At 57.3% G+C, this 51,687-nt stretch carries 75 protein-coding genes and 3 tRNA genes (1 of these 78 running past the window's edge); 5 read left to right on the top strand and 73 right to left on the bottom strand.

Annotated features, from left to right (window positions below; translation table 11 throughout):
• The 9 genes from fic to ACKXF7_RS10260 all read right to left on the bottom strand — a co-directional run.
• Positions 1-438, bottom strand: partial view of a protein adenylyltransferase Fic gene (gene fic, locus ACKXF7_RS10220; RefSeq protein ID WP_348583219.1) — the 5' portion only. It extends 177 nt beyond the left edge of the window; only the first 438 of its 615 coding nucleotides appear in the window; it begins with the start codon at positions 436-438; the stop codon falls past the left edge of the window.
• A 14-nt stretch (positions 439-452) separates the two neighbouring features.
• A complete protein-coding gene (gene ispG / locus ACKXF7_RS10225) occupies positions 453-1,499 on the bottom strand; it encodes a flavodoxin-dependent (E)-4-hydroxy-3-methylbut-2-enyl-diphosphate synthase (RefSeq protein ID WP_423741216.1) in 1,047 nt (348 codons plus the stop codon).
• Between the two features lie 16 nt (positions 1,500-1,515).
• On the bottom strand, positions 1,516-2,628 hold the full coding sequence (locus ACKXF7_RS10230; RefSeq protein WP_423741217.1) for a M50 family metallopeptidase: 1,113 nt from the start codon (positions 2,626-2,628) through the stop codon (positions 1,516-1,518).
• A 156-nt stretch (positions 2,629-2,784) separates the two neighbouring features.
• Positions 2,785-3,936, bottom strand: a complete 1,152-nt coding sequence (gene dxr / locus ACKXF7_RS10235; RefSeq protein WP_423741218.1) for a 1-deoxy-D-xylulose-5-phosphate reductoisomerase — start codon at positions 3,934-3,936, stop codon at positions 2,785-2,787.
• 15 nt (positions 3,937-3,951) lie between these two features.
• Entirely contained in the window at positions 3,952-4,812 is an 861-nt protein-coding gene (locus ACKXF7_RS10240; RefSeq protein ID WP_249236927.1) for a phosphatidate cytidylyltransferase, read from the bottom strand.
• 112 nt (positions 4,813-4,924) lie between these two features.
• The gene (gene uppS, locus ACKXF7_RS10245; RefSeq protein WP_423741219.1) at positions 4,925-5,638 is read right to left on the bottom strand and encodes a polyprenyl diphosphate synthase; all 714 of its coding nucleotides are present in this window, start codon (positions 5,636-5,638) and stop codon (positions 4,925-4,927) included.
• 111 nt (positions 5,639-5,749) lie between these two features.
• A complete protein-coding gene (frr, locus tag ACKXF7_RS10250) occupies positions 5,750-6,304 on the bottom strand; it encodes a ribosome recycling factor (protein WP_423741220.1) in 555 nt (184 codons plus the stop codon).
• Positions 6,305-6,384: 80 nt separating this feature from the next.
• Positions 6,385-7,095, bottom strand: coding sequence for a UMP kinase (pyrH, locus tag ACKXF7_RS10255; protein WP_249236923.1), 711 nt, complete (start codon positions 7,093-7,095; stop codon positions 6,385-6,387).
• A 120-nt stretch (positions 7,096-7,215) separates the two neighbouring features.
• Entirely contained in the window at positions 7,216-7,911 is a 696-nt protein-coding gene (locus tag ACKXF7_RS10260; RefSeq protein WP_423741221.1) for a DNA alkylation repair protein, read from the bottom strand.
• Between the two features lie 145 nt (positions 7,912-8,056).
• Here ACKXF7_RS10260 and ACKXF7_RS10265 point away from each other — a divergent pair.
• Positions 8,057-8,131: transfer RNA gene (locus tag ACKXF7_RS10265), tRNA-Gly, on the top strand.
• Positions 8,132-8,387: 256 nt separating this feature from the next.
• On the opposite strand, the gene ACKXF7_RS10270 is transcribed toward ACKXF7_RS10265, so the two are convergent.
• From ACKXF7_RS10270 to ACKXF7_RS10575, 62 genes are all read right to left on the bottom strand, one after another.
• Positions 8,388-8,768, bottom strand: a complete 381-nt coding sequence (locus ACKXF7_RS10270; protein WP_418266674.1) for a hypothetical protein — start codon at positions 8,766-8,768, stop codon at positions 8,388-8,390.
• 6 nt (positions 8,769-8,774) lie between these two features.
• Positions 8,775-9,200, bottom strand: a complete 426-nt coding sequence (locus ACKXF7_RS10275; RefSeq protein WP_423741222.1) for a phage holin family protein — start codon at positions 9,198-9,200, stop codon at positions 8,775-8,777.
• A gap of 16 nt (positions 9,201-9,216) precedes the next feature.
• Positions 9,217-9,630, bottom strand: a complete 414-nt coding sequence (locus ACKXF7_RS10280; RefSeq protein WP_418266675.1) for a YcbK family protein — start codon at positions 9,628-9,630, stop codon at positions 9,217-9,219.
• Between the two features lie 23 nt (positions 9,631-9,653).
• Positions 9,654-9,815: a hypothetical protein gene (locus tag ACKXF7_RS10285; RefSeq protein WP_423741223.1), complete on the bottom strand. Its 162-nt coding sequence runs from the start codon at positions 9,813-9,815 to the stop codon at positions 9,654-9,656.
• A gap of 22 nt (positions 9,816-9,837) precedes the next feature.
• Entirely contained in the window at positions 9,838-10,614 is a 777-nt protein-coding gene (locus ACKXF7_RS10290; protein WP_423741224.1) for a hypothetical protein, read from the bottom strand.
• A 5-nt stretch (positions 10,615-10,619) separates the two neighbouring features.
• Entirely contained in the window at positions 10,620-11,147 is a 528-nt protein-coding gene (locus tag ACKXF7_RS10295; protein ID WP_423741225.1) for a hypothetical protein, read from the bottom strand.
• A 10-nt stretch (positions 11,148-11,157) separates the two neighbouring features.
• Entirely contained in the window at positions 11,158-12,165 is a 1,008-nt protein-coding gene (locus ACKXF7_RS10300; protein ID WP_423741226.1) for a siphovirus ReqiPepy6 Gp37-like family protein, read from the bottom strand.
• Positions 12,162-13,025: a phage distal tail protein gene (locus tag ACKXF7_RS10305; protein ID WP_423741227.1), complete on the bottom strand. Its 864-nt coding sequence runs from the start codon at positions 13,023-13,025 to the stop codon at positions 12,162-12,164. Before ACKXF7_RS10305 ends, ACKXF7_RS10300 begins: the two co-directional genes overlap by 4 nt.
• Positions 13,026-13,037: 12 nt before the next feature.
• A complete protein-coding gene (locus ACKXF7_RS10310) occupies positions 13,038-15,371 on the bottom strand; it encodes a phage tail protein (protein WP_423741228.1) in 2,334 nt (777 codons plus the stop codon).
• On the bottom strand, positions 15,298-16,512 hold the full coding sequence (locus ACKXF7_RS10315) for a phage tail tape measure protein (protein ID WP_423741229.1): 1,215 nt from the start codon (positions 16,510-16,512) through the stop codon (positions 15,298-15,300). Before ACKXF7_RS10315 ends, ACKXF7_RS10310 begins: the two co-directional genes overlap by 74 nt.
• A gap of 185 nt (positions 16,513-16,697) precedes the next feature.
• Positions 16,698-17,309: a Gp15 family bacteriophage protein gene (locus ACKXF7_RS10320; protein ID WP_423741230.1), complete on the bottom strand. Its 612-nt coding sequence runs from the start codon at positions 17,307-17,309 to the stop codon at positions 16,698-16,700.
• Positions 17,302-17,898, bottom strand: a complete 597-nt coding sequence (locus tag ACKXF7_RS10325) for a DUF6673 family protein (RefSeq protein WP_418266371.1) — start codon at positions 17,896-17,898, stop codon at positions 17,302-17,304. The genes ACKXF7_RS10320 and ACKXF7_RS10325 overlap by 8 nt, the downstream gene beginning before the upstream one ends.
• A gap of 113 nt (positions 17,899-18,011) precedes the next feature.
• Positions 18,012-18,548 carry a phage tail tube protein gene (locus tag ACKXF7_RS10330; protein ID WP_423741231.1) on the bottom strand — a complete coding sequence of 179 codons (537 nt, stop codon included), beginning with the start codon at positions 18,546-18,548 and terminating at the stop codon, positions 18,012-18,014.
• A gap of 13 nt (positions 18,549-18,561) precedes the next feature.
• Positions 18,562-19,020, bottom strand: coding sequence for a hypothetical protein (locus ACKXF7_RS10335; protein ID WP_423741232.1), 459 nt, complete (start codon positions 19,018-19,020; stop codon positions 18,562-18,564).
• Positions 19,017-19,391, bottom strand: a complete 375-nt coding sequence (locus ACKXF7_RS10340) for a minor capsid protein (RefSeq protein WP_418265851.1) — start codon at positions 19,389-19,391, stop codon at positions 19,017-19,019. The genes ACKXF7_RS10335 and ACKXF7_RS10340 overlap by 4 nt, the downstream gene beginning before the upstream one ends.
• Positions 19,392-19,395: 4 nt before the next feature.
• Positions 19,396-19,797 (bottom strand): hypothetical protein, encoded by a 402-nt coding sequence (locus ACKXF7_RS10345; RefSeq protein WP_418266370.1) that lies wholly within the window; start codon positions 19,795-19,797, stop codon positions 19,396-19,398.
• A 58-nt stretch (positions 19,798-19,855) separates the two neighbouring features.
• The gene (locus tag ACKXF7_RS10350; protein ID WP_423741233.1) at positions 19,856-20,173 is read right to left on the bottom strand and encodes a hypothetical protein; all 318 of its coding nucleotides are present in this window, start codon (positions 20,171-20,173) and stop codon (positions 19,856-19,858) included.
• A 9-nt stretch (positions 20,174-20,182) separates the two neighbouring features.
• Positions 20,183-21,121, bottom strand: coding sequence for a phage major capsid protein (locus ACKXF7_RS10355; protein WP_418265890.1), 939 nt, complete (start codon positions 21,119-21,121; stop codon positions 20,183-20,185).
• A gap of 5 nt (positions 21,122-21,126) precedes the next feature.
• A complete protein-coding gene (locus tag ACKXF7_RS10360; protein ID WP_418266368.1) occupies positions 21,127-21,666 on the bottom strand; it encodes a hypothetical protein in 540 nt (179 codons plus the stop codon).
• Between the two features lie 109 nt (positions 21,667-21,775).
• A tRNA-Lys gene (locus ACKXF7_RS10365) sits at positions 21,776-21,852 on the bottom strand.
• 72 nt (positions 21,853-21,924) lie between these two features.
• Positions 21,925-22,074 carry a hypothetical protein gene (locus tag ACKXF7_RS10370; protein ID WP_154259740.1) on the bottom strand — a complete coding sequence of 50 codons (150 nt, stop codon included), beginning with the start codon at positions 22,072-22,074 and terminating at the stop codon, positions 21,925-21,927.
• Between the two features lie 60 nt (positions 22,075-22,134).
• Positions 22,135-22,338, bottom strand: coding sequence for a hypothetical protein (locus tag ACKXF7_RS10375; RefSeq protein ID WP_249238643.1), 204 nt, complete (start codon positions 22,336-22,338; stop codon positions 22,135-22,137).
• A complete protein-coding gene (locus ACKXF7_RS10380) occupies positions 22,316-24,073 on the bottom strand; it encodes a phage minor capsid protein (protein ID WP_423741234.1) in 1,758 nt (585 codons plus the stop codon). The genes ACKXF7_RS10375 and ACKXF7_RS10380 overlap by 23 nt, the downstream gene beginning before the upstream one ends.
• Positions 24,073-24,897 carry a hypothetical protein gene (locus tag ACKXF7_RS10385; protein ID WP_423741235.1) on the bottom strand — a complete coding sequence of 275 codons (825 nt, stop codon included), beginning with the start codon at positions 24,895-24,897 and terminating at the stop codon, positions 24,073-24,075. The genes ACKXF7_RS10380 and ACKXF7_RS10385 overlap by 1 nt, the downstream gene beginning before the upstream one ends.
• Positions 24,858-25,502 (bottom strand): hypothetical protein, encoded by a 645-nt coding sequence (locus ACKXF7_RS10390; RefSeq protein WP_423741236.1) that lies wholly within the window; start codon positions 25,500-25,502, stop codon positions 24,858-24,860. Before ACKXF7_RS10390 ends, ACKXF7_RS10385 begins: the two co-directional genes overlap by 40 nt.
• A complete protein-coding gene (locus ACKXF7_RS10395; RefSeq protein ID WP_423741237.1) occupies positions 25,502-26,776 on the bottom strand; it encodes a PBSX family phage terminase large subunit in 1,275 nt (424 codons plus the stop codon). Before ACKXF7_RS10395 ends, ACKXF7_RS10390 begins: the two co-directional genes overlap by 1 nt.
• Entirely contained in the window at positions 26,773-27,084 is a 312-nt protein-coding gene (locus tag ACKXF7_RS10400; RefSeq protein WP_418265896.1) for a hypothetical protein, read from the bottom strand. The genes ACKXF7_RS10395 and ACKXF7_RS10400 overlap by 4 nt, the downstream gene beginning before the upstream one ends.
• A gap of 207 nt (positions 27,085-27,291) precedes the next feature.
• Positions 27,292-27,759, bottom strand: coding sequence for a QueT transporter family protein (locus ACKXF7_RS10405; protein ID WP_097775550.1), 468 nt, complete (start codon positions 27,757-27,759; stop codon positions 27,292-27,294).
• Positions 27,746-28,516, bottom strand: a complete 771-nt coding sequence (locus tag ACKXF7_RS10410) for a hypothetical protein (protein ID WP_423741238.1) — start codon at positions 28,514-28,516, stop codon at positions 27,746-27,748. The genes ACKXF7_RS10405 and ACKXF7_RS10410 overlap by 14 nt, the downstream gene beginning before the upstream one ends.
• Positions 28,517-28,533: 17 nt before the next feature.
• The gene (locus ACKXF7_RS10415) at positions 28,534-29,067 is read right to left on the bottom strand and encodes a ParB N-terminal domain-containing protein (RefSeq protein WP_418265898.1); all 534 of its coding nucleotides are present in this window, start codon (positions 29,065-29,067) and stop codon (positions 28,534-28,536) included.
• A 154-nt stretch (positions 29,068-29,221) separates the two neighbouring features.
• Positions 29,222-29,357, bottom strand: a tRNA-OTHER gene (locus ACKXF7_RS10420).
• Between the two features lie 416 nt (positions 29,358-29,773).
• Entirely contained in the window at positions 29,774-30,304 is a 531-nt protein-coding gene (locus tag ACKXF7_RS10425; RefSeq protein WP_418265899.1) for a hypothetical protein, read from the bottom strand.
• A gap of 35 nt (positions 30,305-30,339) precedes the next feature.
• Positions 30,340-30,582, bottom strand: coding sequence for a hypothetical protein (locus tag ACKXF7_RS10430; protein ID WP_418265900.1), 243 nt, complete (start codon positions 30,580-30,582; stop codon positions 30,340-30,342).
• A 16-nt stretch (positions 30,583-30,598) separates the two neighbouring features.
• On the bottom strand, positions 30,599-30,943 hold the full coding sequence (locus tag ACKXF7_RS10435; protein WP_418265901.1) for a DUF7694 domain-containing protein: 345 nt from the start codon (positions 30,941-30,943) through the stop codon (positions 30,599-30,601).
• Positions 30,930-31,475: a Holliday junction resolvase RecU gene (locus ACKXF7_RS10440; protein WP_418265902.1), complete on the bottom strand. Its 546-nt coding sequence runs from the start codon at positions 31,473-31,475 to the stop codon at positions 30,930-30,932. The genes ACKXF7_RS10435 and ACKXF7_RS10440 overlap by 14 nt, the downstream gene beginning before the upstream one ends.
• Positions 31,465-31,632 (bottom strand): hypothetical protein, encoded by a 168-nt coding sequence (locus tag ACKXF7_RS10445; protein WP_418265903.1) that lies wholly within the window; start codon positions 31,630-31,632, stop codon positions 31,465-31,467. Before ACKXF7_RS10445 ends, ACKXF7_RS10440 begins: the two co-directional genes overlap by 11 nt.
• A gap of 10 nt (positions 31,633-31,642) precedes the next feature.
• On the bottom strand, positions 31,643-31,942 hold the full coding sequence (locus ACKXF7_RS10450; protein ID WP_242915779.1) for a hypothetical protein: 300 nt from the start codon (positions 31,940-31,942) through the stop codon (positions 31,643-31,645).
• The gene (locus tag ACKXF7_RS10455; RefSeq protein ID WP_242915778.1) at positions 31,942-32,166 is read right to left on the bottom strand and encodes a hypothetical protein; all 225 of its coding nucleotides are present in this window, start codon (positions 32,164-32,166) and stop codon (positions 31,942-31,944) included. The genes ACKXF7_RS10450 and ACKXF7_RS10455 overlap by 1 nt, the downstream gene beginning before the upstream one ends.
• A gap of 2 nt (positions 32,167-32,168) precedes the next feature.
• On the bottom strand, positions 32,169-34,670 hold the full coding sequence (locus ACKXF7_RS10460; protein WP_418265904.1) for a DNA methyltransferase: 2,502 nt from the start codon (positions 34,668-34,670) through the stop codon (positions 32,169-32,171).
• Positions 34,671-34,698: 28 nt separating this feature from the next.
• On the bottom strand, positions 34,699-34,983 hold the full coding sequence (locus tag ACKXF7_RS10465; RefSeq protein WP_418265905.1) for a hypothetical protein: 285 nt from the start codon (positions 34,981-34,983) through the stop codon (positions 34,699-34,701).
• On the bottom strand, positions 34,973-35,170 hold the full coding sequence (locus tag ACKXF7_RS10470; protein WP_418265906.1) for a hypothetical protein: 198 nt from the start codon (positions 35,168-35,170) through the stop codon (positions 34,973-34,975). Before ACKXF7_RS10470 ends, ACKXF7_RS10465 begins: the two co-directional genes overlap by 11 nt.
• Complete coding sequence (locus ACKXF7_RS10475) at positions 35,163-35,738, bottom strand: hypothetical protein (RefSeq protein ID WP_418265907.1); 576 nt, start codon at positions 35,736-35,738, stop codon at positions 35,163-35,165. Before ACKXF7_RS10475 ends, ACKXF7_RS10470 begins: the two co-directional genes overlap by 8 nt.
• Positions 35,735-36,559: a DUF6291 domain-containing protein gene (locus ACKXF7_RS10480; protein ID WP_418265908.1), complete on the bottom strand. Its 825-nt coding sequence runs from the start codon at positions 36,557-36,559 to the stop codon at positions 35,735-35,737. The genes ACKXF7_RS10475 and ACKXF7_RS10480 overlap by 4 nt, the downstream gene beginning before the upstream one ends.
• Positions 36,560-36,588: 29 nt before the next feature.
• A complete protein-coding gene (locus ACKXF7_RS10485; protein ID WP_423741239.1) occupies positions 36,589-37,131 on the bottom strand; it encodes a single-stranded DNA-binding protein in 543 nt (180 codons plus the stop codon).
• A complete protein-coding gene (bet, locus tag ACKXF7_RS10490; protein ID WP_418265910.1) occupies positions 37,128-37,952 on the bottom strand; it encodes a phage recombination protein Bet in 825 nt (274 codons plus the stop codon). The genes ACKXF7_RS10485 and bet overlap by 4 nt, the downstream gene beginning before the upstream one ends.
• Before the next feature lie 27 nt (positions 37,953-37,979).
• Complete coding sequence (locus tag ACKXF7_RS10495) at positions 37,980-38,903, bottom strand: DUF1351 domain-containing protein (protein ID WP_418265911.1); 924 nt, start codon at positions 38,901-38,903, stop codon at positions 37,980-37,982.
• Positions 38,893-39,042 (bottom strand): hypothetical protein, encoded by a 150-nt coding sequence (locus ACKXF7_RS10500; protein ID WP_423741240.1) that lies wholly within the window; start codon positions 39,040-39,042, stop codon positions 38,893-38,895. Before ACKXF7_RS10500 ends, ACKXF7_RS10495 begins: the two co-directional genes overlap by 11 nt.
• Positions 39,043-39,044: 2 nt before the next feature.
• Positions 39,045-39,332, bottom strand: coding sequence for a hypothetical protein (locus ACKXF7_RS10505; protein ID WP_418265913.1), 288 nt, complete (start codon positions 39,330-39,332; stop codon positions 39,045-39,047).
• Positions 39,333-39,358: 26 nt separating this feature from the next.
• A complete protein-coding gene (locus tag ACKXF7_RS10510) occupies positions 39,359-39,592 on the bottom strand; it encodes a helix-turn-helix domain-containing protein (protein ID WP_418265914.1) in 234 nt (77 codons plus the stop codon).
• An 86-nt stretch (positions 39,593-39,678) separates the two neighbouring features.
• Complete coding sequence (locus ACKXF7_RS10515) at positions 39,679-40,029, bottom strand: hypothetical protein (RefSeq protein ID WP_418265915.1); 351 nt, start codon at positions 40,027-40,029, stop codon at positions 39,679-39,681.
• 160 nt (positions 40,030-40,189) lie between these two features.
• Positions 40,190-40,423 (bottom strand): hypothetical protein, encoded by a 234-nt coding sequence (locus ACKXF7_RS10520; protein WP_423741241.1) that lies wholly within the window; start codon positions 40,421-40,423, stop codon positions 40,190-40,192.
• A complete protein-coding gene (locus ACKXF7_RS10525; protein ID WP_418265917.1) occupies positions 40,420-40,950 on the bottom strand; it encodes a helix-turn-helix domain-containing protein in 531 nt (176 codons plus the stop codon). Before ACKXF7_RS10525 ends, ACKXF7_RS10520 begins: the two co-directional genes overlap by 4 nt.
• Positions 40,943-41,428, bottom strand: a complete 486-nt coding sequence (locus ACKXF7_RS10530; RefSeq protein WP_418265918.1) for a hypothetical protein — start codon at positions 41,426-41,428, stop codon at positions 40,943-40,945. Before ACKXF7_RS10530 ends, ACKXF7_RS10525 begins: the two co-directional genes overlap by 8 nt.
• A 14-nt stretch (positions 41,429-41,442) precedes the next feature.
• On the bottom strand, positions 41,443-41,766 hold the full coding sequence (locus ACKXF7_RS10535) for a hypothetical protein (RefSeq protein WP_423741242.1): 324 nt from the start codon (positions 41,764-41,766) through the stop codon (positions 41,443-41,445).
• Positions 41,763-42,428, bottom strand: coding sequence for a Lar family restriction alleviation protein (locus ACKXF7_RS10540; RefSeq protein ID WP_423741243.1), 666 nt, complete (start codon positions 42,426-42,428; stop codon positions 41,763-41,765). Before ACKXF7_RS10540 ends, ACKXF7_RS10535 begins: the two co-directional genes overlap by 4 nt.
• 9 nt (positions 42,429-42,437) lie before the next feature.
• Positions 42,438-42,944 (bottom strand): type II toxin-antitoxin system PemK/MazF family toxin, encoded by a 507-nt coding sequence (locus ACKXF7_RS10545; RefSeq protein ID WP_418265921.1) that lies wholly within the window; start codon positions 42,942-42,944, stop codon positions 42,438-42,440.
• Between the two features lie 39 nt (positions 42,945-42,983).
• Positions 42,984-43,529, bottom strand: a complete 546-nt coding sequence (locus ACKXF7_RS10550; RefSeq protein ID WP_418265922.1) for a hypothetical protein — start codon at positions 43,527-43,529, stop codon at positions 42,984-42,986.
• Between the two features lie 2 nt (positions 43,530-43,531).
• A complete protein-coding gene (locus tag ACKXF7_RS10555) occupies positions 43,532-43,807 on the bottom strand; it encodes a DUF739 family protein (RefSeq protein ID WP_418265923.1) in 276 nt (91 codons plus the stop codon).
• A gap of 57 nt (positions 43,808-43,864) precedes the next feature.
• Positions 43,865-44,791, bottom strand: coding sequence for a DUF932 domain-containing protein (locus ACKXF7_RS10560; protein WP_418265924.1), 927 nt, complete (start codon positions 44,789-44,791; stop codon positions 43,865-43,867).
• Between the two features lie 107 nt (positions 44,792-44,898).
• Positions 44,899-45,090, bottom strand: coding sequence for a Lar family restriction alleviation protein (locus tag ACKXF7_RS10565; RefSeq protein ID WP_418265925.1), 192 nt, complete (start codon positions 45,088-45,090; stop codon positions 44,899-44,901).
• A gap of 3 nt (positions 45,091-45,093) precedes the next feature.
• Positions 45,094-45,345, bottom strand: coding sequence for a hypothetical protein (locus ACKXF7_RS10570; protein WP_418265926.1), 252 nt, complete (start codon positions 45,343-45,345; stop codon positions 45,094-45,096).
• 13 nt (positions 45,346-45,358) lie between these two features.
• Positions 45,359-45,931: a hypothetical protein gene (locus ACKXF7_RS10575; RefSeq protein ID WP_423741244.1), complete on the bottom strand. Its 573-nt coding sequence runs from the start codon at positions 45,929-45,931 to the stop codon at positions 45,359-45,361.
• Positions 45,932-46,097: 166 nt separating this feature from the next.
• On the opposite strand from ACKXF7_RS10575, the gene ACKXF7_RS10580 reads away from it, so the two are divergent.
• Genes ACKXF7_RS10580 through ACKXF7_RS10590 form a run of 3 tightly spaced genes read left to right on the top strand, consistent with a single transcriptional unit; the run spans position 46,098 to position 48,035 of the window.
• A complete protein-coding gene (locus tag ACKXF7_RS10580; RefSeq protein ID WP_418265928.1) occupies positions 46,098-46,499 on the top strand; it encodes a hypothetical protein in 402 nt (133 codons plus the stop codon).
• On the top strand, positions 46,483-46,902 hold the full coding sequence (locus ACKXF7_RS10585) for an ImmA/IrrE family metallo-endopeptidase (RefSeq protein WP_418265929.1): 420 nt from the start codon (positions 46,483-46,485) through the stop codon (positions 46,900-46,902). Before ACKXF7_RS10580 ends, ACKXF7_RS10585 begins: the two co-directional genes overlap by 17 nt.
• Positions 46,899-48,035, top strand: a complete 1,137-nt coding sequence (locus tag ACKXF7_RS10590) for a tyrosine-type recombinase/integrase (protein WP_418265930.1) — start codon at positions 46,899-46,901, stop codon at positions 48,033-48,035. The genes ACKXF7_RS10585 and ACKXF7_RS10590 overlap by 4 nt, the downstream gene beginning before the upstream one ends.
• A 393-nt stretch (positions 48,036-48,428) precedes the next feature.
• Here the strand turns inward: ACKXF7_RS10590 and ACKXF7_RS10595 are convergent, their stop codons facing one another.
• Both ACKXF7_RS10595 and ACKXF7_RS10600 read right to left on the bottom strand, forming a co-directional pair.
• Entirely contained in the window at positions 48,429-50,123 is a 1,695-nt protein-coding gene (locus ACKXF7_RS10595; RefSeq protein ID WP_339395131.1) for a DAK2 domain-containing protein, read from the bottom strand.
• 72 nt (positions 50,124-50,195) lie between these two features.
• Positions 50,196-50,546: an Asp23/Gls24 family envelope stress response protein gene (locus ACKXF7_RS10600; protein ID WP_249236920.1), complete on the bottom strand. Its 351-nt coding sequence runs from the start codon at positions 50,544-50,546 to the stop codon at positions 50,196-50,198.
• 439 nt (positions 50,547-50,985) lie between these two features.
• On the opposite strand from ACKXF7_RS10600, the gene ACKXF7_RS10605 reads away from it, so the two are divergent.
• On the top strand, positions 50,986-51,435 hold the full coding sequence (locus ACKXF7_RS10605) for a CBS domain-containing protein (RefSeq protein ID WP_249236919.1): 450 nt from the start codon (positions 50,986-50,988) through the stop codon (positions 51,433-51,435).
• Positions 51,436-51,687: the final 252 nt, after the last annotated feature.

A 51,687-nucleotide genomic window follows, 5' to 3' on the forward strand; every position in this document is an offset into this window, starting at 1 on the left:
GCTTTTATCCACGCGGCTCCAATCCACCACCTGATGCAGTTCTTTTTTCAGGATGCAGTCCAGCCAGATGCGGGTACTGCGGCCATTGCCTTCCCGGAAAGGGTGCGCCACGTTCATTTCCACATATTTTTCAATAATTTCATCAAATGTGGACTGTGGCATCCGGTCAATGCTTTCCAGTGCCGGGCGCAGATACATAACCGGTGCAAAGCGGAAATTTCCCTTTGCGATGTTTACGGTGCGCATCTGACCGGCAAATTCATAGATATCTTCAAACAGATATTTATGGATCATTGCAAGGCCTGCAAATGTTCCTACCGGAAAAGTATCCAGCAAACCCGTATCATACAGCGCCAGCGCCTTTTGTTTGCTGATCCTTTCCTCTTCACGGGCAAGCTCCAGTTCATCGGTCAGGCCCAGTTTATTTTGCAGTGCCATAGCATTCTCCCACTTTACAGTTTATAGATCTCATCCATGAACTGATCCAGAATGTTGTCTCCGGTCAGCTTTTTGATGGGTTTGCCGTGGATGAACAGCACCGCCTCGCCCTTGCCGCCGGCAATGCCGATGTCTGCTTCGCGGGCTTCACCGGGGCCGTTGACCACGCAGCCCATCACGGCCACCTTGATGGATTTTTTGCAGCCCTGCAGCCGCTTTTCCACCTCGTTGGCGATCTGGGTGCAGGGATACTGGGTGCGGCCGCAGGTGGGGCAGGTGATGACCTCCGGGCCCGCCACTGGGAAGCCTACGGCACGCAGGATGTTGTAGCCGGCTTCTACTTCCTTTTCCGGCTCTGCCGCCAGCGAGACACGGATGGTATCGCCGATGCCTTCCAGCAGCATCCCGCCGATGCCCATACCGCTCTTGAGCAGACCCATCTGATAGGTGCCCGCCTCGGTAACACCCACATGGAGCGGGTAATCTGTAACTGCACTGAGCTGGCGGTAGGCCTCCATCATGCGGGGCACATTGGAGTTCTTGATGGAAATGACGATGTTGCTGAAATCAAATTTTTCCAGCAGGCGCACATGGTACAGTGCGCTCTCCACCATGGCTTCCGGGGTGGGGGCACCATATTTGGCAAGGATATGCTTTTCCAGACTGCCGCCGTTCACGCCGATGCGGATGGGGATGTTCTTCTGCTGGCAGGCATCCACCACCGCCTTCACCCGGTCGTCGTCGCCAATGTTGCCGGGATTGATGCGGATCTTGTCCACACCCACATCCGCGCAGGCCAGAGCCGCCTTGTAGTCAAAGTGGATGTCTGCCACGATGGGGATGTTCACCGCATTCTTGACGGCTTCGATGCACTTTGCATCTGCCGGGCTGGGGCAGGTCACCCGCAGGATCTGGCAGCCGGCAGCTTCGCACCGTTTTGCCTGAGCCACATTGCCCTCAATATCCTCCACCGGCACATTGAGCATCGTCTGCACCGCAACAGGATTCTTGCCGCCGATGGTCACATTGCCGATCTTTACTTCCCGCTTTAATTGCCGCATAGGGTTCCCCTTTCTTTTACATTGCACCGGTCAAAAGCCGGATGATATCATTGTAGGTTGCAAAGAGCATCAGACCGAACAGCAGTGCAAAGGCTGCAAGTGTCAGCCAGCTCTGCAGCTTTTCCGGCACCGCATGGCCCGTGACGCCCTCAATGACCAAAAATACGACCTTGCCGCCGTCCAGCGCAGGGAAGGGCAGCAGATTGAACACGCCCAGATTGATGGTGATAAGCGCCAGCAGCTCCAGCAGGTCCTGCCAGCCGTAGCTTGCCGCCTGCCCGATGGCGGTCACGATCCCCACCGGGCCGGAGAGGTTGTTGATGCTTTCCCGTCCGCGCACAAGATCTGTCAGGGAGGTGAACGCGATGTGCCCATAGTACAGGGTGCTGTTCCACGCTTCGCTCAGCACATGGAGCGGTGTTTTCGGGATGCCGTATACCGTAAAGCCGAGACTCATATGAGTCTGGCCGTCCTCGTCCTGCCAGGTGTCGAACTGCACGTCCGGCAGCTCCACCTTCTGGCCATCCCGCTTCACGGTGAACCGGGCGCGGTACTGTTCGGTGCGCACCAGCTCATAAAGGATGTCATTGGCCACAAAGCAGCGTCTGCCGTTCACGGCAACGATCTCATCGCCCGCCTGCAGGCCGGTCTGACCGCAGAGGGCGCTGCCCTCAATGGAGTAGATGACCCTGCTGGTGATGGGGCCTTCCTGCGCTGCCACAAGAATGACCAGCACCACAAAGCCCAGCACAAAATTCATGAAGGCACCTGCCGCCATCACCAAGGCACGCTGCCATACCGGGGCATCGTTCAAAGGGATGCCGGTGCGCTGCTCCGGCGGGATGGGGCTTGCGGTCTCTGCTTCCCGCTCGTCACGGGCTGCTTCGGCCTGCTGGCTTTCGGGGCTTTCCTCGCCCTCCAGCGCCACATAGCCGCCTACCGGCAATGCACGCAGGCTGTACTGAGTGCCCTTATAGATCTTCTTCCACAGAGCCGGACCCATGCCGATGGAAAACTCGTTGACCTGAATGCCGCAGAGCTTTGCCACCGCAAAGTGCCCGAATTCGTGTATGGCAATCACCGCGCTGAACACGATCAGTGCGGCGATCAGGGTAATGAAAATTGACATTGCGTCTCCTAAAGCTGAAAAGTCGGAAACCCTCTCAGTCAGGGCTGCCGCCCTGCCAGCTCCCCCGAAGGGGGAGCTTTTGCACATCTGGCCTTACGCTTTTTGAAAGCTCTCCCTTCGGGAGAGCTGCCGAACGCAGTGAGGCTGAGAGGGTTTTTATAAGTGCGCTCTTACAAATTCCCGTGCCATGCGGTCACACTCGTACACATCGCTGAGGGTATAGTCCCCGCCAAAGCTGTCGCTGTCCACGACTGCCTCCACCAGACGGCCAATGTCGAGGAAACCGATCTTGTCCTCAAGGAAGAGCTTGACAGCTTCCTCGTTGGCACCGTTGGCGGCGCAGGGGCCAAGGCCGCCCTTCCGGATGGCCTTTTTGCAGGCGGCAAGACACCGGAAGGTCTCGTCGTCCGCCACATCAAAGGTGAGCACCTTCAGCGCGGCAAAGTCCAGCTCCGGCACGACGCCCGGCACCCGCTTGGGGTAGGTGAGGGCGTACTGGATGGGAATGCGCATATCCGGCACGCCCAGCTGTGCGATCACCGAGTTGTCGCTGAACTGCACCGCCGAGTGCACGATGCTCTGGCGCTGGACAACGATCTGGATCTTTTCCGGCGGCAGGCCGAACAGCCACACGGCCTCGATCAGCTCCAGACCCTTGTTCATCAGGGTGGCAGAGTCAATGGTGATCTTTGCCCCCATGTTCCAGTTGGGGTGCTTGAGGGCGTCAGCTCTGGTCTTGCCGCGCAGCTCCTCGGTCTTCATTCCGAAGAAGGGCCCGCCGGAAGCCGTGAGCAGGATCTTGGTCAGGCTGGGCGCGCTCTCCTTATCTTGCAGGCACTGGAAAATGGCAGAGTGCTCGCTGTCCACCGGCAGCAGCTTTACACCATGCTTTGCCACAGCCTGTGTGACCAGATGGCCGCCGGTGACAAGGCTCTCCTTGTTGGCAAGCGCCAGATCATGGCCGCTTTCAATGGCGCACAGGCTGGCACCCAGACCCGCAATGCCCACCACGCTGTTCAGCACCACATCGGTGCCGTCCAGTGCGGCCAGCTGCTTGAGCCCCTCCGGCCCTATCAGCAGCCGGGGCGCATCTGCACGACCGGAAAGCTCCGCATCCAGCCTGCGGGCTGCATCCGGATCGGTCATGCAGACATAACGCGGATGGAACTCCTCGATCTGCTGCAGAATTTTATCCACATGGCTGTGGGCGGAAAGGCCGAACACCTCGTACCCCTGAGCCCGGATCACATCCAGACTCTGGGTGCCGATAGAGCCGGTAGAACCCAGCAGCGTGATCCTTTTCGACATCACACATTCCCTCCCTTAATAGTAGAACACCGCCGTAATGACCATGGTCACAAAGGGCGCAATGAACATCACACTGTCAAAACGATCCAGAATGCCGCCGTGGCCCGGGAAGATGGTGCCGTAATCCTTGATACCGCACTGGCGCTTGACCACACTGGCAAACAGGTCGCCATAAATGCCCAGCACCGCGGCCACGCAGCCCAGCAGCGCAATGATCACATACATGGAAACGCCAATGTTGGAGCGGGTGAAGGCTTCCATCCGGTTTGCTGCCACCGAGTACACCAACGTGATGATCACACCAAACACCATGGTGCCCAGAACGCCGCCAATGGCACCTTCCACGGTCTTTTTGGGGCTGACCACCGGGCAGAGCTTGTGCTTGCCAAAGGCACGGCCTGCAAAGTAGGCACAGGTATCGCCGCCCCAGGCAAAGCAGAGGATGAGCAGGATAAAGAACACCGCATCGTAGCCGTACTGCTCCACCGGCAGCAACTCCTTGAGCCGGATAAAGGAATAGAAGCAGAAGATCACGATGCCGGAGAACATCAGCAGGCCGCTGGCCTTCTGATAGCTGATGGTGCCGTTGCGCACCACCAGATAGATGGCGTAAAACGTGACCAGCAGAAAGGACATCGGCATCACCAGCCGCCGCATGACCTGATAGTTGCTCGTCATGACCAGCAGTGTATACGGCACCAGAACCGCATACATCAGCCAGTCCTTCTTTTCAAAGCCGAGGGCACTGTAGATCTCGTGGATGGCGATCAGCGTAATGGCCGCGATGACCAGATTAAAGATCAGGGTGTTGAAGGTGAACATCACGCCGATCAGTACGATGATGCCCACGATCGCAGTAATAACACGTGTTTTCATAGGTTGGATCTCCTTTTCACCGGTCGGGTGCCGCACCCCTCTGGATTAAGTTTGGCTCCGGCAAAGCCGCCGGGCCGTCCGGTCCCTGCACCGCGTGCAGGAGGTCTTGGGTTTACAGTCCGCCAAACCGGCGGGAACGATGGTTAAATTCCTCAATGGCGGCGTCCAGATCGCTGCGGGTGAAATCTGGCCACAGAACGTCCATTTCCACCAGCTCGGAATAGGCTGCCTGCCACAGCATGAAATTGGAGAGCCGCTTCTCTCCGCTGGGGCGCAGGATAAAGTCCGGGTCCTTCTGGCCTTCGGTATACATTGCGTCGCTGAGCATCTGCTCGGTGATCTCTTCCGGATGGATCTCACCGGCCGCTGCCTTTGCAGCCAGACGCTGCGCAGCGCGCACGATCTCCGGGCGGCCGCCGTAGTTGATGGCGATGTTCAGAGTCATGCCGGTCTTGACCGAGGAATCCGCTTCCAGCTGATCCATCAGCGCCTGCAGTTTCGGGTCCAGCACAGTGCGGTCACCCATGAATTTGATGCGGATGTTGCGGTTCTTATAGTCAAAGCCTTTCAGCAGATATTCGCCGAACAGCCGCATAATGGCGTTGACTTCTTCCAGCGGGCGCTTCCAGTTCTCGGTGGAAAACGCATAGAAGTACACCGACGAAACGCCCAGTTCGTCACAGTAGTCGGCAATATCGCTGAAGACCTCTGCGCCTTTTTTGTGGCCCGCAGTACGGGGCAGACCCCGGTTTTTTGCCCAGCGGCCATTGCCATCCATAATGATGCCGATGGAAAGCCCCTCGGCAAACTCTTTCGGATGCTCCATTCCTTCCTCCCGGCGGTCAGACCGCCTCCAACAAAAGTGCCGCGCACCACAGAAGCATAACTCCTCACCAGCGCACGGCACCTTGCGTTCTTTTTGACTTTATGCAGCCGATCAGACGGACATGATCTCCTTCTGCTTCTCTTCCACTGCGGCATCAATGTTCTTGATATACTTGTCGGTCAGCTTCTGGACATCCTCTTCCATGGTCTTCTGGCTGTCCTCGGTCAGCTCGCCGGCCTTCTTCATTGCCTTGGCCTTGTCCATTGCCTCGCGGCGGATGTTGCGCACGGCGACCTTTGCATCCTCACCCAGCTTGGAGACCTCCTTGGCCAGCTGCTTGCGGCGCTCCTCGGTGGGAGCAGGGAAGTTCAGCCGGATGGTGGAGCCGTCATCGATGGGGGTGATGCCCACATCGCTTGCCATGATGGCCTTGCTGATGGGGCGCAGCAGGGTGCGGTCCCAGGGAGTGATGGTCAGGGTGCGTGCCTCGGCAACAGCCACAGATGCCACCTGCTGGATGGGCGTGGGGGCACCGTAGTAGTCCACGCTGACCTTATCCAGCACAGCGGGGTTTGCGCGGCCTGCGCGCACAGCGCCCAGTTCGCGGCTGAGATGCTCGACCGAGCTCTTCATCTTTTCTTCGTAAACCTTGGTGTTGCTGCTCATTGTGGTAGTCTCCTGTTCCTTTTTATCTCAGGGCGGTGCGCAGAGCACTGCCCCTATAATGTATGTCTGCTGCGGGCTTCTCAGCCCTCGTAAACCAGCGTGCCCACATTCTCGCCCTGCACGGCACGGGCAATGTTGTCCGGGTCGGCCAAATCAAACACGAGGATGGGCAGCTTATTGTCGCGGCACAGGGTCGCTGCAGTGCCGTCCATGACAGCCAGCTGATCCTCCAGCACCTTGGTAAAGGTAAGGGTATCGTACTTTTTTGCATCCGGGTACTTGTGGGGGTCCTTATCGTAGACGCCATCCACCATGGTAGCCTTGAACATTACATCCGCGCTCACTTCCACAGCGCGCAGAGCGGTAGCCGTGTCGGTAGAGAAGAACGGGTTGCCGGTGCCGCCGCCGAACACGGCGATCTTGCCCTCGTCCATGGCGCGCAGGGCCTCCTTGCGCGTAAAGGGCTGTGCCACCTGCGGCATCGTGATGGAGGTGAACACCTCGGTGGGGACACCCAGCTGCTCCAGCTTGTCGGAGACAGCCAGTGCATTCATCACCGTTGCCAGCATGCCGATCTTATCGGCCAGAGTGCGCTCCATTTTGCCGCTGGAACGGCCGCGCCAGAAGTTGCCGCCGCCAACCACGATGCCGATCTGCACGCCCAGCTCGTGTGCTTTCTTCACGCCGCCGCAGATCGCGTCCATGGTGGGTTCGTCAAAACCCATGCCCTTTTCGCCGCCCAGTGCTTCGCCGCTGATCTTCAGAAGGATACGCTGATATTTCAATGCCATAATCCAAACACCACCTGTTTATATTCCGTCGGGTCTATGCCCGGCATTGTTATTCAAGTATATTTTACAATAAAACCTGAATAAAGTAAACAGGAAATCTGCGCGGAAATCCGGAAGCTTTTATGAACGGCTGCGCAGACCGCGCAGCAGCTGCTTCATTCCGGGCGGAATGCGGCGGCTTTCCACCGCTTTCTGGATGGCTTTGTTGTGGGTCCACAGATCCAGCCGCTTTTCTGTGAGCCACGGCAGCGCGGCATCCGGCTGCTTTGCCAGAGCCGTGGCAAAATACCATGCCCGCATCATATTGATATAGTATTCCGTGCTGCGCACATCGGCCACCCATTCCAGATATTCCGGCCGGAATGCATCATCCAGATAATAGCGCATCAGCATCTCCATGCCATAGCGCACGGTGTATGTCTCACCCGAATCCAGCCAGCGGCGAATGGGCACCAGCAGCTCCTTCTTGTGCTTTGCAAACGCTTTGGGACAGAAGCAGTCGCAGGTGGCCCAGTTGTTGATGTAGGGCAGGAACGCCTCCGTTTCAGCCAGAGCCCTGTCGTAGTCCCGGATGAGCTCGATCAGGAACGCGTGGAGGTTGTTCTCTTCGTAGTATCCATGCGGCAGGGCCTGTAAAAACACCTCTGCCTGCGCTGTGCCCGTGAGCTGTTTTGCCAGCCTGCGCAGAGCCGGAACGCGCACGCCGATCACCGTTTCCGGCGGCACGGTGGGCATCAACGCACTGTGAAAGGTGCGGTATGCTTCATCCCGCAGGGTAAACAGCTGCGCACGAATGATCTCTGCTTCCGGCTCCATCCTCTCTCCCTCCGTTCTTTTCTATTGTAGCAGAGCCGTATGGAAAAGCAAGGCCGTTCCGGCATTCTTTTCCGGTGCTTTAAGGAACATACAAAAATTGGGCTGGACATTTGCGCCGGAACATGCTATAATATCGTTCGTAAATGCGGGCATCGTACATCGGCTAGTATATCAGCCTTCCAAGCTGAGGAGGTGGGTTCGATTCCCATTGCCCGCTCCACCATTTTTAGACGCTGGTTCGTAAAGAATCAGCGTCTTTTGTTATACTCTGACCCAGTTTTTGACCCAGTTTTATATTTTGAGGTTCCGAAAGCGCTTCTGAAATACGCAAAGAAAAAAGGCTTCCTCTGGCCGTTTCTGGTCAAAGGAAGCCTTTCTCATGCTATGGATTCAGGAAAGTTTTTGTTGCAGCCATTTTCGTGAGGTCCCGAAAATGGTCAATGTTTTCGTGGGGTCACGCAAACATCACATATAGGTCACATATAGGTCTTCTGGCTGCGCACCTGCGCTTCGATCATAGGCTTCAGGTAGCTGTCGAGGTCGCCAAAGGTCTCCTTGATGAACTTGATGGTCTCCTGCGTCAGGGCTTTCTTCGCAGCGGCCAGTGCGCGGCTGTAGGCGATGCGCTGGGCAGCCTCGTCGAACTTGTCCTGTTCCTTCAGGGCATCAACGTAGGTCTGGTTGACATACTGGACAGCGTTGAACACCGCGTTGGCGGCATTCTGGAGACAGGTCTGCGCAAACTTGTTGTTGATGTAGCCGTTTGCAATGCTGACACCTTTGTTCAGGCCCCAGCCGAAAATGACGGTCATTGCGGGGATGCAGGCAGTGAGTGCGACTTTCAGGAATTCATTCATAAGAGCTTATCCTTTCTGCTCGGTTTCCGAGCGCTGCTTTAAAATGTCCACAGCCTTGGTGATCGCTGCCGGGATCGGCAGTCCCATCAAGCCCGCGTTTTCAATGATGGAAATGGTCTCGTTACAGATAAAGCCGATCACAACGGCATCCCGCACAAAGGTGGAACCCATCACGGCATCCAGTCTGCAGGCTACCAGCACGATCAGCAGTGTTTCGCCCTTGCGGCACAGGCCCTTCCAGCCTGCGCGGCTTTCCAGCGTGCCGCTTTTGGTCTTGGGGCTTGCATGGAACACTCCTGCCACGATCAGCCCGGTGATGTAGTCGATGTCCATAAAGATGATGAGCGTCTGCAGCGCTGCGTCCCACCCGCCAAACAGGCTGGCAAACGCAGCGCCCAACGCACCCACCGCCATGCAGAAATAATCTTTCAAAAAGTCACCCCCCCCCTCACAGCGTCCACCGGCTCTTGTTCGGGCGGGTGTCCACGTGCACCCAGCCCTTTGCACGGCCTGCCTTGACCGGGTAGCGGCCCACGCCGCCCCAGCCGGGCATCAGGCTCTCGGCGTAGGCGGCAACGGCCAGTGGGTCGGTGTCCTGCACCTGAATGTCAGCGGCCCGGCCCAGCAGGTGTTGGCTGGATCTGGAGCCGCCCACCCTCGTGTTGTGACTGGCGGTGCGGTAGCCGCTGGTGATGGTCACAGGCTTGCCGAAGTGCTCCCGGATGCACTGCAGCAGCACCACAAGGCCCTCGTCAATGAGGATGGTGTCGGTGCCGTCGCGGCAGCGGAACTCCCGCACGCGAAATGCGGGGGAGAGCTGCTTTGCGCCGTCCTTCTTCAGGCTGTACTGTTTGATCGCCATATGTATCACGTCCTTTCACGGGGTCAGGCACTGGTCTTTTTGTTCAGCATTTCGGTCAGTTCTGCGTACTGTTCATCGGTCAGCTTGGCGGCGGCGTAGAAAATATCGATCTTCTTTGCCAGACCATCGGTACGGCCGCGCTTGATCAGGCGTTTGCAAGTGTTACAAAGTGTTATAGTGTCCATAGTGTTCCTTCCTTCCTTTCTGTTAGGTGGTTTCAGTTGTTTCATCATCGGTCACGCCCAGCTCCAAAAGAGTCAGACGGTAGTCCTGGTCCACCGCCAAAGCATCGGCATCGGCCTGTGCAGACTGCAACTCGGTCATGTGCGCATTCCATTCGCTCGGAGTCATGTACTTGTAGCAGTTGACTTTAAAAGATTCGCTGTGGCTTGAGACTAACTTGGTTACTATCGTACCGTCGGTCTTAAATGACAGGCCATTCTTATACGCATAGGATTGCCCCCGATTGATAGGAATCTCCCGTGCGTCTGCTACAGTATTTGCTGAAAAAGTAATAAAATCAGTGCCGTCAGGCACGGGATCAGACGTACGATCCCCCCACTGCGAGATATCAACGACAATTGAACCAATCAAGCACGGGAATGCGGCAGAAACCTCGTACCGGAAACCGAGAACGTTTGACATTGCAAAATAGTACCCGCTGGTGATAGTCACAGTCAGCGTGCCATCTGCCCCAAATTTAATCTTGTCGGTTTTGCCATCATATGTAGCATACGCACTGCCTCCGCGCGCTACAACAGCGCATGTGTTGTCTATGGTGGTGCAGTCAGAGTTTGTAAGAACGACATAATCAACATCATCCGGGATAGTCATGCTTTTTGCAACTCTCTGGCAATATACCTGCCTCGACGTTAGCGAGCCGATATTGTTTAGCTGCTCCTGCAGCTTTGCGTGCTCTGCATCGGCCTCTGCTTTGGTGTAAAAGCTCCTGCTGTCCACCTCGGCCTGCAGGCTGTCCAGCATGGCCTTTACCTGCGCCTGCAGCTGTGCGGTGGGGATCCCGTCACGCCGTCCCGCATGACGCCGCAGACGGTCTCGTCCGCGCGGGTGTCGGTGATGTCGGCGGCTGTGACAGAAGTGCTGCCTGCGGGGCGTCTGATCTCTGCAAGGCAGAGGTCGTAGACCAGCTCGGTGCGGGAGATGGCCGGGGCCGCAGGGGCAGCGGAGTCCGGTGTGCCGTCCAGCACCTGCAGGCGGGTCTTTTTGGCGGCGGCATCGTAGCGCAGCACGATGCGGTCAATGCGGCTGCGCACAGGGTCCGCTTCGGTGAGCACCACGGTGGTGGGCTGCTCCATGATGATGCTGCGGCCCTTGAACCGCGCCGGGCGCACCCATGCCTGACCGGCGCTCACCTGCACGCTCAGGCCGCCCTGTGCCGTGACGGAGAAATCCTCCTCGGCGCTGTATACGCCGCTCAGGCGGGTGGAGAGGAAGCCCGAAGCGTCGTCGGCATCGTAGGTAATGCCGTTTTCGGGGTAAGTAATGATATCGGCCATAAAGTCCTCCTTAGGTCTTGTGCCATGTGGGCGTGCCCAGCCGGATGGTGCGGGTGGTGCCGCTGTCCTCGCTCTGGGTGATGATGTCGGCTACCCTCACCATGGCGGTGTAGCCCAGCTGAGGCAGGCTGGCACTCAGCACATCGCCCACCTGCAGGGTGTCGTCGTCCACGTCAAACTCGATGCTGCCGGTGCGCAGCTGGCTCAGCAGCTTTTCGCCGCCCCGGTCGGCCAGCTTTTCCAGATAGCTCTGGCTGGTGCTGGTCTCGCCGTCCTCCGGCTGCACGTCCCGGGCGTCAATGTACATCTCCCGCCGGTCGGAGCCGGTGGCGTTTACATCGCCCACCCAGACAGTGGCCCGCTCGTCACCTTCGCCAGCGCCCTGCACAAGGGCTACGTTGGCGTAGTCGGTGTCGGCGAAGCTCCACCCGGGGCTGCGCAGGTTGCCCCACTGGGGGCTGTATCTGCGGTTCGGGTCGAAGGTGGGCCGGAAGCACTCGAAGAGCAGCTTCTTTTCAGCCCCCTTGCCGTCCAGAATGACCCGAAAACCGAGGTCGCACGCCTGCCCGATGGTCTGGCAGTAGTCGAACACCGTGCCGCCGGAGGTCTGCTTGGCAAAGACCGTGTCAAAGCCGTACTCGGTGCCCAGCTCAAGGCGGGGCCACGGCTTTGCGGCGCTCACAAGGCTGCGCATGGCGGCTTCCGCGTTCTGGTTCTTGATGCTCACCGCAGACACCCGCTTGGTCAGCAGCCACGTTGCCGGGTAGCCGGACACCACAAGGTTTGCGTCCTCGTTCTGGTTGGCGCGGGCGCAGATGCGCATGGGGATGCGGGGGCTTTCGTCGCTGCGCACCAGCCAGCGGCCCTCCCGCAGAAGTCGCAAATTTTCTTCGGTGGGCCGCACCTCAAGGGTAAAACTGCCCTCGGAGTAATAGGGGCTGTCCCAGTAGAGGGACACCCACACATCTACCCAGCCCACGCGGGCAAGAGTGTCTGCGTCAAAAACGTCAAGTCTCATAGCGGTTCGGGAAGAATGCCCGCCTCCATCGGGTAAAAGCTGACGGATGCCTGCAGGTAGCCGGAGCCGTTCTCCGCCTGCATGGAGAGCACGTTATCGCCGGGCTGCAGCTCGGTGAGGGTGCTGTCCTCGTCCAGCTTTGCAAAGATGTTCTCGGTCACGCCTGCCCGGGTCAGGGTGCAGGCCAGCCGGTCGGAGGTGCTGCGGTAGATCTCCAGCGTCTCATCCGGCTGCAGGGTCAGGTCAAAGCCGATGAAGGCCCCGGTCTGCAGGTCCACCACCTTGGGGTGGGTCACCGGCATGTCGCACCGCAGGGTGGCCGTGAAGGGCACCGGCAGGCTGCCCTCGTTGCGCAGCACCGCCGCCGTGCCGTCCCGCTTGATGCCGTAGATGTGGCTGTCGTAGCAGACGGGGAAACGGAACGCTTTCTCATACCCGCCCAGCACGCTGCTGACGGCATTGAGGTCGTACCAGAAGGGCTTTTCGCTGTAGAGCATGAGCGAACAGCGCGGCTGCGGCGTGTAGCTGGAAAAGTATGGCGTTTTCTGCAGCACAAAGCGGGTGAAGTAGTGGTTTCCAAAGTACAGGGTGCCCTTGGTGAAGTATGGCATTTTTTTGCTGAACGCCCGGGCATTGTCCAGCGCATACGCGCCCCAGAACGCCACATCGAGGGTGCGGGACACGCCGGAGACGCTCTGCCCCTCCACGGTGTCGCCCACCTGATTGACACCCTGCGCGGTTTTCAAGTCCACGTCGATGCCATTGAGCGGGTCAAGAAAGTAAGGTGTATCGTAGTCCCAGCCCAGATGCAGGACGGCACCGGCGTCGGTGACTATTTCGAGGTGATCCTTAAAAAGCACAGTGTCCTCCTTTCATCGTTTGCGGGCCTTGGCCTTGTCGGCTTCCCAGCGGGCTTCCCGCTGCTGCGCGGCGGCGGTGTCGTGGCCGTTGTAAAAGTTCTGGATGATTTTGGTGTCGCCCTCCCGGTGGTAGCTGTTTGCGGCGGACACCACCTGTGCGGTGCCGGACGCGGCCACGGTGGAGCCGAGGCGCATGTTGTCGGAAAGCACCAGCGCTCCCGCCTGCCGGATCATGTCGGCAAGGGCGGCGTTCGTTTTCTTCAACGCCAAGGTGTTGGCGTTGATGGCGTCCTCAAGGCTGCCGGTGCCGGTGGTGATGTCCACGCTGCCCATGCTGCCGGAGCCGGAGGACCCGCCGGAAGAGCCGCCGCGCCCGGACGAGCCTTTCTTGCTGAAAGACACGCCGAGGGCAGCCACGATGCCTGCGATCGCGGCCACCAGCGCCACGCCCGCAATAATCATAGCGGGTCCGGTGGGGATGCCGAAGCCGGTCAGCACCGCGCCGATGGTTTCCAGCATCCCGGTAAAGGCCGAGCTGATGGCCACGATCACGCTGCCCGCGCCCATGAGGATCTCGGGCATACAGGAGAGAAAGCCGCCGCTCAGGCCCTTGCTGATGGCGAGAGCCACCGCCTGCAGCGGGTCTTTCAGGCCGTTGAAAATGTTCAGCAGGGTGGAGCCGAGGCCCTGCGCCTGCTGCCAGACCTCAGAGAAGCCGCCGGTCAGGCCGTTCACGATCTGCCCGCCAAGGTCAATGGCTCCCTGCACCAGCTTGTCCCGGGCACCGCCCAGCGCCTTATTGAGCTTATTCACGATGCCGAGGGCGAAGGACTGCACCTGCTGCTTCTGGTCGGCGGTCAGGCCGCTGTAGATGGTGCTTGCGACCCACTTGCCGACGGAGAGCCAGTCCTGATTCTTGACGGCGGTGTACAGGTCATCGAAGGTACCCAGCACGCCGGTGTTGGCGCTGTCCTGCAGCTCCTTCCACAGGCCGTCAAAGGTGTCTGCGCTGGACTTTTTGATCTGCTCTGCCACCTGCACGGTGCCGTCTGCGGCAAGGGTCTTGACCCGCTCCACCGTCACGAGGGCACCGTCCACCACGTCGTCGTAGGTCTCGGTGATGACCTGCTTCTGGGTCTCGGTGCCGTCGGTCAGGGTCTCGGTGACGGTCTGGGTGGTGGTCTTGACCCCGTCTGCCAGTGTATCGAAGGTGGAAGTGACCGTCTTGGCGGTCTCCCGCACCGTCTCCATGGTCTGCTTGACCGTGCGGGTGCCGTCCGCCGCCACCTCGGTGATGGTCTTGATGTCCTTCAGCACACCGCCCACCATCTGCCGGGAAGTCTCGGTGATGACCTGCTTTTGCTGGGTCTTGCCGTTGGAGAGCGTTTCGGTGATGTTTTCGGTGGTGCGGGTGATCTTGCCGTCGATTTCGGTCGTGGTGTCCGAGATGGACTTAACCACTTCGGCGGTGGATTTTTTGGCGCTTTTCGATGCTTTTTTGCCGGACTTGTCGATGGCAGCAGCGGCGTTGTTTGCCGACTGAGTAATCGATGCTGCCGTCTCCTTACCGGCCTTTTTGGCTTCTTCCTGACGTTCGGTCCAGCTCTTATTGCTGATGCCTTTCCCGGCCAGCGCGTCGGCGTGCCGCTGGTCGCGGTTCATTGCCCCGGCGCTCGTCGAGCCGGAAGAGGTAGAGCCAGAGGTGCTCTGGGTGATGCCGTTGACGGCGGCATTGCTGGCCGTGCCCACCAGATTTGCAATCAGGCCGCTGACCCACGAGGTCAGCCGGTTCCACATCGACGCGATGCCGTTGATGATGCCCTGAACGATGTTCTCTCCGATATGGCCCCACTCGTCCATGCTGCCGTCCCAGACGCCCACCAGCTTTGCCACGCAGGCGAGGGCGGCTTCGGCCAGATTTTCAATGCTGTAGAGGATACCGTCCACAAGGGTGGTCAGCATAGCCGCGCCGCACTCGAGGATCTTCGGCAGGTTGGAAATCAGCGCGGCGGCAAACTTGGCAATCGCCGCGCCTGCGGACTCGATCAGTGCAGGGAGATTGTCGGTGATACCAATGATGAGGCTCTCGATGATCTGCAGGCCGGCGGTCATCATCTCGTCTGTGTGGTCACCGAGGTAGCCGATAAATCCGGCGATGATCTCGGCGGCGCTGGCGATCAGGTCCGGGATGTTGTCAACAAGGCCCTGTGCCAGCGCGCCCAGCACTTCAGCAGCCGTGTCCAGCATGGCCGGTGTAGCTTCCACGATGTCCTCAGCCAGCTGGGTGATGATCTCCACGCCGGTGTTCATCAGGCCGGGCAGCTGCTCGGTAATGCCTGCCGCCAATGGAGAGAATCTGGCCTGCAGCCTGAAGCATGGCTTCGGGTCCGCCATCAGACAGGGCGGTGGTCAGCTGGGTGAGGCAGTCTGTGCCCCACTGAGTGGCATCGCTCAGAGAGGATTCCAGCGAGTCATACAGGGTGATGCCGAAGTTCTGGGCAGCCGTCTGCATGGTCTCCACCTTGTGCTGAAAGGTGTCGGTCATGGTCTCGTAGGCGGTCTCGGTAGCGCCTGCGCTGTTCTGCATCTGGCTGAGCACATCGTTGAAATGTTCAGCGCCGCCGGATGCCAGCGACAATGCACCGGTGCCTGCTTCCACACTCGACCACAGACCTGCAAAGGCAGTGCTGCTGCCGCCGACGCTCTGATACAAAATCTGCAGAACATCGCCTAGGCTCTTGCCCTCAGCATTCAGCTGAGCAAAGCTTTTGCCGGTCTGTTTCTGCAAAATTTTGCCGACAGTAGAACCGGCATCGCCAAGTTCGTTGAGCATGGACTTGGTGTAGGTGGTGGCTTCTGCCGTGGCAATACCATTTGCGGTCATGACGGCCAGACCACTGGACAGATTTTCGACGGTCACGCCATACGCTGCAGCCAGAGGAATGACCTTGCCCATGCTGGACGAAAGCTCATCCACGCTGGTTTTGCCCAGATTCTGGGTGGTCAGCAGCACATCCGATACATGGATGGCCTGATCTGCACTCAGTCCATAGGCATTCAGCGCGGTGGTCAGGATATCGACTGCCGAACTGCTGGAAGTGAAGCCAGCAGCAGCCAGCTTGGAAGCCTGTCCGGCAAAAGCTACGGCGTTTGCCGTATCCTGTCCGGCACTGATGGCCTGATAGGCTGCTTCGGCAATGTCTGCAGCGGCAACGCCCATGCTGCCGGATGTATCAAGGATCTGCTTGTTCAGATCGCCCACGGAGACCTTGCTCGTGTCGGCGATGGTGCCGACCTTGGCAAGGGCTGTCTCGAACGATGAACCAATATCGACCGAGGAAGTCACCAGCTCGGCCATTTTGCTGCTGGCCGATTTTACAAAGTCAGCGATCAGATTACCAGCAGCCACCGTCATGCTGGAAATGCCATTGGTAAAACCGCTGGTATCCAGTTTGGTGTTGCCGGTAACGTCAAAATCAAATGCCACTGTGTCCACCTCTCTCCATTCCAAAAGAGCGCGGGCACAAGGGCACAGGCTGTTATAACTTGATCTCTACCTCCCGCTTACAGGCGGGATTTTTGCATTTTACCCACAGGCCATGGGCGGATGCGGCATTTTCTGCCCACACCGGCAGCGCCCGCCCGCAGTATGGGCAGGGCACCGGGGCGCGGCTAGTGCCGGAACCGCGCAAGGAACGCAGCATCATGCTCTTCGACGGACACGACACGGGCGGCACCCCCTCTCAACTCAGCAGGCAGGGCAAAGCGCTCCTGCAAGTCGGCATAGTGGGCACGCATACTGCCCTCGTACTCGGACAGGTCCATGGTGCGCCAGCTCATGATCTTGGCCATGAGGGTCTCCTCCGGCAGGGCCGCGAACAGCGCCCGGAACCGGAACCAGTGCACCCGCTCCCGGGTCAGGTCGATGCCGTAGGCCTGCTGGAACGCCGCCACGATGTAACCGGCATCACACTGGTAGTCGAAGGCAAGACCGGAAGAGGGCGCGGTACTGCTTTCAGCTGCGGCGCTTTCGGCTGCTTTTTCGCCCGCCTTATAAAACTCGATCATGTACCCGTAGGCGTCGATGATCTTCTGAGGGTCGTTCAGAAAACAGTGTGGGTCTTTGTAAAAACGCCAGAGGGCGCTGACCGCAAAACCGATGGGATCATCTCCTGTCTGGCCGCGCACGTAGGTGTTGACCAGCCAGACCATGGGCCGGAAATCCGGGATGATCTCGTGTCCGTGCCACCGGGTGGGCAACTCGTCCAGCAGCAGGTCAGACATGGCGCTCGGATGCCAGCTGCAGAGCGTACTCTGCCAGCTGCTGCATGGCATCGGGGTCGTCCCGCAGGGCATTCACAGCCTGCCGGGCATCGATCAGCTGGTCGGTCTTGCGGCGGGTCTCGGCTTCCGTGTCCGGCCAGAAAGTGTTGGTCTGGGTGATAGGCTGCTGCGCCGGGCGGCTTGCCACCTGCGGGTGGAAACCCTCGCTGCGGGACACGGGTTTCTGCTTGCGCTGCTGCTGCTTTGCCGCTGCGCGCCGCTGCTCGCGGTTCATGGGCATTGCAGCCGCCTGCTTTACGGTGGCCTGTTCTGCGGCGATGGCTTCCTTGATGGCGTTCGTCACACGGACACAGGCACCAAAGTTGTTTCCGTCAAGACCCAGACGTTCAGATGCACCCTCGCCCAGCAGCTCGTCGAAGTAGCCCATCATAAGGCGGCACTGGCCGCGCAGGATGTCGGCGGTGCCCGTATGCGAGCGCTTGCTCTCGCGGTCAGAAGCCGCCTGCATGTGCTGCTGTGCCGCGTCCATACGGTCGAGGTCGTTGGCGTTCAGCGCCGAAAATTCAAATTCCTGTCCACAAATAACCATGTTCTGGCTCCTTTCTTGGGCCGTGCCCCGGTTCTGCCCCGGAGGAATAAGCTTTGTTCACGGCATAAAAAATCCCCGTTCCGGTGTGGAGCGGGGACTGTGTTTGAAAAAAATCAGCCCTTGACGGCCTTGGCAGGCTCAGCGGACTGGGTGGCGGGGTTGTAGTCAAACTCCTCCGGCGTGCCGATGACCTTCACGTCGCAGGCAAAGGTGGCCTTGGAACCGGCTGCACCGCCCACGTCGCTGGTGACGATGATGGAAGCGCTGCCCTTCTCGCCCTTGCCGGTGCGAAGGCTGAAATAGATGTACGGCCTGATGATATCGCTGCCGGTACCGTACACGATCTTGTGGCTCAGCACAAAATTCTGAAAAGCATCGCCCGTGTAGCGGACGCCGTTGACGGCAAGGGTGCGCTGGGTGCCGGTCTTTTCGGTAACGTTGCCGGTGCGGATGTACTGGGAATCCTCGGTGGTGGCGTTCAGGGAGCCGGAATGCTCCTTCACATGTTCGGCGCAGACGATCCACTGGCTTTCCTTGGTCTGGGTGCTCTCGATCTGGAAGGCGAGGATGAAGTCGTCCGCCGTCTCAATGCCGGTATACGACGCGCTGGGCGTGATGCCGGACTTGGTAATGGCTTCAGATACAGTCATATCAAAACTCCTTTCATTTTGGCATGTAGTAGGTCAGGCGCATTTGCAGCTGCATCTTACAGCTGCCCGCGCTGTTTGTGACGATGTAGCCGCTGTTTGTCACGGCAATGCCGGTAGGGGTCTTGCCCCCGCCGCAGGCCGAGAGGTCAGGCAGGTCGTGCCGGGCGTCCTGCCGCATGACCCACTCGGTGAGCTGCTCAAAAAAGCCGCTGTTCTGGATGCTGACGGCGTCCACCTCGCTGTACTCCCGGCGGCTGAGGAAGAGGTAATTCTTCGACATTTCCCAGCCGGAGATGTACTCGGTGATGATGGGATCACCGGGGCTGTCCTCGATGGAAAATGCGGTGGATTCTTCTTCCAGTCCGGCAATGCGGAAGGCTGCACCGGTGGCTTCCTGTTCTTCGGCGATCAGCGGGCAGGTCTTGAGCCATGCCCGCAGGGCGGCAATGGTGGGCTTTACGGTTTCGCTCATTTGTTCCCTCCCAGAAACTGCTTTGCGGCATCATGGGCGAACTTTTCCAGCTCGTCCTTGTGGTCGGCAATGGCCCGCTGGCCCCAATAGGAGCCGCGCAGGCCGTTCTCACCATGCAGACCCTTGCCCTGTTCATGCAGATAATACTGCCTGCGGGCATAGGGCGTATTGTACACCAGCAGACCTTCCTTGAAGTCGGATGCCTGATTCACGCTGTTCTTCAGCGTGCCGGTGTCAAAGGGCACATAGGGGTCTACCGTTGCCGCCACTTTCTGTGAAAAGGCAAACTGCAGCTTTGCGAACCGTGCATCCATGTCGGCCTGAAAGCCGGGCCGGAACGTGATCTTGAAATCAAAAACCGGTGCGCTCATGCGATCAGCTCCCTTCCACATGCCAGTGGGGCAGCAGCGGCTCCCGGTCGTCCGAGACAGCCGCCGCTGTGCAGCACAGGTGCGTTTTTTCAAGCCGGGCATACTCTTCGGCGGTCAAGGCAGGCACCGCGCCCTGCACCAGCTTCCAGCCGCGTTTCAGGGTCCAGTGCTTGGTCTTTTCCGCCGCAGACAGCGCCGCCCACTGGGCATAGGGCAGGTAGCCCGCCGTACACACGCTGGCCGGGATGCGGATGTGGGTGGTGCGCTCCGGGTCTTTGGCGGTGCCGGAGCCGGAGGTGGAGCGGCATTCCCGCCAGCAGCACCCGGGGAACACCCAGCACACCGGCCTGTCTGTCTCGGTGGTCACATCGTGGATGAGGTTCACCACAGTAACGGCTGTCTGCATCACAAAATCCCCCTGTACAGCAGGTCGTGCGGGTCATTGCCCAGCGCGGTGCGGAGGACTACTCATAGGCTTCCTGCCGGGCGGCGGCGGTCACACTGGCATTGCTGCCAAAGGTGACGCTGTAGCCGTCGTTGGAGACGCTGGCAGCACCCGGCACAGCACCCGCCGCAGATGCAGCGGCCAGCAGGCCGACGATCTGCCCGCAGGCGTCCGCCAATGCTTCCCGGCAGGCCTCGCACCCGGCGGCGTGGCTCTCGGCCCGGCCAAAGGTGGCGGAATCGATCATGCGGGAAGCCCGGCTGCACAGCACACCGAACGCCGTTTCTGGCACCATGCCGCCCGCCGCCGTGTACTGGTCATAGGTGCAGTAGAGCATGGGGCCTCCTTATGCTGCGACGGCAGCTGCGGTCAGGAACGCAAAGGGGACTTTGGAGCGGTCGGCGTTCATACGGGTGGCAGGGTTCGGCAGTGCCCAGCCCATGCGCATGACCACACGCAGGGCCACCATATCCTGCTGGGCGAGGTTGTAAACGATCTCCTTGGTGGAAGGATCCTGAATAACGCCCTGATCCAGCAGCTTCACGGTGACGTCCTGACGGATGGAGTACACCAGCTTCTTGAAGTTGCCTGCGATCAGCTGTGCCTTGGAAGCATCAAAGCCGCCGTTATCCGGGAAGTACATCGGTGCGCCGTCCAGCGCGTAGGTGGTGGCACCCTGCATATCGGAACGGAACAGGGGACGGCCAGTGGTATCCACAAGGCCGCGCAGCTCTGCCTTGGCGGTCAGGTCGCCCACCACGGCGTCCACGCCGAAGCCGCCAGCCTCCACCTTGGAGAACAGACCGTCCTTGCCCAGCAGCTTTGCGTAGTCGATGGGGCCGGTGACTTTGTTCTTGGCCGCAAGGGTCAGAACATCGGTCGTCCACTCGGTGGGACGCTCGCCGCCGAACAGGATGGCGTTGTCGATCTTTGCGCCCATGGCTTCCCGGACGCGGGGCTGTACCTCGCCCATGATGTCAAAGCTGGAATCTGCCAGCACAGCCTCGGGCACAGGAACGATGACGGCCAGCTCTGCAGCGGTCATATACACGTTGTCCCATTCCTGCTTGCTGGTCTTTTTCATGCCGGTGTCACCGTTGACCCAGTAAGCCAGCGGCAGCATGGACAGCACGGGGATCTTGGTCTGGTTAGAGGTCATATTGGCAAGGCGGGTGCCCAGCTGCATGACGGTGGAGCTTTTGGGCACGTCCTGCTGGATGGTGTTCACCAGCTGCTCCCGGATCAGGGCCTCAGCCTTATTGCGAGCGATTGCATCAGTAGCCATAAGAATCAACCTTTCTGGCCGAACGCTGCGCGGAATGCAGCATTTGCGGCCTCATGTGTGTTTGCGGGCTGGCCGGGTGCGCCGGTCGCCGATGCGGAAAAACGTGCCATGCCGCCGTCCGGCAGAATGGCGCTGGGATCACTCTCTTTGAAAGCCTTGACATAATCATCAAAGCCCAGAATCTCGCCGTCCTTCATAGCAAAATTCTGGGCCTTTGCCTCGGCAAGGAACGCCTTGCGGGCGCTCTCGCTGGAAAATTTCAGGCCGGATGCCTTGCGTTCCAGAGCGTAGCCCTTTTCGAGGGCAGCGACCTGAGTCGCAGCATCGGTCTTGGCCTGCTCGGCCTTGGCCTTCCACTCGGGGTCGTAGCCTTCCAGTTTGCTGTTTGCAGTGGACAGCTGTTCGGTCAGGGTGGTTTTCTCGGCCTTGAGGGTGGTGATCTCGTTCACCTTGGCCGTGATATCCGCGCCGTGCAGGTTCATGATGCTGTCCAGCTGGTCCGAGGTGATACCCGGAATGATCTTGCTCACATCTTCGCGTTTCACTTGCGATGTGCTCCTTTCTTTTGTCTGTTGGGTGGATAAGTCCCTGCTGTTTTGTATCGCGGTTCTCATTCCGCACGGGACAAGACGGGGTACGCGCCGCCTTCCGCTGTGGTGCCGCTTGCGGGAGTTGAACCCGCCACACCCGGATTAAAAGTCCGGTGCTCTTCCAACATGAGCTAAAACGGCATGAAAAAACCACTGTTGTGCCTTTTTGATGGCATACAGTGGTTAAAATGGGGCATTTCCGTGAATGAAAGCTTACTTTTTGGGGTGCGGGTGCGGCGTGTATTTGTCGTCCTGCGCCTGCTGCACGGCGGATGCAATCATGAAGAACAGCCGGGCGCCGTTCAGCAGAACGATCTCCAGCAGCGCGAGGATCATCAGAGTGATAAGAACTGTAGTAACCATAGTGTACCTCCTGAAAAATTGGCAAAAGAAAACCACCGTCCGGGTGGATGGTGGTTAAGGTTATTCGATGCCGGGCGGGAGCTTGCCAATCCCTTTCAATGCATCATAGGCACAGCGCGATGCAAGTTGCTCAGGCGGAACATCATTGTCGTATGCTTCACATTCTTCATCATACGAGTGGTCAATCGGATGTTTCAGCAATGTTTCTTGAAGCTCTTTAATTACTTCTGGTGTGAAATAATCACTCATAGAACCGGATGCCATATTTTTTCATCTCCTTGATTGAATCACGAATTATGGATTCGGCTTCCTGAAGCAGTTGTTCGTCAGGCAATTGTTCCCTTGGAATGTCACTCAATGCATTTACTTTTGTGAAAAGCCGGGAAGAAATAGCCTTGATGGTATTCGAATCATACTCTGATGTTTTCTCAATCGCGTAAATGTGCCCGTTATGACCAACTGCGGTCAGAAGTTTTATAGAATCGTCGTGTGCGAAGTTGTACAAATCGCCCTGCGAAAAAATACTGCAATCGGGATGGGTGTGAATGAAGATATGCGGAACCGCTGTTTTTGGAGGTTTCACGCTTCCGCCACGAGCGGGCCCGATGATATCCTTCGTCAGCGGCTTCATCTTGATGTCGAACACCCTGCCCACTTCAACATTTTCCGGCTGCTTTGAAGCGACCATGAGAAGGCGCTTGTGGGCGTTTTTCAGCTGTTGCTGCCCGGCGGCATCCAGTGTGTCACAGCTGAACGCCTTAACATTTGCGATTGACTGCATTGTAACAGGTTTTGGCTCCATGTTCAAGCTCGAATAAACAGAGGAGTTTTTCTTCGCCGCCCAATTCGCCCTGCTGGCTTCACTCCTGCCGAACTTCGGCACGCTGACACGGGCGCTGTCCACACGGCCACCCGTGGCCTGTGCAAACTCTGCAAGGCTTTGGCGGGCCGCTCTCAGGCGCACGGCGGCGTCGGTGGTGTCCAGCCCGGCAGCGTCCTCGGCCAGATACCGCTTTTTCCAGCGGCGGACGTTCCGCTCCCGGGTCCGCTGCATCTGGGATATCTCGTAGGCGGTGTACTTTTTGCCGTTCCACTCGATGTTCCGGGCGTTCAGCTCCCGCAGCTGCTCCTGTGTCCATTGGGGCGGGTCGCCCAGCTCCGGGAACACCGCGAAAAAGGTGTGGCGGCAGTTCCAGCCGCAAAGGCCTGCGCCGGTGCCGTAGCCGGTGGCGGCTTCAAAATCCGGGTAGTGTCTGCCCTTGTAGTCCACCGCGCCGCCCCGGTGGAAGCGCCTGCCCTGCCACTCTGCATGAGAAGGACGGGCACCGCCGTGGGCTGTCGTCTCCACAAATTCGCAGCCCATTTCGTCCATGCGGGCCACCTGCAGCTTGCCAGTCGTCTGGTTCACACCGGTGAGCACGGCACGGCGGGCGGCCACCTCGATGCTGTCCTTGTGGCCGCTGGGATAGGTGACCATGGGCATCTCGTCTGCAAGGCTGTCCACAGCCTGTTTGACGGCTGTTTTGTAGTCGAAGGCACCGGTGCTCACCTTGAGCCATGCAGCGTCCAGCGTGCGCTCAAAGGCCCCTGTGACGGTGTTTGCCGTGGTAGCGGTGAGGTTCTGCCATGTGCCGCAGGTCTGCCGGGCACCGGCATCAAGCAGGTTGTTCAGGGCGGCGCTCTCTTCAAAGGGCGTCGGCTCCATGTCGTAGTGGTAGTAGATGGCGTCCTCCCGCTCCATGGCTTCGGTGGCGGCCTGCAAAAGCAGCCTGCGGATGGCCGTTTCGTTCTTGCCGGTGTACTTCGCCAGCAGCTTCACCACGTCGTTGCGCAGCGCCTCGGTCTGCTGGTAGCGCCACAGCTGCCAGTTAGCAGTAGCGGTCACTTTGTCCATCTTGCCGATGCGCCGGGCAACGTCCTGTAAGATCTCGTCCTCGACCTGCTGCCAGAGCTGCACAAAGGCGTCCGGCATCTGGTCGAGGTAAGACGGCGGCAGCATCAGGCACCCCCGAAGGTGAGGGCTTCAGGGCTGCGGTTCTCAGCAACCGCTTCGGCGGCAATGGCCTTGGCATCGTCCTCGCTGTAGCCCTCGAACTCCACCAGATACCGCCAGAAGGGGAACTTGCCTGCGGTAACGTAGCCCCAGTACATCTGCTTGCGCTCCTTGGGGTCAGAAATGATGCTATCGTCAAAGTCAAAGGTCACGTTGCAGTCGCCCGGCGGGGAAACGGCTGCGCCGCTGTTCCACTGGGCATCCAGCAGCTTGCTGATGGAGTATACCAGATCGGTCAGCGCATTGCCCAGCGCCCGCTGCAGGTCCTTGACGGTAGTGTAGCTGCGCTGCTTGCTGCTCCTGATCTCCTCGGCGGTCTTGTCCACGTTCTGCGGGTCGGACAGGGTGCCGTAGGCAAGGCCGCACTGGAACTCCACCCGCTTGAGCATGGTATCCATCCCCCGACGATAACTTTCATCCCGCAGGGCAGGGGCAAAGGCTTCGTAGAGGTTCCGGCCATTGGCCCCGATGCTGCCGTTCAGCCAGCTGCGGTAAAGGCGCTCAAGCCGCTCCGGAAGATGAACATTTCCGTCGGCATCGGTACGCAGGGCGGTCTGGTCAACGTCAATGGCCAGCTGCCCGCCGTCATACTCCCACAGCAGGCGTCCATATTGCTCGTCAACGTCCCGGATCGTCTCGACAGCCGCCGCATAGACGCTCACACCCAGCGGAGAATGCCGGTCGGAAGAGTTGCCGCCAGATACCCTGAAATAGCCCCAGAGCGGGCGGTCTACGCCGGAAAACTCAGTGTGCGGGAGATCGCGGCCCATTCCGGCACGTCGGTCAGCGGCACCTCGATGCCGAGGTCTGCACTGGTCATGGAACGGAACGCCTTGACCGTGACGCTGTACGTGCTGCCGGAAAACTCGTGATCTTCAAGACGAGTGTAAATGCGGTTGCCACGCACCAGATGGTCATAAAAAATAGCCCCGGTCATGCGGCCAGAGCTGTCAAAGCGGGTAGGGCAGAAGCAATCCCCCTGCACAGCATCGATCTGGATGCGTCCCTCTGCATCGAGGAAGGGCCGGAACAGGATGCCGCCCAGCGCACAGCCGTATTCCACCGGGGTGCGCAGATCTGCAATGAAAGGCTGCAGCATAGTGTTGATGCTGTCGGCGCGGGCACTGCCAGAAACAAGACATTCCATTTCCAGCGTGGTCAGACGGGCCAGCTCCGATGCAACGCTTTTGGGCAGACCCAGACTGTGAAGGGGGTTCTTTCCACCATGACACCACGGCCCGCCACTGTCGTACATCTGCGCCCACAGGACAATGGCATTCTCCATGCTGTCGGACACGCTGACGCTGACGGTGGTATTTTCACCGAACAGCAGCCGCGCTTTCTCCCGCAGCCAGAAAAGCAGTCTGTCAAACATTACTTTCGTCTCCAATCTGCCCAGCGGATCAGCGGGGCCAGTATCGTATAGCAGAAATAGCGGATGTCGTCCATGGCGTGGTCGTTCTCCTTCACGACGCGGTCCTCTTTGGCTTTGTCATCCCACGAGTACAGGCCGAACTCCCGGCGGGATGCCGTGCAGCTTTCGTGGATAGTCACAAGCCCGGCCTGCATCAGGGATGCCACGCAGCGGATGCCGTTCAGTACGTCGTTATCAGCTGGGATAACCAGATACTTGCCGTGCCGCCGGATGGTCTCGATGAAGGAAGCAGCGGACGGGTCAACCACCACCGCCTGAATGTAATAGCCCTTGGTCAGGCGTTCCAGCTCGGCATAGTGCTCTTCGTCCGTGCGCTGCACACGCTCGGCGCGGCTGTCAAAATAGCTTTCCTTGATGCGCAGGGCCTTGCCATCATGAATGACCCACAGGCCCATGCTGCAGGGGTTGTGGGTGCCGTAGTCGATGGACACGTAAAACTGCCCGTCGATGTGGGAAGCATCACCGTGAAAGAGGTAGGTGTCCTGCCCGGCGGAGAAGAAGGGATACACAAGGCCCTCGGCAGCTTTCCTTTTACCGAGGATATCACGGGCATACCAGACTGTGCTGCGGTCGTAGGTTGCAAGCACGGCCCGGAGCTGCTCGTCCGAGATGCTCATATTATCGGCAATGGTGAAATGTCCGTAGTTAAAGCCGTATTTTGGGTTCTCCGTCTGCTTCTTTTCGTGCAGATTCAGGATGTTTTCGTAGTACCAGTGCCCCTCCGCCTTGGGATTCAGGTCGTGAAACACCTTTCTGTCCGGGCTGGACAGGGTACGGTCGAATACTTCCTTGATGAAAGTTTCGCTGCATTCATTGGCTTCGGTGATGTACGCGGTGCCGTAGGTGTTGCCCTTGATCAGCTTTTCGTCACCGGCTTTGCCACCACCAGACACCAGCACCACTTTTTCGCCGGTGGCAGTCTGGATGTACAGACAGTCGCGGTTCTGGTAGGTGCCCTCACGGCAGCGGCCCTCAAAATAGTTTTTCAGGCCGAAGCCGTCACAGTCCAGAATGTTCAGCCGGGCCGTCGCAGTGGATACGCCTGCAATGAGGTGTATTCTGCTGGGATGCTTTTCCAGAATGGTGCAGTAGGCCATGGTGATAAGAACGTTCTTGCCGCCACGTTTGCCGCCCTCTGCCACGTTGAACCAGTGGTCGAAGCAGTTCCAGAAGAAACGCATCTGGTTTTCAGAGAATGGTGCTGGAATGTTCATTCTTCAAAGTCCTTGATATCGCGGTTGGGAACGGGCCGCTGCAGCAAGTCGGCAAGGGTCTGCATCTCGGTCTTTTGAGCCTCGGCTGCACTCTCCACCGGCTTGTCCTTCCACTTGTCCGGCTTCCGGTTCTTCAGGTAGAAGATCTGTGCCGTGGTGTTGGCCGGTACAACGACCTCTTCCTCTGCATACTCGATGTGTTCTTTTTCCAACCGTTTCTTGCCGTCTACCTTTACGGTCTTGACTTTGACAGGCTTTTTGACCGTTATCTTGCGGGTCTGGCAGCTCTGGAACAGCTCATTCTCCACGATGTAGTCAGCGACGTCCCGGCCCTTTTTTAGTGCTTCCGAAAATTCAGGAAATCGGTTTTTCCATTCGCAGAGGGTCGATATTGAGCAGCCTATATTCTCGGCAATCTGCTTGTCTTTCAGGCCGTCTTTTGCCCATCCGCGAAGCAGTGCCAGACCTTCCGGCTCTAACCACTGCTCAAACTTACCTTTGCGGCCAATCGCAACTCACCTCCAAATGCTTTCAAGGCGCTTGCCCACCAGATGGTACAGCAGAGCGCCCACCAAAAGAGAAACAGCCTCGCCCGCTGCCACGCACACAGCATTCAGCAGGAACGGAGAACCGTACACGATGGACAGCTCTGCGCCTACTACGATACCGTTGAACACAGCGCCAAACAGGACAGTCGGCAGCGCCTTGCCGCACTTGCGAGCGAAGGAACCGACAATCAGATTTGCCAGAGAACCGACAATGACATCAAGGATGCCCAGCGGGGAGGTCAGGTTTGCCAGTGCGCATCCGAGGGTGTAACCATAGACTGCGAACGTGTTGTGCATACAGAACAGCAGGATAACCTCGGAAATCCTGCACTGAATCTGTCCATAACTCAGGGGCGCGATAGCCACGCACAGGACATAATAGATGGCCGCAGTCATGGCGGCATAGATAAGGGGCTTGATTTTACTGTGCAGCATAATCAGTACCCCCCCCCAGAGAATTTTTCAGTCGGGTGGTTGCAGTAAACCAGTAACGTTCGTAGTATTCCTGCATCTTCATTGCCTCCTTATATGCAGCTTCCCACTGCCGTTGCCGCATGATAGTGCGCTTCTCGGCAGTATCTTCGTTTTTCAGCTTTCGGCTTCCCAAACGGCCATATAGAACGCCCTGCGTCCAGCTGGAACTATCCACATAGTCAAAGGGAACCTTCTTCAAGATGTCCTTCCGGGTCATGCCCAGACAGTGAACACGGCAGTTGTGCTGCCACGCTATCTTCAAGAATTGCGCATACTGGTCATCTTTGATGTCCTCATTTTTGAACCCAGTAATTGCAATGACCCTGCCGCTGTACTCTTCGCACATCCGGTAGAAGTTTTCTATTCCGCGCCCTTTGTGCCAGACAGGAATAATCTTGTCCGTTTCCTGTTCCAGCCGTCTACGCAGCTTTATGACGCGCTCAAGGCCGATGACCTTGTCCACGTCCATCTCAAAGTAACCAACGATTTTGTTACAGTCATTTTCACGAATGAAACGCGCATAGGATTCCGTGTATTCTTCCCAGTTGAGTTTTGTCTTGCCCTTCTGGAAGGTGTGCGCATCGGAATCTATCATGATGCGCTCGCTCTGCTCGATGATGCCCAGTGCTCTTTTGGGGTTCTTCGGGATGTAGTAGTAGGACATCAGGTTATAGTGCATCGACCCCAGTTCATCCAGACGAGCGTTGTTGTTTTCCAAGGAGCTGAGAAATATTTTCAATCCTCACCGTTTTGTTCATCTCCAGCGACTCCTTCAAATTTTTTGAACTTGGCTTTCAGGTCGATGTGGCCGCAGCAGGGGCAGATCAGCTTGTCATCGTGCGGCTCGTCATAGCTGCTGCGAAGGTCGGTCGAATCGTCAAAGATATCGTCCGGGGCCTCGCTGTCGAAATTGAAGTCGAAATCTCCGAAATCAACCTCGGCAAGTTCCTGTTCCAGCTTGGAAAAGTCCCAGCCGGTCATTTCGCCGGTCTTGTTGGCAAGGATGCGGTACTTCTGTTTCTGCTCCTCGGTCAGACCGGTGTAGCGCACCACATCGGCGGTTTCCACATGGAGCTGCATCAGAGCCAGACGGCGGGTGTGTCCGCTGAGGATGACGTTGTTCTCGTCCACCTCGATGGGGTCCAGCGCGGTACACTGCCGCATACTTTCCGCACAAGCGTTCACAGCTTCCGGGGAAATGACGCGGGGATTGTTCTCATAGGGAACCAGCTCCGACACCGGCAGTTTCAGCAATTCTTTCGTAATCATTCTGCCATTGTCCTCCTTGCTTGCGGGTAAAACGAAACAGAGGGTCGCCCCACGATGGGGGCAGCCCTCTGTTTTTCGGTGCTGCCTTTCGGAATCGAACCTTCCATGTCTACACACATGAACGCGCTCCAAATTGCGCTAGGGCAGCATATAGAGCCGTTGGCCGGATTCGAACCGGCACCATTCCGCGCCAGCCCGCTGCGGTGATTGGTCGCAGTTGCCTGTCATGGAATGTATCATCAATGTTGACCCGCCTGCAAAAGCGGCGCTCTGCGTTGAGCTACAACGGCATATAATATCCCCGCGCCGCGGTGGTCGGGCGCAGCTTGGGGAATGGACACACACACCAGCGGGACCAACGTCATAACCCGCTTTTGGCGTTCCGGGGCCTCCGTCTGAAATGCGTGTTGTTTCTATCCGCGCTCCCTCGTGGGGGGTGACGGAAAGTCTAGGAGGATGCCTGTGTGAGAGAAAAAGAAAGGAATGTGCCGCGTATGGGTAACGCGGTCAGCTCCCGGTGGTTTATGAGGCCATGTGTCCACTTCTGCTTACGGGGTCGGCAGGATTTCAAGCGCCGTGCCGCATTGCGCGGTTGCGCTTATGTCATTCTATCATGCCTCCCAGTCTGTTGGAAGTCCAGAGACATAACAATATCAGTCCGGGGTGATGTAGAAAATTTGAGAGTTATTTTTGCGCGTATTGCTCATTATGCACAATCCTTGTTGATGTATGGCCAAATTTCGGCCAGCGCTTGCAGCCCTTCCCGGATTGCGTCCGAAACTGTAGAGCGAGAAATGCCCAGTTCGGCAGCCACGTCATCGTAGGTTTTGAGTTTGAAATAGCCGTCCTTGTCTGTTGTTTCGCACTCGATGTAGTAGGCCCGCACAGCATCGGCCATGCGCAGCGTACTGTCATCTTCGGCGCTCACGATGCAGAACACGCGGGAAATTGCCTCAATGCGGCGCTTGACCAGCTCCGATTCCATGCGGCTCAGTTCGCGGTTCTCACTGTCCATCTTGCAGACGGCATCCAGAATCTTGTCACCGTTTCCGGCAGACATGGGCATCCCGCTGAAGCTCTGGGTCACTCTGGTTGCTGCGTCACGCTGCTTGGCCATCATTTCGTGCTGGATGTTCATGCCCTCGGCCAGATCGCGCAGCTTGCGGAACCAATCCTTGACCTCCATAAACGCGGCCTCTCTTGCCGGGTCCTGTGCTCTCCATGCTCTAATCTCCATATACACCCCTCTTTCTGGTCATGGCTGCGAGCCGGTCACTTTGCGCCAAAGATTTCCCGCAGCGTGTCGCTGAAGGTCTTGCGGGTCTGTGCAGGCTGCACCTGAACGTTCTTGCCGGTGGACTTTGCGATGGCCTCCGCGATGTCCTGCGCCAGCTTTTCCGGTACGCAGCTCTCCGCGTCAACGCGAATCTGGCAGTCGGGCGCGGGCATATTCTTTTCCAGCTCTGCCACGCGGCGTTCCAGCTGTCGGATGCGCTTATTTTCTCTCTTGCTCATGTGGTAACTCCTTTCGTCACACAAATTCTTTCGGCGGGGTCTCGTAGGTCTCGCCGATTTTCTTCCACAGGTGGAGGCAGTACGGATGGGTGTCAACGTACTGGCTGCGCGGCGGGTGGAACTGCACCACGCATTCTTCCTCGTCCCAGAAGATGTCCTTGATAAGGCACATCTCGTCCCACGTCGGGCAGCGGCGCGGGAGGCTCACGCTGACGTGTTCCCAGCCGCCGCCCCACGATGCAACGATGCCCACAGTCTGCGGCTTATACTGTGGGTGGACGAGGTAGGCCATGAAGCCGTCCCAGCCCTCCCGCACGATCATCAGGCGATGGTTCTTCTTGATTTCTTCAATCGGGCGCATTCGTTTCAACTCCTTCCAAAAACAGCAGCACTCCCGGCGCTGCGACCCGGACGCGGTAGGCTCCTACATCTGCCGGGGTTATGTACTTCCGGCCAAACACGTTCTTCATGTCTTCCCAGATCAGCCACGGAATGCGGTAGAACTCCCGGCCATTGAATGAACACAGAACGAACGCGATACCACCCAGCCGTGATATCCGGCGCAAACAGGCGGCTTGCTCGGCTGATACGCGGTCGGACAACAAACGACCGGTGTCGGTGTGTTTCGCCTCGAAAACGACAGCTCTGCCGCCTGAGAGAACGCCCTTGTAGTCCGGCTGTGCCTGCTTGGTGTAGCAGGCGAGGAACCTGCCGGAACGATCTGCGCCGCCGAGGGGCTTCATCGGCTCCGGGGTTTTCTCGATGTCAGCCCGCCCGATTGCGCGGTAGTAGTCACAAGCAGAGCTGATGATAGCCTCAAAGCCCGCGCCCTCTGCCCGGCTGCGATCGCCGATATAGCTGCGGCGAATGCTGGCTGCTGTCTTAACCTTCATTGTCCTGCCTCCAATACTCCACGAAATAGGTCAGGGTGGACTTGCCGCCGCGCTTCTCCTTGCCCATGCGCACGGTGTAGCCGTTCATGGCAAGCACGACAACGAGCACCTTTCTGTCCTCGACCTTGTCACAGTCGATTTTGTAATGCTCTGCCATCTTGTCCTCCTTACTCCTTCAGGCAGCTGGCAGGCTGCTGGAGCCACTTCAGCGCCTCTTCCTCGGTCGGTACCCCATCCGCGCACATCTGGTTCACGACAATGGGGATAAGGCGCTTGGCCAGTTCCTCGTCGTCCATGTCGCAGATGGCATCCGCAATGGTGTCCTCGTTATGGGGCATGATTTTCAGCGACAGTCTGACCACCGTGCCGTCCCTGCGCGTCCAACTGCTGATGATACCGGCACAGCCCAGCTTCTCGCAGGCTGTCAGCATGGTATCGCGAGCCTCTTCCAGAATTTTGTTGTCCATTACCGATACTCCTTTCCGGTAACCCTGTCCCGCAGCGGGATGCGGCCAATGATGTCGAAGCCGGACCACTCTGCGATCTGACGCAGCATCGGCACCAGAATGCTGATTTGCAGCAGCCGGGCGGCCTCTTTCTGGTATTCTTCCTTGCGGATGTTCCGCATCGCGGTGCCGGGGGTCGGGTCAGCGTAGTGCTCGGCGTTCCGGCTCATGTTGTCATTGCTCATGTTCAAGCTCCATTCTCCAACAGGTCAAACAGAGTGGGTGCATCCTTTTCCGCATCCGCAGATTCCAGATAGCCCACGCCGTCACGGAAATAATCCGGGTTCAGCTCCACGCCCTTGCCTCTGCGGTTCATCTTCACGGCCTCATACGGCACAGTGAACAGCCCCGCAAAGGGGTCAGCTACCAGCTCGCCCTCGTTGCTGTACCGCTCAATCAGGCGCTGCACGATGTCGATCTGAAGCGGGCAAACGTGGAGGTTCTGCCGCCGCTGGCTCTGGGTGGTGTTTAGGGTGCGCATCCGGTTGATATCGTCCCAGACGGTCATGTCCCACGAGCCGGGAGCGACCACCATGAACGTGGACGGCAAACGGCCATCCTTGTCCAGACTTTCCGCGAGCTTGACGTGTTCCTCGTAGGAGTAGACGCTGTTCCGGCTGAACTTGCGGTATACGTTTTGCAGCTTGGAGGTCGGGATTTTTTCCAGTTCCTCGCGGGTGAAAGGCCGGTCGCCGCTGCTGCGCCAGAATGCGTGAGCGTCAATTTGCCACTGGGCGCGGGTGTATTCCTCTTTGGACTTCTTTACCGGCGTATCGGCATATCCACGGCTGCAATCGGTGGGCAGCTTGCGGAACAGCAGGATGTATTCTGGGCAGCCAACACCCATCTTCGTGCCGTCCTTGCACTGCTCCGTCCATCCCAGACGGTAGGTCTGGTTATTCTCCCGGACAACGTCCGTGACAACCGTAATCATTCCGAAATAGGCGAACCCATGCTTCCGGAAATGAGCGATACAGTCCGCGTGAAACGGCTCAATGGTCGGCGCTGCAAGGCCGGTGACGTTGGCGAACTCCACGCGATCTTTCACATGGATTGCAGCCACGCGACCCGGCTTCAGGGTGCGCAGCAGTTCCGGGGTCAGATAGTCCATCTGACGGAAGAACTCTGCATCATCCGGGTTATGGCCGAAGTCATTGTACGAGGGCGAATATTCGTAATGGTTGCCGAACGGGATACTAGTCACATACAGGTCAATGCTGTCCGTTGGCCAGTTCCGGACTTCTTCCACACAGTCGTTGTTGATGGCCGTGTAATTGTTTCCCTTGACTTCCACTCTCTCACATCCTATCGTTCTCTTCAGGGTCTCAAGCGCAAGGCTACCGAGACCGTATTCTTTGATGATTTCCTCCATCTGCTCGCTCAGTTCATCGTACTGTCTCCACTTGCGTTGCAGCGCCAGCAGCACCTCCGTCTCCGTGTCCATGTACAGGATGTCGATGATGACCGGGGACTTTTGCAGGAAACGGTAGATGCGGTGAATGGCTTGAATGAAGTCGTTGAACTCGTAGTCGATGCCCATGAAAATGGCGCGGTGGCAATGGCGCTGGAAATTGCAGCCGGAACCGGACAGGCTTTTCTTGGTTCCGAAGATGCGGGTGCGGCCCTGTGCGAAGTCCATGACCCGCTGCTCTCTGGTTTCCAGCTCCATGCTGCCGTAGATATCGACCATCTCCGGCACGGCCTTTTTGAGCGCCTTGCGCTCGTCCTCCAAATCGTGCCAGACCACAAAATGCTCGTCCGGCGGTGCCTCCGCAATGATGCGGGCTACCTCGGCGGCGCGAATATCGATGCTGTCCCTTTTCTCCTTGGCTGCATCCGACAAGCCCATGGCGGCATCATGGCCGAGCTTCATCTGGCCGTCCGCTTCAAACTCGGCGGGCCGGTCAAGGCTGTTCAGCTTGTGGTATCGGATATCCATCGGCGGCAGTGAATAGCCGTCATCCGAGAATCCGAGGTCGCTCGGCTTTTGCAGGAAAAGGCCCCAACTGGCGCACCAGATCCAGAACTCGCGCTCGCGGCCAGGATACAAGGTCAGATTGTTGGCCTTGGTGCTGTCCCTCTTGAAAAAGCGGGTCAACGCCTGTCCGGTGTCCATCACTTCCAGAAAGCCCGCATAGTGAATCAGCTCTTTGAACCGGTTCGGGGCCGGGGTCGCGGTGTTTGTCAGCTTATATTTCACGCCCTTGAACTTGAGCATGAAGCTCTGGTAGGTCTTGCTGCCGAAGCTGCGCAGCGTTGCAGCCTCGTCCAGACTGACCGCCGTGAAGCGGTGCGGGTCAATATCGCCATCGCGAACCCTCTCGTAGTTGGTCAGGATGATGGGGGCCGTGCTGGCCTCCACCTCGGCCATGGTCTTGCAGTAGGGCGGTTCTTCCATTCCCAGCAGATTGACCGCATCTGCCCGGAACTCCGGCATTACGTTCAGCGGCATCACAATGAGTGTCTGGCCTCCCTCGTGCTTCTGAAGGATTCTGCACCATTCCAGCTGCATGACCGTCTTGCCCAGACCGAAGCGGGCAAAGATGCTGCGCCGACCGCCGCGCAGCGCCCACAGGACGCTCACGCGCTGGTGATCTTTCAGCACCGGGTTGACCTCTGCGGGGTCAATCTCAATGCCTGACAGGGGCGCAATGTCGATTTTGCGCTCCAAAAATTCTTTGTATGTCACGTTTTCATCTCCCATATATTGCGAGCCGTTACGCTTTGGCTCTCCCCACAAAAACGCCCGAAAACAGGCGGTTCCCGATTGTGTAGTGATAATACCTGTGTCCGTCCGGAATGGTTTCTTCCGTGCTCTCTGCCGGTCTGAGCACCAGAGGATGGCCTGCCACCTGCACAACGTACTCGCCGCCGGGGACAAGACGCTGCATCCAGCTTTCGGCGGGTGCAGCGTCCGCCCGGTCGCCGTCCATACAGCAGACCGCCACAGCGGGCAGCGCCGGGGCCAGCATGGTGAAGAATGAAAGCTGTTCAACGTCCATTGCAGTGGGCCACCTCCACCTTGCGGATTTTGCGGACCGTGATAGTCCAAGCATCTGGCCAGCGGTCGCGGGCGTGGTAGATGCCCTGAATCGCTGCGTCGCCCTCGTCGTCGGCCTCCAGCTTCAGGCAGTGGATTTCATCCCTGCCGGGTGTATGGCATTCGACGGACACCTTGAACTTAGGCATTTGCGGCCTCCAGTCTCACCGGTTCCGGGCCGCCGCGCAACTGGGCGGCCTCCTTTGGCGCAGTCTCGATCTCTTCCCGCGACTGTTTCAAGAACTCAATGCGCCGGTATGTAAGATCGGGAGTTCGGGCCAGCTCCTCCAGCCCGCCGACGCTTCCGATGTAGACCTTCGCCGCCGTCGGGAGCTTGTCGAACAGCTCTTTCAGCTCCTCGCGCCCGTCGCTGCGGATAGGCCGCCCGTTGTCGTCAACTCCGACGACCATCGGGCATGTGCGCCAGTACAGATACCTTTGCGCCTTATGCGAAGCTTCCGTTATAGCATCCCACTCCGCCGCCGGGTCAAGGCTCTTGGAAAGCTGCTTGAAGATATCCGCGACCGAGATCGGGTAGACGCAGACGCGGCGCGCCGCGAGATACGCCTTCTTAACGACCTCGCCGGGGTAGTCCCTGAACTGGTATGTCCACTCGTCGATCGTATCTTCCAGCTCTTCGTCGGTCAGTGGCTTCATCATCTGCTTGTAAAGCGTCGCGTTCCTCAAAATCAGCTCCGCCACCTCTTCCTTGGTCATGTCTCAAAACCCCTTTCTTTGTCCATGTTGCCCAGTACGCGGGCAAGCTGGTCTCTCGTGCTTTCTGACGGCTGCCGTGGGCTGCTGCCTCTTCCGGTCGGCCTCTTGTGGTTCTCGTCGCTCGCGGCTGCATCTCCGGGTGTATGTATTCCGCTATGCTGCCAGTTCGACAAGATCCCGTTGATATAGTTCCATGAGCGCTTCCCGGATTCTGCCGCCTTATTGATAGCCAACAGAATCATCTCGGTGCCGAATACCTCTCGCCAGCCTTGCAGCTTATCCAGAGCAGAGCGCGGGAAAGTTCCAATAACTGCTTCATACTGCTGGACTATCCTTGCAAGGTCTACATCCGCCGAACTCTGCGTAACAACAACAGTAGTAGTATCTGATACTTTAGTATCAGTTGTACTTTGTACTTTGTACTTTGCACTTTGGTTTTCATGGGTTTCTTTGGGTTTTGATGGGTTTTCTTCGGTTTCCATGGGTTTCTCCAAAAACCCATCGGTTTTTTTGGGTTTTTCCGATAACCCACCGGTTTCTGCGGGTTTTCTCGGTCTACCACCTTTGCGGCCATTTTCACGGTTTGCTTCAACAGTACGTTGGTAGGTTTTTACATTTTCGTCCAGAAACTGGCGCATAGATTCAAAGGCCAGCTGTTCGATAGGCTCCGATAAATCCGGCTCTGTGCCGCTCTGGACATACCCGGCCATTGCAAGGAACACTTCCCGGAACGCCTTATCATCCAGAATGCTCAGGAGCTTGAGCTTGTCGAACGGTATCAGCAACCCTTTCGGGCGGGCATTCTCGGCTTCGTCCGCCATCTGCTCACCTCCTTTCTCTCAACGGTGAATCAGAACAGCAAGTCGTCCGTGTCCGAGATCGGGCGGTCATCGCCGTTGTAGTCGGGCACTGCCGCCGGGGCGGGTTGTTTTGCCGGTTCCGGCAAGGAAGCGCTCTGCGGCGGCTGAGAGCCGGTATCAAAGGGTGTGTCGTTCTCCACCGGTGCAAAGTCATTGGTTCCTGCCTGTCCGGTCGGCTGCATCATGTCGATTGCCATCTGAACCCATCGGGCAGCAACAAGCCCACCAACGACAACGCCCTCGACGTTATGCAGGTTCCAGTAGGTTGTACCGTTCGCGCCGGTATTGCTTTTCAGCTCGCCGCCGCAAATCTCGACAAAATCGCCCTTCTGAAGGAGGCCGTCCCACTTGTCGAGATCGCTCCAAATACAGCACTCGACAAACATATTGCTCCGGTTGCCGGAGGCATCTTTTGTACTATGAGCCTTGACGCTCAAGCTGAGGAACGGCTTTCCGGTCTTCGTTTCCTTTAGACTAGGGTCGCGAGAGAGGGTTCCTGTGATCTTCGTCCCGGTCTTTGTCTGAATAATCATTCTGCATCACCGCCAAACGGATCATCGTTGGTGTCGGTGGTTTCAACTGCAAACGGTTCGGGCTGCTCTTTTTTCGGCTTCAGCTTGCGGGGCTGCATAGCGCCGATTTCGGGCTGCTCGTTCTCGACCTCGCGGTAGGATGCTTCTGCAGCTACCGGAACCTCGCTCTCATCGTAGAGGCTGCCAAACGTGGCCGGGAAGGATTCGCGCAGCGCGTGGACAAGGGCTACCTTACGAATCATCGTTGCAGGCTTCGTTACCCACAGGGATTTCTTGGTGTCGTACTCGCTCAGTTTCACTTCCTCGTAGAAGGGGCGGCTGCGGTCCTTACGGTAGGCTTTAGCCCAGCCGCCGACCAGCTTCTCGTCCTCGTAGACGATGGATCCTTCGCGGTGGATGAGCTCACCAACTTCAGGAACAAAGACAATCACGCCAGCCTCAAAGCCATCATACTGCGGGTGCGCCTCTGCCATCTTCATGTAGCAGGTCTTGCCCAGAACAATGGTACTGGCCGTATCACCGTTCTTGTTGTCATAGTGGATGAGGTAGGCTTCCTTGGTGAAAGGGTTGAGGTGGTACTGCTTGCACGTTTCCAAGAAGATACGGCACTCTGCAATGGTAGCTTCCTTGCAGATGAAGTCGCGCACATCATCAAAGGTGACGGTGAGGTGCTGGCCGTCCATGCTCTCGATTTCGACCGGCTTGGATTCTGCGACCGGCTGCATCGCTTCGCTCTGCTTGACCTGAGCAGCGAAGGAGCGGCTCTGAACTGTGGTAGTGGTATTCGGCGCAGCAGCGCCAGCGCGTGAAGTGAAACCCATTTTTGTTACCTCCTAGAATGTTGAAGATTATTTGATGCTGCCGAAATCGAACCCGCGTTCCTTGGCAGCGCTGCGGAACCATGCAATGTCTTCTTTGGTGAACTCGACCCAGAAGTAATAGCGCTTGCGGGAGGAAGTCTCCTGCGCAGCGGTGAAGCTCTGCATCGCCTCCATGTCCAGACGGCCCTCCGGCGTGATGAATGCGGCGGCTTGCGTTGCTGCGGCGGCTTGCGCCCGCATCTCGCGTTCTTCAGCCGTCGGGGGAACGATTACCGGAGCCGACATCCGCGCCCGCTCTGCCGCTTCTCTGGCGGCCTCTGCATCTCTCTGTGCTGCGCGGGACTTCTCGCGGCGGGTATGCTCGCGGACAGCCTCGTTCACGCTCAGGTTGCGCAGGTATTCGGTGGTGCAGGGTTCGACGTCCTCTCCGCAGTTCTCGCGGATAAAGTCGAGGTCGCTGCGAACGCCCTCAATGGCCTTGCACAGTGTTTTTTTCGCTTCAGCGAGGTCAAAGGTCTTGTTCAGCCAGCGGGTGTCCAGCAACCGGTCAAAAGGAATGAGGGGTTCCAGCTCGCCAATGCAGTCCCGGTAGACCAGCTTCAGCGTGGACGCCTTTTCATCTTTTTCGGCCTGTTCGACGGCCTTGACCTGCTCGTCGATTGCACCGGAGACCTTTTTGCACTGCTCCCGCATCACCTTAATGTCGGCCTGAAAATCTTCCAGCGGCTTCAGATAGAGCTTCCTTGCAGCCGTTACCGCTGCGCCCAGTTGCTTGTCCCAGTTGTTGATTTTGGCTCGGTCGTCCTTTGCTCCTTTGATGCTCTCCGGGGTGTAGACGCGGCCTGTGTAGGCCGCCAGCTTTTCGTCGATGTTCTTCTGGACCTCGTCCTTGTTCCAGCGCATCGCCGGGATAACCGGGCGTTCCACCCGGACGGTCAATTCATTTTCCACGCTGTTCATCCTCCTGTTCTTCTTCAGCCTCCCGCTCGGCCAGCTCTGCCATCTGGGAATCCGTCAGGAAGTAGTACCCATCCGGCGGCTCCAGCGGCGGGCCGTAGCCGTCAAGCGCGAGATTATACATCGGGTTCATCCTCAGCCCGCCTTTCTGCTGCTGTCGTTCCGGCTCTCGCTGTGCTGAACTTGGCCATAAGGGCTGCTGCGCTTGTACCGCTGGCAGTCCTCGTACATTCCGTACAGAGACATCGCCAGCCCGCTTGCCAGTGCGAGCAGGATCCACGGTGCCGACTTTGCAGCCGCCTCCGGCTCCCAGGATCCGCGGTTGACCAGCAGCCACACAGTTCCTTCGCACATCCAGCTTGCGACCTTCCATGCACCGACCAGAGCCAGCGCAGCAGTCGCCAATTTCACAACCTTACGCATCTTTCATGTCCTCCCATCTTGATATCTTACGCGCTGTCCTTCTCTGCGCCGACCGGGCGCAGCGGGGGCAGCGGCTTGGCATCGTTCTTGTGGAGCTTGTAAAACTCCACATCTTCAACGCGGAAAAAGAACTTGCTCTTGCTGCCCTTCTCGCCGTGCGAGTAGGCGGTCAACTTGCCTTCTCGCCTCATCTGAAGCACTCTTTGACGGCATACGCCGAGCGCTTCCGCTGCCTGTTTGGTGCTGTAATATTCAGACACATTCTGTGCCTCCTTCCTGCGGTAGGCTCCCGCGACACCCTTTCGGGTGTTTCGGCTGCTGCCGGGCAGCCATCATCAGGCGGGTTTCAAGCAACTTCGTTGCTGTCGATGTGCTGGACGTTCTTGCTTTCGTCCACCCACATGGTATGGCTCCAAGCAGTTTCGCTGTGGGCGGCATCTGTGCGGTGCCAGCCATTGCCGCGATTGGTGATCTGATCGATGTAGGTGTTCTCCCTGATGCCGGGCAGTCCCTTGACCTTGTGGCCCGCCTTGTCTGCCTGCATGATGTTCAGCAGGTAAACCTTCTCGGTGTCAAGATAGCTCTCTGCCTCGCTCATTGCGTCCAGCAGGTTGTCAGCTTCCAGAACCTTGTAATCGGTGGTCATGGGCTTGTAGGTTGCGCGGTAGTCGATTGCGACGATGTAGGACTTCTTCATTTTCTTTTCCTCCTGTTTTGTGGAGTGTCATTCTCTACGCTTGTTATTATACTAGCTTTTGACTAGTTTGTAAATAGCTTATCGCTATTTCTGGAAAAATATTTTAGCCATAAGCTAGAAGCGTTTGCCAAAAAAATACCGGTCGCACCGGTTTCGCATATCAAAACAGGGTTTGCTGCCCGAAATCCTCCGGGGAGGGAGCTGGGGGCTTTGCGACCCTCGGCTGGTACGTCCGCGTCTGGGTCAAAACGTCGATTTCGCAGAACCGGAAGCCTTTGCAGTGGTTCAGCCGCCGCAGGGCAGGGCCGTCCAGCATCTCGTCTTTGTAGCTGCAATAGGCCAGCTCGTCATCGTTCAGACAGGCGTTGCAGCAGTACCGGCAGTATTGTTTCATCGAGGTGCCTCCCAGAATCCAAAGGCCGCCGGAAGTTCCATCCAGTGCGTTACACGGCTGCCAGACCTCCCGTCTGTGTTTTCTGGGTCGAGCAGGGCGTTCATTGTCGTTGCGCCGCTATCCCAGCCAACAGAGAAAATTTTCTGCTCGGTGTCATACATCGCGGGTGAAACGTACTCCCCATAGCTTTCATCTGGATAAAACGGTGAGCACTCCAAATCCCACGTTATGACATTCACAAGGCATGGCACGAATATTTCATCTTCCTTGTCAGATTCGGGAAGCCGTGTCTTGATGCTGACCCACTGTCCAGCAAGCTGACCCTCTTCGTCACCAGCTAAGAGACCAACAGGAACTTTCAGTCCAGTTGCGAACTTAGCCAGCATCTTGGCCGTCGGGTTGACCCCGCCATTCTCGTACAGGCTCACCGTCTGCTTGGTCACGCCCATTCTTTGGGCAAGCTGAATCTGTGTGAGGTGAGCGTCTTTTCGCGCTGCACGAATTTTATCTCCGATAGAATCAGACATCTTTCAATTCCTCCACATAGCGCCAGCTCTGGGGAGGCCGCTGTACTTCCACAGGCCGTGTACCAAACCGCGTATTTTGCAAGCCTGTGAATACCCGCAGCTCGCGCGGCTGGTCATAAATCTTCAGGTCGGAGATATGCCACGCCCAGCCGTGACACTTGTTCAGGTAGCGGACAATGCGGTCTCTGTCCATGCAAGCCATTTCTTCGACATCATCCGGGGCGCGGCATATCGGTGCAAGCTCCCAAATCTTGTCGCAGACGAACTCGCCAATGACCGTACCATCCAACCGCTGCCAGCCTTTGCCGGGGACGATTCGCAGCCAGCCCATCTTCGACTGTTCTTTCGTGCAGTAGATGTAGCACTTGAATGGAGGCTTCACGCCCTCCGGCTTCGTCTTGCGTACCTCCACGGTCTTTTCTTTCAGGACGATCTTGCTGCACCATACCGGCTGGATGCTCAACAACACAGCTTTCACGCTCGCGCCTCCTCTCAGTAATACTCGATTTCTACCAGAGAGGTGGACACCAGCTCGAAGCGGCCATCTCCAAGAGGAATGCGCAGAAGCTGGTACTCTTTCTCGTAGGAGTAGTAACTCGGCACCAGTTCGCTGAAGCTGTCAACGGTGATTGTATATTTCGGAGACCGTGTGCCAGCATAGCCGACCTTTTCAATTTCCGGGGAATAGACCGTGACGTGGTAGCACGGCTCGACGGTAGCTTCAGCCTCAGCAGATGTAGAACCGCAGGCGGTAAACCAGAGCGTCAGGGTCAGCAGCAGAGCCGCGACAACAAAACAGGAAATTCGATTTTTCATTCTTCCGCACGTCCTTTCAGGTATTCTTTGGCAGTTTCTTTGATGGCCGTATCCCGGAGGAACGTCCACGAATCATCGTCGTCAATGAGCTTCCGCATCTTGGCCGCAGCAGTTTGAACCAGTTTGCAAAGGGCTTTGCGCTCCATCCGGTACTCCTGCCGGATTTCATCATCTGTGAGCTGGTCAATGTACGACTGAACATCCTCTATGTCGTTCTGTTTCTGGATGTCCCAGACGATTTCGCACCGGCGGCCATCAGCCTGAATGCCGTACAGCAGGAACGAAACTCCTTTGCTGTAACGATCATCGAACCAGTGCCAGACCTCCAGCCGGTTTGTGCCAGCCGGGAAATGTAGGAATGCAGCTTCTAGCTCTTCCGTTTCGGGGTTCATTGGAACATCGTCAAGCTGCTTCCACAGCGCTTCCAGAACAGCATCGCGCTTCTGCAAGGTTGCCATGCCCGCGCCGTTCACGGCCCGCTCGTTCCAGAGCTTCGCGGCCTGACCCTGCGCAATGAACTTCGTACTGTGCCACCGCTTGACCCATACAGCGCCGCCGGTAGCCCCACAGCCGGAACAGGAAACGCGGTACCTGCCGCCAAAGTCCCGAATGTGCGCCGTGCCGCTGCAGAACGGGCAGGGCTTCAAATCAAAATTCGCCATCTTCATTCCTCACTTTCTGCCGATAACTTCCATGAGCAGATCCTTGTAGGTGTCACGCTGCACACGGAGCTTTTCCAGCTCTTCCTTGGTGTCTGACACCGAAGGAGAGGCGACCGGAACCGGTGCTGCTGCAACGCCGGGAGCTTCAACCGGCTTCGGCTTGGACAGGTAGTTGTCAAGGCCGAGACTCACCATCAGGCCAAACTCGATGTCCTGCATTTCCTTATCGCACAGCTGGCCGATGTAGTCATTCAGCCGCAGCTTGTCCACAGTAAAAATCTGCTCACAGAGGGCAGTGGATTCCTGCAGCTTCCCAGCAGCATTGATGTGAACGTGGGTCTGCATGGGCCTCTTCTCCCGCGTGGTCAAATAGACAATCTCCAGAGTGGAGGAGTTCTTGTTATTCTGACTGTTGCTCACAATGATGGCCGGGCGGCCAGCGTGCTGCTCGCTCCCAATCTCATTGCCAGTGGGGTAAACATAGTAGACCTCACCGCGATAAAACATTCCATTCATGAGAAAATCTCCTTTCAATTCTGGCGCTGGATATAAGAATCAGGCTGCGCCTACCGCCTGAACCATCTTGATTTCTGCGAGCGCTTTCTGTGCCGCTCGCTTGCCGTTCTCGTTCAAAATCCGCTGCCATGCTCGCTGCGAATATGACCAGCGGAAAGCGTTTCCCTTGAGGATGCCGCGCACCTCCGGGCCGGGGTCATTCTCAAACGTGAGCTGCACCCGCATCAGAGCGCCGTTCTCGTAATAGGTAACGCCGGGCAGTCCTTCGACCTTGACCGGCTGCGAACCGGCTGCAATTGCCGTTTCTGCGTCCCTGATGCGGGCCTGCAACCGGCGAATGCGGTCTTTGGAACTGCTGAACTGCCACGGAAGGAACGGCGAATGGTCTCCCATTTTCAGCCGTCCTTCAATCATGGCCTTTTCGCAGCTACCAACGCCCTCGCAGCCATTGACCGTTCCACGTTCTCGGAAATACCTGTTGACCGCAATCATGTGGGCATGGCGGGCCTTTTCTTCTTCCAGCTTGCCCTTCAGGTCAACAAGCGCGTCCGGTTCCTTGGTCGTGCTGGGTGCTCTGCTGTTCATCTTCATGCTCCTTTCTGCTGCGCTGCCTGCGGAAAGAAGAACTTCCCAATGTCCTTCTGCTGGATTTCCAGCAGCTCGCAGATGGCGGCAATCTCACAGCTTGTCCACGCGGAATGACCTTGCATCTTAGTGGAAAGGGTGCTGGGGCTGATTCCGATAGCCTGCGCGACCTCCTGATCCTGATACCCGCAGACATGAAACCACCCGCGAAGGGCAAAATACGGAATGTTTTTGTAGCTGCCTCTCGGCGGGTTCGTTTTGACAATACGCTTTCTCATTGTTTCTCACCTCCATCTTGTGAGCGCCCGTAAGGCCAGATAGCACAGCCCTTATATTTACCGGGAAACGGCCTTTGCCATGGCATCCATCAGCCAGTGGCCGTTCATGACGTTGTTCCAGTTGTTCGCCTGATAGTCCTTCGTGTTGCGGTGCGGGGCGCTGTGAGTGACGAAATCGCTCATTGCGTTCACCGCGCCCCATGCGGTGTTGCGGAACTTCACGAGGTCCGGAGCCATCATGCAGACCATGTAACCGTCCTTCATGTCCTGCACATGGCGCTTCTGGCGGTCGGTCATATCGTCAGCTTCCGGGAACAGGCCGTCCAGAATCTCCCGCAGCCGGGCATCGCTGACCGTGGTGTTTGCCATCTGGTCGGCGCGGGTTGCAAGTTCGTCCATGTACTTGTTAGCCATGTCCAAGCACTGCCGGGCCTCTACCAGCTTGGTGTTGATATCGCCCACATGACGGACGCTCCATGCCCGCTGCGCAGTGTCCAGCGCAAGGTTCAGCGTGTTGTTACAGACCACGCGAACCGGGGTCATGCAGACACGGACAGCGCCGGATCCGTCATGCGTGTTGGAAAAGCACATATAGGTTTCAGTCTTGTCCCCGCAGATTTCGGAATCGGGCAGCTTTGCCAGCAGCCAAATCTTCTTACCGTCCAGCAGGCTGCCAGCGGTCTCATAGTGGACATCGCCGCCGATCAGCGCATCCGTGAACGCGAAAGCCTCTGCGTTCTGGACGATGCGGTACTTGTTGCTGACCACGCCCAGAACCTTGTTGTCCGAGCTGCGGACATTGGCCTTGTAGCCGGGAATCGGCTCGTAACCGCCGTTCAGCCACATATCACGGGCCTCGACCGTCCAGTCCAGACCGGCCAGCTTCAGAGCCTCCGCGCTGGTTGGCGCTTCCTGCACCATCTTCCCCAGACCGTGCCAAGGCTTCTCCCGGACATAGAACATCGTTTCAACGTTTGCAGACATTTTTCATACCTCCGAAAATTGATTGTTGGTTGCGGTGGTTCCCGCGACCTCCCCGGCTGGCTGCCGGGTGGTTTCGGCTGCTGCCATGCAGCCATCATCAGGCGGGGTTATTCAGAGCGAGTATTCCACGCTTCAATAGTTCGTTGCCTGCCCAATTCCCCGCGATGTTCATAAAAATCGCGTGTAAATGTGATGCTGCAATGCGGACATCTAATCCGAATGCCCTCAGTATTAGATTCAGTGATGGTCGTATACTCCTGCCCGCAGAAAGGGCACGGTTTCAGCGTTTCCTTTTTCATCGTTCAGACCTCCTTGACCTCAACTGTCTTGATGCTATCGGACATATACTCCCGGCCTCTGGCGCGTTCGCAATACTTCACGAATCCGTTTACTGCATCGCGGAGGTCGTATGCCTCCCGCTTGGAGAGCAGCTCCGACTTCTCAAAAGCCGCCTTGATTTTGTTGGCCTGTGCATCTTCCATCGGGATGAACACACACGCTTCGCCGACCTCGCCGTTCTGCATGGTGTCGTAGGTAATCGTCAGATTCTTCATCACGTTGTCCTCCTTAGTGCAGCTGGGCGCTGTGCTGGTTGTAGGTGACGGTATACACGCCGCTCTGCTTGGTGATCTGGATGTTGCTCACCACGACACGCTTCAGGCCGAACTTCCGGCGAACGAATTCCTTGACCAGCGGAGAAGCCTTTTCGGGAAGGTGCTTCTTGATGCGGCAGTCACGGCGGCAGTAGCGCTCGAAGCGCTTTTCATCGGCTGCGGTGGCCTCCTCTCGCGTTCCGTAGAACACGGAATCGTCGCGGTTGCTGCTCAGCTTGTAGAACCTCTCGCAGGAGATGACATCCAACCGGTTGTTCCAGATGACATCGCGGCGCTGGTTGTCGTTCGGCTTGACGTCGTCGGTGGCGATGCCGACCACGAGCTTCAGACCTTCCAGATTGTTGCAATCTTCCCACTCGGTGAAGCTGTCCAGCAGGACACGGACAATCTGCTTGCCGTTGGTCAGGTCAATGTGGGCGACTTCGCCCTGACTGCCGGACATCGAAGCGGTGTTGATGATGTAGCCCTGTGCGATGTAGCTGCTGACGGCTGCGGTGAACTTTGCGTTGATGTCGATGTACTTCATGTTTTTACCTCTTTGTTATTGATTTCTGGGTTCTCAGATGTTATTATTTAGCTAGCATCTAGTTTTCCTTTGCATAGCTATTATACTAGCTTTTGGCTAGTTTGTAAAGAGCTTTTCGCTAATTGTTCCAAAAAAATTAGCTTATGAATAGTTTGGAGGCTGTATCATGGGTTCTTTCATGTTTGATCGACTTGATTTTTTGCTAAAAAGGAATGGACTGACGAGAAAAGCATTGTGTCAGGCTTCCGGTCACGCAGACAACTATATTCGGATGTTTGAGAAACGCAACACGGAACCGCCTAGAGCTTTTGTCAATTTTTGTGCCGATCGGCTAGGAACAACTAGCGAATACCTATTTGGCGAAACAGACGACCCGACAGCACCCAGCGTTCAAGCTGCGCAGCCGGAAAAAGAAAAAAGCCCCGCAGCAGATAGCCGCGAGGTAACAGATGACGATATCAAATTTGCACTCTTTGGGGGCGGGGACGTGACCGACGCTCAATTTGAAGAGGTCAAGAGCTTCGCTCGTTTCGTAAAGGAGCGAGATGCGAATGGACAGACTAAATGAACTTTATGACGTGGCAAATGAAAACGGCATCGACATTTACAATTTTCCGCTGCCAAACACCGGCAGCATGAGCATGGAAGTGAACGGTCATTGCTGCATCGGCATGGACAGCACCCGGCAGTTCACGAGGGCTGAAGAAACCGCCCGGCTTGGCCATGAGATAGGGCATTGCATATACGGTGGGTTTTATACCCGGCTCACGCCCTATGATCTGCGAGAGCGCCACGAGGTCAGGGCTGACCGATGGTACATACTTCACGCGATACCGGAAGAAACGCTGCTGGCGCTGCTGAAGCGCGGCATGGATGCTTGCGAGATTGCGGAAGCGCTGGACACCACAGAGGAATACGTCCGGAGAGCCTACTACTTTTATAAGGACATGAGGGGAGGCGTGTTTCATTGAAGAAGCGAACGAACACTGCCGAGTGGCAAGAATGTACAAACCGCTGGCGAATCAGGGTTCAGAAGAACGGCGTGATGAAGAGCTTCTACAGCTCCACGCCGGGCAGAACTGGGCAGCGTGAAGCAAACGCCAAGGCGGACGCATGGCTTGACGACAGCATCCGGGACGGAAGGAAAAAGGTCTCTGTCCTCTATGCAGAATGGTTGGAGGACCTTTCCCTCACCAGCGGCACGTCCTATCTGGAACAGTGCACAAAATACGGCGCCTATTATCTTCTGCCGGTCATCGGGAACCTGCGCATTGAAGAACTGACCGAGGGCGATCTGCAAAAGGCTATTGATATGTCGTTCAAAAAGCGCTGCTTGAAGAAAGAACGGCAGCGCAGCTCGCTCAACAAGCCATTGAGCCGCAAAACGCTTATGACCATCCGTTCCACGGCCAACAGCTTCTTGAAGTGGTGCAGGAAAAACCGGTACACCACGCTCAATCCGGAGCTGACCATCCCGAAAAATGCCCGCATGGGTGAGAAGAAGATTCTTCAGCCGTCCGGGTTGCGTGTTCTCTTTTCGGTTGATACGCGGCTTTTGTACTCAAAACGTGTTTTCGATGACTACATTTACGCCTACCGCTTCGCCGTGTCTACCGGTGTCCGGCCCGGAGAGCTGGTCGGCCTCTGGTACGGCGACATCAAGGGCAACACGGTCAACCTTCGCCGCAGCATCAACACGCATGAGGAAGAAACGACCGGCAAGAACGAAAACAGCATCAGGTCATTTGATATGTGCCAGCAAGCGCGGGAAGCATACGAGGCACAGGTGCAGCTCCTCAAAGATAGCGGTGTTGAGCTAAACTATAACACGCCACTGTTCCAGATTCCTTGCCAGCGCAGCCTCAAACGCCGGTGGGAGAAGTATCAGGCATCGAACGGAATCACGCCAGCGGTCACGCTCTACGAGATGCGGCACACCTTTGTCAGCATGGAGGCTGGAGCCTTGACGGACGGCCAGTTGAAGATGCTGGTTGGTCACAGCAAGAACATGGACACCTTCGGGGTGTACCGTCATGAGATAAAGGGCCAGCGGGAAGAGCTGGCAGCGGCTACGACTGCGGCCATCAACAAGGCTCACGGATGACCATTCAGTTGACCCATTTTTTGACCCAGAAAAATATCCTAGAATGAAAAAAGCGCTTGCTGGTTATGGCAAGCGCTTTTCTGGTTTTTTTATGATGTTTCGAGAATAAAGGTTGTGTTTTTGCAGATTGATGAAGAGAAACCGTTGTTCGATTCCCATTGCCCGCTCCATACAGAAGAGACGCTGGTTCGTTCAGAACCAGCGTCTTTCTTTATACTCTGGCCCCACTTTTGGCCTCACTTCGGATTTTGAAAGTCAAAAAAGCCCTTGCGAAATCCAAAAAGAAAAGAGCCGGGCGGCTGCCTTCCAGCAGCTTCCCGGCTCGATTTTTCTCGATCCCAGATATGGCAAAAGGGGAAAGCTCCGCTTTTGCGATGGAAATAGAAGGAGTTTTTACTCCACGCTGATCATATAATAGTAAACGGGCTGGCCGCCGCGGATGTGGCTGACCTCCACGTGATTGGGGCACTTTGCCTTTACGATCTCGGTGACCTTCTCGGCATCCTCATCGCTGACGTCGCAGCCGGAGATGATGGTGACAAAGCTGGAATCCTTCTTGCACATGCTGCGTGCCAGACGATAGGTGGCCTTGGTGATGTCGTTGGAGGTGGAGACGATCTTGCCATTCTCCAGCGCCATGATCTCGCCCTTCCGGATGCGCTTGCCGTCGTACTCACTGTCGCGGGCTGCATAGGTGATCAGGCCGGTGGACACCTTATCGGCAGCAGCCATCATGTTGATGGTGTTGGTCTCGGCGTTCACAGAGGGATCAAAGTTCAGCATGGCGGTAATGCCCATGGGCACGGTGCGGGTGGGCAGAACGACCACCTGACGGTCAGCCAGCTTCTGGGCCTGCTCAGCAGCCATGATGATGTTCTTGTTGTTAGGCAGCACGAACACGGTCTTGGCGGGCACGCTCTGGATAGCCGCAAGGATGTCCTCGGTGGCGGGGTTCATGGTCTGACCGCCGGAAACGACCGCGTCCGCAGACAGATCGGTGAACACAGCCTTCAGGCCCTCACCGGCAGCAACAGCCACAAAGCCGTAGTCACGGCTGGGGTCTACGGCAGCATAGATGAACTCGCTGGACTGGGAAGGAGCCTTCTCGGCAGAAGCCTGCTTTTCCAGGCTCTTGCCCTGCTTCTGGCGGGCCAGGAACTGCTCGTGCATGTTCTCGATCTTAAAGTTGGTCAGGTAGCCATACTTGATGGCCTCGCTCAGGATCTTGCCGGGGTCGGCAGTGTGAACGTGCAGATTGATGACGTCATCATCCTCAATGCACACCACGCTGTCGCCGTTGGATTCTGCAAAGGCACGCATCTTTGCGGCGCTTGCGCCCTCATACTTGTTGATGAGGAACTGGGTGCAGTAGCCGTTCTTGATGTCTTCCACCTTCATCAGGTCGTCGGTGAACACGCCCTTGCCGGCGTTCTCGGTGGACAGCTTTGCCTTATTGGGGGCAGCTTCGCCGCCAGCCACGATGCCTTCACCGTGGAACACCTTACCCATGCCCTCGAAGATGACCATGATGCCCTGACCGCCGGCATCCACAACACCGGCCTTTTTCAGCACGGGCAGCAGGTTGGGGGTGTCCTCCAGAGCCTTCTGGCCGGCGGCCATCACCACATCCCACAGGGCCGGCACATCCTCAGCGCCGCAGGCAGCGGCTTCCTCGGAGGCAACGCGGGCCACGGTGAGGATGGTGCCCTCGGTGGGCTTCATGACGGCCTTGTAGGCACCCTCAACGCCCTTCTTCAGAGCCTCAACGATGTCGGCGGCGGTAGCTTCCTTCTTGCCTTCCAGAGCCTTGGAGAAACCGCGGAACAGCAGGCTGGTGATAACGCCGGAGTTGCCGCGTGCGCCGCGCAGCATGGCAGAAGCAGCGGTCTTGGAGGCCTCGCCCACAGTGCAGCTGTCGTCCAGAGCCTCCAGCTCACGCACGGAAGCACCCACGGTCATGCCCATGTTGGTGCCGGTATCGCCATCGGGAACAGGGAAAACGTTCAGCTCGTCCACACGGGAACGCTGATTGTTGATGTTGTTGGCGCCAGAGATAATGGCGTCACGCAAAATCTTACCAGAAATCATTCTTTTTTACTCCTTGTACTTGCCGGAAAAGCCCGGCGCTTTCAGACACACCCTGGGATGGTCAGACAAAAATCAGGCGATCACATCGTCTACGGAGACCACAACGCGTGCCACCTTCAGACCGGTAGAATGCTCCACCTCGTCCTTGACGCGGTGGGAGATGCTGCGGGCGGCTGTGGAGATATTCAGGCCGTAGCTCACGGCAATGTGCAGTTCGATCACCAGACGACCATCCTCCTGCGTGACACGGACACCCTTTTCCGGGTAATCGGAACCGTGCACCATGCTCTTGACGGCATCGGTCATATCACGGGGTGCCATTGCGGCAACGCCGTAACACTGTTTGGCTGCTTCACCTACCAGAGTAGCAAAGTACCCGGACGTAAAGCTGACATCCCCCAGAGGGAAACGGGAAGTGATCATAGTCGCTCTGCTCCTTTATGTTCGTTTTCGTAAAACACATTCAAGGTCTGGGGTACAGCAGGCATCTGCACATGCTGCACCGAGAAACACCCACCTTATTATACAACTTCCGGGGACGGTTGTACAGTTCTAATTGCTGGGATATCCACTTTTTGCACAGTTTTTTGCGGCTTTTGCAGAGTTCGGGCTGTTTCGCAGGAGGCCGATGCTAAGATGCTGAACGTGAGCCGCTTTTTTATCAAACACGAAAGTATGACGAAAGAAAGCAAACAATCTGTTAAAAAATTATAAAAGATGGCAGGGGATGCTTTATCTGACTATGAAAAAGTGCTAAAATAGAATCAAGGATAGGGACCGCGGCGCAGGGTTCCCGCTTGTGCGGATGGACTGCGTTATTTTTTGCGCACGGCGCATGGATCAATGTTTAGGAGCTGTTGTCATGAATATTCTGTTCTTCCTTTCCCCCAAGCAGGATCTGATGTACGTTTACGATGATTTCACCCTTCGACAGACACTGGAAAAGTGGGAGAATAACCGCTACGCCTCCATTCCGGTGCTCAACCGTCAGGGCAAATATGTGGGCACTCTGACCGAGGGCGATATCCTCTGGGGTCTGAAAAAATACCACGGGCTGGATCTGGAAGCGGCTGAGGATGTGCCCATTTCCGCTTTTCCCCACAAACGGGACTACAAGGCCGTCACCGTGACCACCAGCATGGATCAGCTGATCGAAGCAGCCATGAACCAGAACTTTGTGCCGGTGGTGGATGACCGAGGCATCTTCATCGGCATCGTGCGGCGGCAGGCCATCATCCGGTATTGCTACGATAAGACCCGTGCTGAGCAGCACGAGGAAAAACACATTCTGGAATATGCGGCAGTCCATTGAGAAAGGAAAGCTGCGTCACGCTATATTATAATATGTAGGAGACCGCCCTGTTCGGCTGAAGGAACAGGGCGGTCTTTGTTCTGAAAAACTTTGAAAATCCGGTTTATGGGACCTGAACTGTGCGATAATACAGCCATGGAACCAAAAAGGTTCCAAAAATCTGCAAAAAACGGATATGGGAGGGAACCCCTATGAAGGATTTTGAAATGCGTTATGTAGGAAGCCATGTGGAAGTATACAGCGGCAGCGGAG

The sequence above is a fragment of the Faecalibacterium sp. 7 genome (assembly GCF_049562865.1).
GTDB classification, from domain to species: domain Bacteria; phylum Bacillota; class Clostridia; order Oscillospirales; family Ruminococcaceae; genus Faecalibacterium; species Faecalibacterium wellingii.

Excerpts from the sequence above, each read along its gene's own strand:
- ACKXF7_RS10555 (WP_418265923.1), bottom strand. The coding sequence starts at position 43,807 with ATGAGAAAGCGTATTGTCAAAACGAACCCGCCGAGAGGCAGCTACAAA.
- dxr (WP_423741218.1), bottom strand. The coding sequence starts at position 3,936 with ATGTCGAAAAGGATCACGCTGCTGGGTTCTACCGGCTCTATCGGCACC.
- ACKXF7_RS10435 (WP_418265901.1), bottom strand. The coding sequence starts at position 30,943 with ATGCGCCCGATTGAAGAAATCAAGAAGAACCATCGCCTGATGATCGTG.
- frr (WP_423741220.1), bottom strand. The coding sequence starts at position 6,304 with ATGAGCAGCAACACCAAGGTTTACGAAGAAAAGATGAAGAGCTCGGTC.
- ACKXF7_RS10390 (WP_423741236.1), bottom strand. The coding sequence starts at position 25,502 with ATGTTTGACAGACTGCTTTTCTGGCTGCGGGAGAAAGCGCGGCTGCTG.
- uppS (WP_423741219.1), bottom strand. The coding sequence starts at position 5,638 with ATGGAGCATCCGAAAGAGTTTGCCGAGGGGCTTTCCATCGGCATCATT.
- ACKXF7_RS10480 (WP_418265908.1), bottom strand. The coding sequence starts at position 36,559 with ATGGCGGACGAAGCCGAGAATGCCCGCCCGAAAGGGTTGCTGATACCG.
- ACKXF7_RS10540 (WP_423741243.1), bottom strand. The coding sequence starts at position 42,428 with ATGGCGAATTTTGATTTGAAGCCCTGCCCGTTCTGCAGCGGCACGGCG.
- ACKXF7_RS10290 (WP_423741224.1), bottom strand. The coding sequence starts at position 10,614 with ATGCTGGACAGCCTGCAGGCCGAGGTGGACAGCAGGAGCTTTTACACC.
- ACKXF7_RS10405 (WP_097775550.1), bottom strand. The coding sequence starts at position 27,759 with ATGCTGCACAGTAAAATCAAGCCCCTTATCTATGCCGCCATGACTGCG.
- ACKXF7_RS10485 (WP_423741239.1), bottom strand. The coding sequence starts at position 37,131 with ATGATTATTCAGACAAAGACCGGGACGAAGATCACAGGAACCCTCTCT.
- ACKXF7_RS10385 (WP_423741235.1), bottom strand. The coding sequence starts at position 24,897 with ATGGGCCGCGATCTCCCGCACACTGAGTTTTCCGGCGTAGACCGCCCG.
- ACKXF7_RS10395 (WP_423741237.1), bottom strand. The coding sequence starts at position 26,776 with ATGAACATTCCAGCACCATTCTCTGAAAACCAGATGCGTTTCTTCTGG.
- ACKXF7_RS10260 (WP_423741221.1), bottom strand. The coding sequence starts at position 7,911 with ATGGAGCCGGAAGCAGAGATCATTCGTGCGCAGCTGTTTACCCTGCGG.
- ACKXF7_RS10285 (WP_423741223.1), bottom strand. The coding sequence starts at position 9,815 with ATGGACACTATAACACTTTGTAACACTTGCAAACGCCTGATCAAGCGC.
- ACKXF7_RS10580 (WP_418265928.1), top strand. The coding sequence starts at position 46,098 with ATGGGTTCTTTCATGTTTGATCGACTTGATTTTTTGCTAAAAAGGAAT.
- ACKXF7_RS10230 (WP_423741217.1), bottom strand. The coding sequence starts at position 2,628 with ATGTCAATTTTCATTACCCTGATCGCCGCACTGATCGTGTTCAGCGCG.
- ACKXF7_RS10425 (WP_418265899.1), bottom strand. The coding sequence starts at position 30,304 with ATGGAGATTAGAGCATGGAGAGCACAGGACCCGGCAAGAGAGGCCGCG.
- ACKXF7_RS10295 (WP_423741225.1), bottom strand. The coding sequence starts at position 11,147 with ATGGCCGATATCATTACTTACCCCGAAAACGGCATTACCTACGATGCC.
- ACKXF7_RS10600 (WP_249236920.1), bottom strand. The coding sequence starts at position 50,546 with ATGATCACTTCCCGTTTCCCTCTGGGGGATGTCAGCTTTACGTCCGGG.
- ACKXF7_RS10270 (WP_418266674.1), bottom strand. The coding sequence starts at position 8,768 with ATGAATGAATTCCTGAAAGTCGCACTCACTGCCTGCATCCCCGCAATG.
- ACKXF7_RS10475 (WP_418265907.1), bottom strand. The coding sequence starts at position 35,738 with ATGACCAAGGAAGAGGTGGCGGAGCTGATTTTGAGGAACGCGACGCTT.
- ACKXF7_RS10465 (WP_418265905.1), bottom strand. The coding sequence starts at position 34,983 with ATGGACGTTGAACAGCTTTCATTCTTCACCATGCTGGCCCCGGCGCTG.
- ACKXF7_RS10370 (WP_154259740.1), bottom strand. The coding sequence starts at position 22,074 with ATGGTTACTACAGTTCTTATCACTCTGATGATCCTCGCGCTGCTGGAG.
- bet (WP_418265910.1), bottom strand. The coding sequence starts at position 37,952 with ATGGGTTTCACTTCACGCGCTGGCGCTGCTGCGCCGAATACCACTACC.
- ACKXF7_RS10565 (WP_418265925.1), bottom strand. The coding sequence starts at position 45,090 with ATGAAAAAGGAAACGCTGAAACCGTGCCCTTTCTGCGGGCAGGAGTAT.
- ACKXF7_RS10570 (WP_418265926.1), bottom strand. The coding sequence starts at position 45,345 with ATGAAGAATCTGACGATTACCTACGACACCATGCAGAACGGCGAGGTC.
- ACKXF7_RS10560 (WP_418265924.1), bottom strand. The coding sequence starts at position 44,791 with ATGTCTGCAAACGTTGAAACGATGTTCTATGTCCGGGAGAAGCCTTGG.
- ACKXF7_RS10505 (WP_418265913.1), bottom strand. The coding sequence starts at position 39,332 with ATGCGTAAGGTTGTGAAATTGGCGACTGCTGCGCTGGCTCTGGTCGGT.
- ACKXF7_RS10240 (WP_249236927.1), bottom strand. The coding sequence starts at position 4,812 with ATGAAAACACGTGTTATTACTGCGATCGTGGGCATCATCGTACTGATC.
- ACKXF7_RS10325 (WP_418266371.1), bottom strand. The coding sequence starts at position 17,898 with ATGGTTATTTGTGGACAGGAATTTGAATTTTCGGCGCTGAACGCCAAC.
- ACKXF7_RS10520 (WP_423741241.1), bottom strand. The coding sequence starts at position 40,423 with ATGAAACAATACTGCCGGTACTGCTGCAACGCCTGTCTGAACGATGAC.
- ACKXF7_RS10320 (WP_423741230.1), bottom strand. The coding sequence starts at position 17,309 with ATGTCTGACCTGCTGCTGGACGAGTTGCCCACCCGGTGGCACGGACAC.
- ACKXF7_RS10450 (WP_242915779.1), bottom strand. The coding sequence starts at position 31,942 with ATGGACAACAAAATTCTGGAAGAGGCTCGCGATACCATGCTGACAGCC.
- ACKXF7_RS10525 (WP_418265917.1), bottom strand. The coding sequence starts at position 40,950 with ATGTCTGATTCTATCGGAGATAAAATTCGTGCAGCGCGAAAAGACGCT.
- ACKXF7_RS10335 (WP_423741232.1), bottom strand. The coding sequence starts at position 19,020 with ATGAGCGAAACCGTAAAGCCCACCATTGCCGCCCTGCGGGCATGGCTC.
- ACKXF7_RS10500 (WP_423741240.1), bottom strand. The coding sequence starts at position 39,042 with ATGAACCCGATGTATAATCTCGCGCTTGACGGCTACGGCCCGCCGCTG.
- ACKXF7_RS10545 (WP_418265921.1), bottom strand. The coding sequence starts at position 42,944 with ATGAATGGAATGTTTTATCGCGGTGAGGTCTACTATGTTTACCCCACT.
- ACKXF7_RS10350 (WP_423741233.1), bottom strand. The coding sequence starts at position 20,173 with ATGCTCTACTGCACCTATGACCAGTACACGGCGGCGGGCGGCATGGTG.
- ACKXF7_RS10605 (WP_249236919.1), top strand. The coding sequence starts at position 50,986 with ATGAATATTCTGTTCTTCCTTTCCCCCAAGCAGGATCTGATGTACGTT.
- ACKXF7_RS10470 (WP_418265906.1), bottom strand. The coding sequence starts at position 35,170 with ATGCCTAAGTTCAAGGTGTCCGTCGAATGCCATACACCCGGCAGGGAT.
- ACKXF7_RS10445 (WP_418265903.1), bottom strand. The coding sequence starts at position 31,632 with ATGGCAGAGCATTACAAAATCGACTGTGACAAGGTCGAGGACAGAAAG.
- ACKXF7_RS10280 (WP_418266675.1), bottom strand. The coding sequence starts at position 9,630 with ATGGCGATCAAACAGTACAGCCTGAAGAAGGACGGCGCAAAGCAGCTC.
- ACKXF7_RS10550 (WP_418265922.1), bottom strand. The coding sequence starts at position 43,529 with ATGAACAGCAGAGCACCCAGCACGACCAAGGAACCGGACGCGCTTGTT.
- ACKXF7_RS10340 (WP_418265851.1), bottom strand. The coding sequence starts at position 19,391 with ATGAGCGCACCGGTTTTTGATTTCAAGATCACGTTCCGGCCCGGCTTT.
- pyrH (WP_249236923.1), bottom strand. The coding sequence starts at position 7,095 with ATGGCATTGAAATATCAGCGTATCCTTCTGAAGATCAGCGGCGAAGCA.
- ACKXF7_RS10440 (WP_418265902.1), bottom strand. The coding sequence starts at position 31,475 with ATGAAGGTTAAGACAGCAGCCAGCATTCGCCGCAGCTATATCGGCGAT.
- ACKXF7_RS10430 (WP_418265900.1), bottom strand. The coding sequence starts at position 30,582 with ATGAGCAAGAGAGAAAATAAGCGCATCCGACAGCTGGAACGCCGCGTG.
- ACKXF7_RS10575 (WP_423741244.1), bottom strand. The coding sequence starts at position 45,931 with ATGAAGTACATCGACATCAACGCAAAGTTCACCGCAGCCGTCAGCAGC.
- ACKXF7_RS10455 (WP_242915778.1), bottom strand. The coding sequence starts at position 32,166 with ATGAGCAATGACAACATGAGCCGGAACGCCGAGCACTACGCTGACCCG.
- ACKXF7_RS10585 (WP_418265929.1), top strand. The coding sequence starts at position 46,483 with ATGGACAGACTAAATGAACTTTATGACGTGGCAAATGAAAACGGCATC.
- ACKXF7_RS10300 (WP_423741226.1), bottom strand. The coding sequence starts at position 12,165 with ATGAGACTTGACGTTTTTGACGCAGACACTCTTGCCCGCGTGGGCTGG.
- ACKXF7_RS10330 (WP_423741231.1), bottom strand. The coding sequence starts at position 18,548 with ATGACTGTATCTGAAGCCATTACCAAGTCCGGCATCACGCCCAGCGCG.
- ispG (WP_423741216.1), bottom strand. The coding sequence starts at position 1,499 with ATGCGGCAATTAAAGCGGGAAGTAAAGATCGGCAATGTGACCATCGGC.
- ACKXF7_RS10535 (WP_423741242.1), bottom strand. The coding sequence starts at position 41,766 with ATGAAAAATCGAATTTCCTGTTTTGTTGTCGCGGCTCTGCTGCTGACC.
- ACKXF7_RS10415 (WP_418265898.1), bottom strand. The coding sequence starts at position 29,067 with ATGATTACGAAAGAATTGCTGAAACTGCCGGTGTCGGAGCTGGTTCCC.
- ACKXF7_RS10515 (WP_418265915.1), bottom strand. The coding sequence starts at position 40,029 with ATGAAGAAGTCCTACATCGTCGCAATCGACTACCGCGCAACCTACAAG.
- ACKXF7_RS10595 (WP_339395131.1), bottom strand. The coding sequence starts at position 50,123 with ATGATTTCTGGTAAGATTTTGCGTGACGCCATTATCTCTGGCGCCAAC.
- ACKXF7_RS10345 (WP_418266370.1), bottom strand. The coding sequence starts at position 19,797 with ATGCAGACAGCCGTTACTGTGGTGAACCTCATCCACGATGTGACCACC.
- ACKXF7_RS10375 (WP_249238643.1), bottom strand. The coding sequence starts at position 22,338 with ATGGCATCCGGTTCTATGAGTGATTATTTCACACCAGAAGTAATTAAA.
- ACKXF7_RS10355 (WP_418265890.1), bottom strand. The coding sequence starts at position 21,121 with ATGGCTACTGATGCAATCGCTCGCAATAAGGCTGAGGCCCTGATCCGG.
- ACKXF7_RS10380 (WP_423741234.1), bottom strand. The coding sequence starts at position 24,073 with ATGCTGCCGCCGTCTTACCTCGACCAGATGCCGGACGCCTTTGTGCAG.